This window comes from Xenorhabdus sp. IM139775 (genome assembly GCF_028598745.1).
Classification (GTDB): Bacteria; Pseudomonadota; Gammaproteobacteria; order Enterobacterales; family Enterobacteriaceae; genus Xenorhabdus.
Genome location: NZ_JAQRFK010000003.1, coordinates 1 through 57,671 on the forward strand (window position 1 = coordinate 1; position 57,671 = coordinate 57,671).

The following is a 57,671-nucleotide window of genomic DNA, read 5'->3' on the forward strand; positions in this document are numbered from 1 at the left end:
CCCACGGCCTTCAAGCACATTTAATATGGATGTCAAATGAAGAATGTACCACTAGCTATTAACCTTATATTTTGATTATAACTATCCTAACCTACTCAATCACGCTTTAGTTTGGGTGAAGCTAAATACCTTTTCATAATAGTGAGAGTCTCAACATGTGGTGCTTCCTGACTCTATGCACCGCGCGGAGTCAGGAATACTCCTATCATTTTGAAAAGGTATTTAGATCCCCCGATATCCCGCCAACATAGTCAGTGAACCATTGCATCATTGGTGGGGTGGGCGTAGTGGTATCCCTTCCCCTGAACAACAACAACGGGTTGGAACTTATTTATCACATAATTAACTATTGCGCCGATAGCTGAAATCGAGCTGGAAACCACAGGCTTTTGCATAATTTACCAGTGTGCTTAAAGTTGGGTTACTTCTTCCTTTTTCCAGTCGGGAAATGTTACTTTCTTTAGTTCCCATTCGGTCTGCAACTTGCTGTTGAGTTAATTTCGCCTCAGTGCGCATACTCAGCAATGTGTTGATGAGTTCGAATTCATCATTCAATTCATCATAAGCCTGTTTCACGTCTGGGTTTTGTAATGCTTTAGCTTTAAGAGCTTGTAGTTGACTCATTTTTTCACCTCTTTCATGCGGCTTTTGGCTAAGTCTAAATCTTTCTTAGGTGTTTTTTGGCTCTTCTTAACAAAAGCATGGAGAATGTAGATGTTCGAGCCATCAAGGTAACAGAATAAGCCTCGACCAATGCCTTCCTGTGCTTTTGCTCGTAGCTCAAACAAACCATTACCCATAGGTTCAGTATGTGGAGATCCAAGGTTAGCACCATGCTGTTCCATTAATTCGAGCAGTTTTAGCATTCTTGCTTGAATCTTAGGGGGCATATCCAGAATGCTATCTATTACTCCGTGGTAAAAATCAATATTCCAGCTCATGTCTGCCTTTTGTAATTATCATATATGATAGGTGTTCGAGATTCAATATTACCTTATCATTTGTGATAAGATATGACTTATCATATATGATAGATACTATTGAGTCAACTGAGTGGGATGCATTTGGGACAGGTGTCGTAACATAACCACAAGCAACCATAGGTAACTTTCGGTAAGGTGGGACGTGTGAGCGCCGATAAATATGGCAATCAATTTATTTACAAAACGACTCTGTTTTATGTGAGTAATCAATATCCCCAATGCTGTCAGAGGGGGCAACAAGCTCCTTCAGCTCCAGCGTAATATTAAAGTCAGGAACATGTCCAAGAAGAAAAGATCTTAAGAGAATGGAAAGCAACCAATTACTCTAATGGGTTTCAAGTAGAAATCACCGAGAAAATCAGCCAGAAAAAAGAAGTTTCACGCGTCGTTAGTCAACAGCAAAATCCCACTCAAAGTTAGCACGCCTCTGCCACTTTCTGTCGGCCATTTTACCATCATTTTACCATGAGCAAATTCAAGGCATAAAAAAACCAACCCTAACAGGTTGGTTTTTCTAAGGTATTTTGGTCGGCATGATAGGATTTGAACCTACGACCCCCGACACCCCATGACGGTGCGCTACCAGGCTGCGCTACATGCCGACGACTTCCCTTATATTACCGTTTTTTATTTGCAAAGCAACCCCCTAATTTAGTGAGCGCTTGATTTTTAAACAATTAGTTTGCTATAAAGCGTTTTACTTCCGTTAATATCTGTAATAATTGGGCAAGGTTTGCTTTGGCTCCCTGAACTTCATTGCCCTCTAAATCATACAGATGATATTCCCCATCTTTGGAAATATAGAGGGTATTATTCGTCGTCGTGACAATTAATGAACCATTATCACCCGTAATGAGCCATGGGTTTTCTCTTTGAGCATTAAAGAGATCTTCGCCCTGTGAGTAATCGTCTGGAGAATTAGTGACGTGTAATAAACGGCGCATCAAGGTTGTCATGATATCTTGATGGCTGGTCAACTTATCGATAGTTTGTGCCGGGGTGCCCGGCCACTGGATTAGCAGGGGAACATGGAGTTGTTCACGGTTGAATTTATCATCGGTAAACCATTTTGCGCTGTTATCGGTTGTTTCTTTACTCTGCTTGGCTGTAATCACAATGATCGTTTTATCCAGTACGCCTTTATTTTTCAGGACGTCTAAAACATGGCTAATTTCAGTATCCAGCGCTTTCTTGTCAAATTTGCCGGAGGAAGGTGCAAGACCATTGATATCGAGAAATGAAAACCACGGGGTGGAGCCATTGCGCAGATCCAGCCACTGGCTCCATTGCGCGACAGTGACGTTATCGTTTTGTCTTTTAGCCTTCGGCAATGAATAGTCGGTCAGGATGGCCTGGCGATAAAGTGGTGTTTGGAATCCATCTGAAGAGAAGAGGACAAACTGATACCCTTGGTGTGTCAGGGAATCGATCAGTGCAGATGATTTCCTGGCGTTAAGAATGCCGTCCAGATAACCCGATGATATGCCATAGAATAAACCAAACAGTGCAGTATCGTTTTGAATGCCTGTGCTGAAATGTTGAGTGAACTGGATATTATTCTTCGCAAAGTTTTCCAGAGTCGGCATACCATGGCTAATGTCTTGATTATCCAATCCGTCCACGACAAGCAGAAGTAAGTTATAGCCACGCCCGGTATCCCGATAAGATAAGTTATTCAGTGGATAATTGACACTCAAGGCTGTGGGGTTGCCTTGTTGGTTAATGCGGCGTTGAAATTCTTGATGATCCAGCAGGCCATGTTTTTCAAGGAACTTGCGGGCAGTCATCGGATAAGAAATTGGCAAGTTTGAGCGCTGCATGGTAATCGGACGATAAAAATTGGCATCCGCCCAGATGTACATCAGGTGTGAAGCGACAAAAGCAGTAATAAAGACGGTTGCCAGCGGCTTACCAAATCGTTGACGATTTAAACTGCGTAACTTTTGCCAACTCCATGTGCCAAAAAGCATCTGTATCAGGAAAATCAATGGAATACAGATGAACATCAGTTGCCATTCCCTGGCTAACTCGCCCTGTTCTGGGTTGGTGACTAAATCCCAAACCAACGGGGTTAAATGCAGGTGAAAGCGGACATAGACGGAAGAATCAAATATCAGCAGTGTTAAGCCCGCTGTTGCCAATGTGGCTGAAAGAAATCTCATTAGCCGCTGAGACATAACAATAAATGTCAGCGGAAATAAAATAAGTAAGTAGATGGCAAAGACAATGAAACTGAAATGGCCGAGCCAACTGACCAGCGCGTAGACGCGACCAAACAGTGAACCCGGCCAGTCAGACGCAAATAAATAGCGACTGCCCAGCACAAGACTGAACATAATGTTGAACAGTGCGAACCAGTGCCCCCAACTGATCATCAGAGAAACTTTTTCGCGATAATGCTGACAGCTAGTCACCATATTTCTTTACGTCAAGGTATTAATGAAGATTAATGCGCTTTATCTTCTTTGATTGAAGACTGTAACGCGTGTGCAAACGAGTCTGCAATATGTTTGCGTTGTGCTGGCGCAATACTCGTATTGATTAAATTCGTTACCATATTACCCAAAACCATCAAGGTCAGGTCAGTTGGAGTATGGTCTTTCTCGAAAACATTTACTAATTCAGTTAATAAATGTTCAACTTTTTCATCGCTATAGCGAGATGACTGTGGCATAAATCAAATATCCTGAATGTACAAAGCCCCATATCTTACCGTATAGAGAGGGGATTTTCTGCTTTTTTATGACAAATTAATTCCTTGCTGCCGGAGTTGTTGCCAATATTGAATAGGCTGCATCATTTTAATCTTTGTGATGTTGAATGTTGGTTGCTAAATAATGGGTGCTTTTTAATCATTTTGGTTTTTGGTTGCGGCAGGAAGGCAACGATGTTTGAATACGCCGTTAACCGCGCCGCCCTATATGGGCAAAGCTGCAAAAGGAGTATAAATAATGAGTCTGGAAATTACCCAGTTCGCGTTACATCGGTTGATTAAACGTGATGAACAAACCTTGGAAGTGATTTTACGTGATGCTTTGCTGGATACCAATCAAGTGGTTGAGTATATGATGGCAGAGTTGCATCGCGTATATAGCGCAAAAAGTAAGGCTTACGGTTTGTTTAATGAGGAAAGTGAGCTGGCGGGATCTCTCCGTCATTTGCGTAAAGGAGATGAAGATTTTCTCGGTTTTAGTCGGGCTGCAACGGTTCGCTTGAAAGATGAGTTGGCAAAATATCCGTTTGCGGAAGGGGGAACGGTACTGTTTTGCCAATATCGCTATCTCGCCGTGGAATATTTGCTGATTGCCGTGCTGAATAGTTGTAACAGCACATCTGTCAATGATGAACTCGATGTCAATACAACGCAATATCTTGATATTCCTCATGCTGATATTATTGCAAGAATCGATCTGACTGAATGGGAAACCAATCCTGAATCCAGTCGTTACCTGACATTTTTAAAAGGACGGGTAGGGCGCAAGGTTTCGGACTTTTTTATGGATTTCCTTGCCGCGAGCGAAGGCATGAATGCCAAAGTGCAAAATAAAGGTTTGTTGCAGGCTTTGGACGATTATTGTGAGTCGGCACAGTTGGGTAAAAATGAACGTCAGGCTTATCGTCAGCAAGTTTACGGCTACTGTAATGAGCAGTTACAGGCAGGCGAGGAAATTAAGCTGCAAGAGCTGTCCCAAGAATTGCCTGCATTGGCAGAGCAAAATTTTCAGCAATTTTCGCAGGAAAAGGGCTATGAATTGGCAGAAAGTTTTCCGGCCGATCGCGGAACATTGCGTCAACTGACCAAATTTGTCGGCAGTGGGGGCGGGTTAACCATCAACTTTGATGCCATGCTGATGGGAGAACGAATTTTTTGGGACCCGGTAACAGATACGTTGACGATTAAAGGCACACCACCGAATCTGCGTGACCAATTGCAACGTCATGGTGGTAAGGGCTAAACGGCTAGCCGTGAAGAAACTACGGCATGGTAGAAATAAATAACGCCGCAAAAGCGGCGTTATTTACTCGGCGTCCCGATAAAAGCTCGACTGTGGCTAATTAAGCGCGCAGGAAATCGATGTGCGTCAGTTTAGGTTTAAACGGATGACGCTGTACTGCCTGCACTTTAACGTTAGTTTCTTTACCATCAACAACCAGAGTCAGAACTTCGTAAAATTCTGGCTTACTTTCGTGGTTGATAACTGCATCGTGATCCAGTTCGATAGAAACTGGTTCTTGGTTACCACCGTAGATAATCGCTGGAAACTTGTTAGCTCTGCGCAGGCGGCGGCTCGCACCCTTGCCCTGCTCTTTACGTACTTCTGCATTAATAGTTAACATTATTTTTTCTCTGTAAAAGAAGAAAATAAATCCTGCTACAGGCGACCCAGCAGCAGGTTCGATATTTGGCTTAACATGAGTTATTACGTTAAGCGGGCGGCATTCTAACGAAAAACCGATATGACGGCAAATATAAATATATTTTCCGGTTGCTGCATGGGCGGTCTATCCGGCATATTTAGTCCAGATCATCAGCGCGTCTAAATCGTCCTTGATAGTCAAAAATTTTTTCTCGAATCTGCCAGAATTGCCCTTTTTTACGCGCGACAACAAAATCAGGATGACGTAATAAAGGCCGTTGATTGGCCATATCAGCCGCTGTTTTCCAACGAAGAACAGTGCCTGGCGCACGTTGATGCTGACGAAGAAATTGTAATTCAAAGACTTTCTTTTGGGCTGGGGTAGATAAACGAAATAACTCTGATACGTCCGCCCCATCTTCATCGTAATAGGTGATTTTTAGCCATTCTCCTTTATTATCGTGACCTGGTGTTAGCTGCATGCCGCCACACCGTAACACCAGTGCATCTTTTAATCTCAAGGCCGCCTTTAGCATATCATCGGGGTCAACCAGCACTTCTTCACAACGGTGGCAGCGCCGGGCTGCGATATCGTTTTCTGCCCCACAATGGGGGCATGATTTAAAACGAAAACGAAAATCACATTGTTGACGTTTTCCATTTTCGTCTATCTCCCAGCCTTGGCAGCGGCGCCCGAAATGCTCAATGATCTCGCCATCTGTAGTGCATGTTCCCCAAAAAGTATTGGCGAATTGGCAGATAGGACAAAATACTTGTACTGGCTGGTTTTGTGAGTTGGGTTTGCTGCTACCCACTTCAGGTGTGTAAAGATCGTGAGGATTGCCAGCATAATCCAGGATCAGGCAATTTTTTTTGTCAGGAAATAAACGTAAGCCGCGCCCGACGATCTGTTGATAAAGGCTGACGGATTCTGTAGGGCGCAATATGGCGATTAAATCAACGTGAGGCGCATCGAATCCGGTTGTGAGTACGGCCACATTGACCATAAAGCGGAGTCGCTGTTGTTTGAATGCCGTAATTAAGCGATCCCGTTCAGATGTGGGGGTATCTGCGCTGACTAACGCAGTTTGCTCTGAGGGCAGCAATTGGGAAATTTCTTTGGCATGTTCGACCGTCGCAGCGAAAATCATCACACCTTTTCGATTTTGTGCATATTCAACGATCTGCCTAATAATATGAGGCGTGATGCGCTTTTGCCGTTTTATTTCTCGGTTTAACTCTGTTTCATTGAATATCCCTTGCTGACTGGTACGTACCTGACTGAAATCATATTGCATGACAGGCATGTCCAGTCTTTCTGGGGAAACCAGAAAATGATGTTTAATCATATAACGCAATGGCAGTTCATAAATACAATCACGAAAAAAACGGCGTTCATCACCGCGGATCATGCCATGATAATGATATTGATATATCCAGCCAGAGCCGAGGCGATAAGGTGTTGCGGTTAAACCCAAGATGCGGATTTTGGGATTGTTTTTTCGGAGCTGTTGAATGATTTGTTGGTACTGGCTGTCTTCAGCATCGCTGATGCGATGGCATTCATCAATGATTAGCAGTGAAAAATGGTGATCAAAGCAATCCAGATTGCGGGCAATGGACTGAATGCTGCCAAAAACCACTTTTCCTTCACTCTGTTTTTGATTCAGCCCTGCGGAAAAAATGTCTGCATTCAACCCATAAGCACAATATTTGCTGTGGTTCTGCGCAACGAGTTCTTTGACATGTGCCAGCACTAAAACGCGGCCATGAGCCAGCTTTGCCAATTCAGCGATGACAAGGCTTTTACCTGCACCGGTTGGCAAAACAATAACAGCAGGATCGCTATGCTGGCGAAAATAGCGAATGGTTGCGTCTACCGCTTCTTGTTGATAAGGACGTAAAGTAAAAGCCATTTTTATGTTACTGTCACAAATATCAGGTAAAAGATAATGAGTGCAGAGAATAACATTTTTCATTTAACCCTGCCGTTGGGAAATAACCTGGCATTACTTTTCTAGGATTAGATGGGCTATAACGTGTTGCTTATTATTGCTATAGTGACTGAGGTGATGATTTTTCTATAAATTATCTGCTTAATCTTGTATCCCAATAGTGGCCTTGAAATTGTTTGCAATATCAAGGACACATTCATATGTGTTTATTTTTGTCAGGTACATCTATTCATGCGATTGGATAAATTTTTATCACAACAATTAGGTATTAGCCGCAACTATGTGGGGCGTGAGTTGCGGACAGGGCGAGTAACTGTCGATGATGAAATCATCAAAACGGGAGCCTATAAATTAAAGTCCGATCAGCAAGTCGCCTATGATGGCACAATATTGCAACAATTGAATGGCCCGCGTTATTTTATGCTGAATAAGCCTCAGGGATATGTCTGTTCGACAGATGATCCGTCAAACCCGACCATTTTGTATTTTATCGATGAGCCTGTTGCCCATAAATTACATTCTGCAGGGCGTTTGGATATCGACACGACAGGGTTGGTTTTGTTGACTGATGATGGTCAATGGTCACACCGTATTACCTCCCCCAAACATCACTGCGAAAAAACCTATCTTGTGACATTGGAACATCCCGTCTCTGGGGATACTGAGCAAAAATTCCTGGCGGGAGTGGCGTTAAATGGAGAGAAAACGCTGACAAAACCCGCACAACTGGAAATTATCGAGCCTCAACGTGTTCGTCTGACCATCAGTGAAGGACGTTATCATCAAGTAAAACGGATGTTTGCCGCAGTAGGAAATCATGTTGTTGCACTTCACCGGGAGCGGATCGGCGAAATTTATCTCGACCCAGCATTGGAGCCAGGAGAATATCGAGCGCTGACTGATAGTGAAATCAATGGCATACAAATTCCGACACCTTAATTTTATCTTTTAATTGATTCAGGAGTAACTGCGTGCAACAACAGCGTTTGTCCTATTTGGGATTAGTGTTAATCCTTGGTTTGCTTTCTATGTTAATGCCATTGGCAATTGATATGTATTTGCCGAGTATGCCAACGATTGCTGAGAATTTCGGCGTCAGTGATGGTTTGGTCCAAATGACGTTGAGCAGCTATATTTTGGGCTTTGCTATTGGTCAAATGGTTTATGGGCCAATGTCGGATAGTCTGGGTCGTAAACCCGTCATTTTGGGCGGTGTCATTGTTTTTACTATCTCTTCTGCTGCGTGTGCTTTGGCGCAAGATATTGATACTTTTATTGCCATGCGTTTCTTGCATGGATTTTCTGCTGCGGCTGCCAGTGTTGTCATCAATGCCCTGATGCGTGACAGTTTCACAAAAGAGGAATTTTCCCGCAGCATGTCTTTTGTGACATTAGTGATGATAATCGCGCCCTTATTGGCTCCCATGTTAGGTGGGATGTTGATGGTATGGTTCAACTGGCATGCTATTTTCTGGTCGATTGCCATTGTTGCGGTCATTGCGGTCGCTCTGGTTGCTCTCTTTCTAAAAGAGACGTTACCGAAAGAGAAAAGGCAGAAATTTCACTTACAAACTACCTTGAGGCAGTTTGTTATGCTGTTCCGGCAACGCCAGGTATTATGTTATATCTTGGCAAGTGGTTTTTCCTTTGCGGGAATGTTCTCTTTTCTTAGTGTTGGTGCATTTGTTTACATCAAGCTAAACGGTGTGCCTGCGCAGCATTTTGGTTATTATTTTGGGCTGAATATTATTTTCCTGTTCATCATGGCAACGATCAATAGCCAGTGTGTTCGCAAATATGGCCCATTGAAAATGTTGCATATTGGGCTATTTGTCCAATTTGTCATGGGATTGTGGTTGCTGTTTAGTACTATGCTTGATTTGGGATTTGTTTCTCTGGTTATGGGGGTTGCTATTTATATCAGCGGCATTTCCATGATTACATCTAACACGATGGCTGTCGTATTGGACGATTACCCCCATATGGCCGGAACCGTTTCTTCGCTGGCGGGAACCATCCGTTTTGGTATTGCCGCATCAGTGGGGGCTATCTTGTCTTTATTGCCTGAGGAAAATGCCTGGCCGATGGTCGGTTCAATGGCATTATGCGTGATATTGGCAATGATGCTGATTATCTATGCACGTAGTAAGTCGCATAAATAATCAGTATCATCAATAGTCGAAGAAATAGTCATGATTCAGAAGTAATTAAGGCCAGACATAAGATATTTTTAAAGGTCATCTGCCAGTATGGGATGGCCTTTTGTTTATGGAACTTTTAACAATGCTGTTATTTAACCTGATAGACAGAAAATATCGAGCAATCATCAAACAAATGTAGGTGTTTGTTAATTGATTGCATCAAGATGGCGTTTGGGTGTTGGTTTTTTGTTAATATATTATGGTGGCTTTATGACTGTGGAAGGTTATAGAACTGTCATTATTTAACTCATTGTAAATAAAAAGATTATATTTTCGTTATCATTCATTGGCGTTTGAAAAAGACAAATATGTAAATAAATTTTGAATAAAAGGTTGCTGTTTTGCATAAAAATAAGTTGAATTTTTTACCTAAACAGTATAAATATATACAAAATGCGAGCCATGTCGCACTTTTTTGAATCAGGAAATGAAGTAAGTGCGGTAAGGCGATTTTTATTTTAACCTTTTGTTTACTTTTTGGTTGGGTGGTTATTCGGTTTTGACGAATCGATAATTTACCGTTGGTGGTTAGATGTATTAATGTTGTTTCTGATAGGAATGATGCGTGAATAATATCCAACTTTCGGTAGTACATAGACTGCCGCAAAGTTATCGGTGGTCAGCAGGCTTTGTTGGTACAAAAGTTGAGATTTTACCAGCAGAAGAAACAGATTTAGGAAACAGCCTAATGGGGCTGAAATTATTAAGCCATGAAGGCGAAAAAGCACGGGAAATTTTGCACGCTATAAATCAGTCTATAGCCGATATGCAGATACTGAGTACCGTGATTGAGTGGGAAGAGGAACCCTGTTTGTTTTTTGCTAAGGAAGATGAGAGTGCAGTGATATGTCGTTTAAAGACGCTAGGTGCTGCAATTGCAGAAAATGTAACCGCGCTGTATCCACTATAACTTTACCCATTAAAAAACGCTTCTTAAATAGAAGCGTTTTTTAATGTCTGCAAGGGGAAAACGTCTTCGGTATCGGTTATGCCGAGGTTTTTATATCACCAGATAACACTCGTCTTGCACCATAGTAACGTTTGCTCCAGTAAGTATCGGTCAATTTGGAAACGATAACCCCGTTACTGGTTGAAGCATGGACAAATTGATTATTACCGATGTAGATACCGATATGACGCATACGGCGCCCCGTCTTAAACAGAACCAGATCACCCGCCTGCAATTTAGCGCGGTTCACGGTTTGTCCTACATTCTGTTGTTCTGATGTGGAACGTGGTAACTCCATACCAAACTGATCATGAAAAGTACGTTGCACAAAAGCAGAACAATCGATACCGCGTTTGGTATTCCCACCAAGCCGATAAGCTACACCTTTCCAGTCTGCATATTGATTAAGTATTTTAGATTTAATATCTAAGTTGTTAACCAGAGTTTCAAATTCATCCTGAGATGCTTGCAGTAAATAATGCTTTTGAGTGTTTACTGCATGCGCCTCAGTTTGTTTATTGCGTAGGTTGGAATCTGGTGAACTACATGCGGTCAGGGCGGCTGCCGCTATGACTGCGGGGATCAGCCGCAAGATGTATCTCAGTATTGGTCTGGATTTAACCATGTATTGATTTTCCCTTGCAGTCCTTGAAGTGACTTATCACCACCACGAAAAATGAAAACACTAAATGTTCTAAAGCCTAGTCAAAATATGATGAATTAACAAATTATTAGTCCATGAAGTGTGCGAAGCAACACATTTTATTAGTATCTTTACAAAACGTATTATTTTAATAAACAGGACGCAGGAAAGATTACTGAAATCAAGCGTAAAAAGCGAGAGACAAAAAGAGTTCTTTACAAAAAATTAGATTAAGAACTAATGAGTTAGGGTGATTTATTATTATTTTATACTGTTCTGATAGATAGAGTGTGATATTAAGGAGATAACCAGTATCTCCTTAATATTATAAGCTTAACTACCGCGTTTAATATGCGGTAATTTTTTGTCTAGCCATGTTGCCATGATGTCACTTAATGGGGTTAGTAATACCCAGCCCATGCCGATCAGTGTCAAAGACAAAGAGCCGACTGCAACATCTGTAAACCAGTGAGCGCCCGCCATAATGCGGGGAAGGGCAAAAGCGATCATAATCAGCAGAGCAATGCAAAATGCCCCACGGGAGATATAACGCAGAATAAAGCTGCTGAAAATTAAGAGCATTAATCCGTGATCACCAGGAAAACTGTTTTTGGAAGCATCTTTTGTATGCCAACTGGTCATTTCGTTTATGCGATTAACATGCTCAAAGGTCAGTGTCGGACTTGGGCGGCTGACGGGGATTTGATGCCCGATTTGATTAATGATAACGGCCGAAATCAGCATCACCAGACCAACCATGAAAAGCCGGCGCTTGCCTGCATAATCCTGTTTGCGAAATGCACTGTAATAAAGCAGACCCATGCACAAAAGTGATATGACATCAAATGCCCTGACATTTGTGACAGCGACAAAGAGAGCAAATTTTGAGTCAGGCAGCAATTTTTCGTTGAAAAAATAGAAAATAGAAGAATCAATGTGGAACCAAAAGCCGTGGTTCTCAGGCAAGTACCATGAGAGGAACAAGGCAATACCAAGGATATTGAGAATAAGTATAGCGAATGGGTGACTGCGAGTCATGGGATACCTATTTAGCTCGTTATTTAACACGTAAAGTGGGGGTTGGTAGACAAATTAACCTGAGAAGGGACTATAACAAAATTTATGGTAAAGCGTAATCACCATTGGATACTATCGAAAAAATAGCTAAATCCCCATGACAGTACCGATAATATATATTTGGTGCAATTTCGATGTCTGACTATTATTAAATTACTATCAATTGATTTCTTCATATCCTAACTTATTAGCATATTATATCGAATTGTGGATTTAATTAATAAAAAGTATAAAGAAAGTGTCTCATTTGACGTTATATAGATAGCAAAGCGTTACACCATTATCTGGTTTTCAAATTGGCGCGAGGCTAAAGTTGAAAAAAAGATAATAATACCTGTAATGGAGGTTGAATGCTTATGTTACGAAAAATGACGACTTTTTTGTTCATGTCTTTATCTTATCCTGTCATGGCGCATTCTCCGTCAACCTCCAGCTCAGGCTCTATTTATTTCCATGGTGCTATCGTTGATCCTCCATGCCAATTTAGTTGGGATGAAGGCCACACTGAGATAGTCTGTTGGTATAATGGTAAACAGTTAAGACAAGATAAAGTTATAAAATATCAAGAAGATAGCAGCTTTCCATTATCAATTGAAAAACATATCGGAAAAGAAGAAATAAGATGGGTGGGGAAAAATAAGGAATTGGGCATTGTTACTATAACTTATCATTAAATGTTATATAAAAGTATAATGATTAATTCATTTAATTTATCCAAACAATATAAAATAAAAACAATAAACTTATCTGTGAGTTAGTTCAAATAATGATGACTAATAACCGTTTTTTTAATTAATCAACAATAATAATGTGTCTATTTTTTAGTTAAAAAATCGCCTTTGATATTTGTCAATAAAAGCGTTCAATGTCGTATTTTTTTCACGTGAAATAGTTATTATGGAGATGAAGGAATAAAAGGTAGCTGAGTTTTAGTTAATGGAAAAACGAAAGTGAGGTAACCATGAAAAATTATCGTAAGCTGTTAATTACTTGTTTATTGGTTCCATGGCTTTCTTATGGATATGCCGAATCTGAAGGAGGCGTAATTCGGTTTTCAGGTGCGATTGTTGACCCCGGATGTCAAGTTGTTGTATCAAATACTCAAGCAGCAAACACTCAAGCCAATATCTCTTGCTATCGATTAGGTAAAAATCTTACGGTTAAGCAAATCATTTCAACACAAAAAACGAAAAGCAAAGTCATGCTTCCTGGTAACATTGGTGTTTCCAGCGTGAAGTGGACGGATGATCAAAAACGTGTGGCAATTGTTAATGTGGATTATTTCTAACGTCATAATAGAAGATGAGTTGCTCTTTGCATCGAGCGTTATTTTCGTCAAAAGGGCAACTCATATTTAAGGATAAAGAATTAGTCACAACGTCCCATATAGCGACGCTCTGTAATATGAATGCGGATTTTTTCGCCTGAACTCAAATACTCAGGAACCTGAATAGTTAATCCTGTACTCATTTTAGCGGGTTTAGTGCGGGCACTCGCTGAGGCGCCTTTGATAGCTGGTGACGTTTCTTCAATGGCCATATCAACCGTTTGAGGCAATTCAAGGGCTAATAACTGTCCATCCATTGTCAGGACTTGCATCCCTGGTAAACCTTCTTCAGGAATAAACAGCAATTCTTCTTCGATTTGGTCTTTCTTAAAGTGATAAGGGGTGAAATCTTCGTCATCCATAAAGATGTATTCATCACCATCAATATAGGAAAAACTCACACCACGGCGTGTTAACGTAATGGTTTCAAGAATGTCATCACCTTTGAAACGTTCCTCCACTTTCTGACCAGTACGAATATCAGTAAAACGCATCTTATATAGCGTGCTGGCGCCGCGTGCACTGGGTGATTGAATATCGATGTCTTTAACTAATAATAGCTTTCCATTGTAGCTGATTGCAGCGCCGCGCTTAATTTCATTGGCTTTAGCCATAGATACCTTCCGTAACAACAAGGAAATAGTGGAATGAATATTTGAGTGGCGACAAAATTACTCGCAGTCGGCCTGTTAGGCAAGAGATGAATGAATGCCCCAGTAAAAATACTGAGGCAGGCAGAAAGCATTAACGATAAACAGGCAGCAAATCAAACAAAGAGAGAATGTGTGCCAGCGCATTTATCAAACCGAATAGAATAACAAAGATAATCAAAAAATTACCGCCCGGCGCCCGGTAGCTGGCAGTTGGATAGCGTTTACGACTGGCTCGTGCCATCAGGGCAGGAACAATAACAGCCCAAATGGTTGCGGCCAGACCCGCAAAGCCGATGGCATACAGGAAACCGTTTGGAAAAATCAGTGCCAATACCGTAGGGGGAACGAATGTAATCAGTGCTGTTTTAAAACGGCCTTGTTGTGTATCGTCAAATTTAAAAAAATCTGCCAGATAGTCAAACAAGCCTAATGATACACCCAGGAATGAACTCGCCAAGGCCATATATGAAAAAGTATTTAAGAGTTGGGTTATGGTTGTACTGTCAGAGGTATTATCCATTTGTTGCAGTAAGTTACCAATATTACCGCCATCCGCAATGATTTGCTTGAAGGCCTCACGCGGAATATTTCCCTGAATGGTGTACTGCCATAAAATGTAAATCACTAATGTTATCAGTGTTCCGCATAGCAAGCTGCGTGTGACAGCCTGACTGTCTTTATGGTAATACTTCACCAGCCCCGGCACATTACCGTGAAAACCAAATGAGGCCAGTAAATAAGGCAGGGCGATAAAAGCATAGGGCAGATAGTCTGAGTTGGTGCTGGCCTGATCAAATAAGATGACGGGTTTCACTTCGGTAAACATACCACCGACAGATATAATAAAGGTAATGACCATACCGCCTATCAGGATGGTGCTTAAGCGATCGACGGCTTTAGTGGATAACCAGACAATAAAGGCGACAATAAACGCAAAACATAAACCAGATATTGATTGAGGCAGCGGAATAATATGCTCGATATTGTGAGCGAGAATTGATCCGCCGGCTGAAATATACGCATAAGTTAAGATATACAAAACGAAGGCGATGGATAAGTCATTGAGAGAACACCAGCCTTTGCCTAGCAAATCTTTAGTGACCGTATGGAAACTGGAACCCGCAGGGTAATTCATATTGGCTTCCAGGATCATCAGGCCAGAGAAATACATACATGCGCAGGTATACAGCAGCAAAATGATTGATCCGGTAAACCAGACACCTGATGTGACAATTGGAATGGAAAACATACCAGCACCGACAGCAGTACCGGCAATAATCATAGCGCCACCGAATATGGAGGGGCGTTTCAAATTTTGCGTTACCTCAATGGCCATATAGACTCCCTGATGAATGGCATTACCTTGTACTAGCGCGACGATACATTAATAAATTATATGTGTAAACAAATAATTAAGAAAAATAATCAAATTGCTTTTGTCACATTTTGCTTACAAAGGCAGGGCAGGTTATCAAAGAAAACCTGCCTGAAGGACGAAGATTGCTATTAATTTGCGGAATAGAACAGGGCTTGTTGCCATAATTTAATGGCATTGCGACTGGCTTCAAAATGAGGTTCGGGGAGATGGTTAGGATCACACCACATTAATTGTTCACACTTATCAGGTTCCATTAATTTGGGTTCACCGCCGGTATACGGTGCCAGTAAACAAACTGAAACGGTGTGCTTTCCTTCCTCGTGATACGTTTCGAGATTATTGCAAATACCGTAAACTTTGGGATCTTGGATTGTGAGATCAATTTCTTCTTTAATTTCACGAATAGCGCATTCTTCAAAGGATTCGCCAGGATCAACATGGCCACCGAAGATTGACCAATATGGTGCATGCTGGCTGGTTCGCTTGCCCAGTAGAATTTCACCCTCATCGTTAATGATAATCACACCAACGCCGACAACAACTGACACAGCTATTCCTCCGGTTAATATCTGCTCACATGAGTTCAGAGAGATTGTCGTAACACAATGACTAGTGATAACACATTGATCAGTGATAACACAGTGATCAGTGATAATACAATGATCAAACAAGCCATAATTTTAACTGAAACGATTCAATTTTGATGTTATAACTAACAGATAAATCTTAATGTTACTTATGACTGTTTATTCAGGAGATACCGGGCAAGATGAGCCGCCGAGTTGCCACAATTACCTTAAACCCAGCTTATGATTTAGTTGGTTTGTGCCCAGATATTGTTAAGGGACATGTTAACCGTGTACAGACGGCAGGGCTTCACGCTGCCGGTAAGGGAAACAATGTTGCGAAGGTACTGCGTGATTTAGGTATTGATGTTACTGTCAGCGGTTTTCTCGGACGAGAGAATCTGGAAGGATTTCAACAATTTTTCAGCGAAAACAAGATGATAAATCGCTTCCATTTCGTTTCCGGGCGAACGCGGATTAATGTCAAACTGACCGAAAAACAGGGTGAAGTGACGGATTTCAATTTTTCTGGTTTCCGTGTGGCAGAAGAAGAATGGAACGGGTTTGTCAGTGACTCTCTGACATGGCTGGGGCAGTTCGATATGGTTGTCGTCAGCGGTAGTTTGCCCGAAGGGATCACAGCCGCGTCGTTTGCAGATTGGATGATGCAATTACGACAGCTCTGTCCCTGCGTCATTTTTGACAGTAGCCGTGAAGCGCTTGTTGCTGGCCTGAAGGCATCCCCTTGGCTGGTAAAACCCAATCGCCATGAGCTGGAGATTTGGGCGGGTAAGCCCTTGCCGGATTTGAACAGTGTGATTGATGCTGCTCATGAATTGCGTGATAGAGGGATCGCCCACGTTGTCATTTCACTGGGAGAGCAGGGCGCATTATGGGTGAATGCCTCTGGGACATGGTTGGCAAAGCCACCACATTGTGAAGTGGTCAGCACTGTGGGGGCAGGGGACTCAATGGTCGGTGGATTGGTTTACGGTTTGCTGATGCGAGAATCCAGCGAGCATACATTGCGTCTGGCAACCGCAGTTTCTGCACTTACGGTTAGCCAGTCGAATGTTGGGATTAAGAGCCGCACTGAACTTGCATCAATGATGTCGAAGATCGAGTTAATTTCGGTCAGGCAATGAGTCTTGTTGGGATTTTAGCCAAGCAATTTCTTGGTCCCAGATATCAGGATTGATCGTTTCAAGCACCAGCGGAATGCCATTGAAACGGTCATCTTTCATGATATAGCTGAAAGGGATCTTACCGATATTGCCTTCTCCAAGGCTGTGATGCCGGTCAACACGGCTGGAAAATTCGCTCTTGGCATCGTTCAGGTGCATGGCCTTAAGGTACTGGAACCCAACAATTTTATCGAATGCGTTGAAAGTCTCATTGCAATCTTTTTCAGTGCGCAAATCGTAACCTGCTGCGAAAGCGTGGCAGGTATCAATACAGACGCCAACACGGGTTTTGTCTTCTACACCATCAATAATTGCGGCCAGTTGTTCGAATTTAAAACCGAGGTTGGTGCCTTGCCCGGCGGTGTTTTCGATCACGGCAGTAACACCTTGCGTTTTGTCTAATGCGATATTAATGGATTCCGCAATACGAGCGAGGCACTTATCAATGTCAATTTTTTTGAGGTGGCTGCCCGGATGGAAATTCAGTAAGTCGATCCCGAGCTGCTCACAGCGCTGCATTTCATCAAGAAATGCCGCACGGGATTTTTCCAGGCCGTCCGCTTCAGGATGACCAAGGTTGATAAGGTAACTGTCATGGGGCAGAATTTGCCGACGACCATAACCGTAGCGTTCGCAGTTTGCTTTGAATTTATCGATGACCTCGGTCGATAACGGCGGAGCATGCCATTGGCGTTGATTTTTCGTGAACAGGGCGAAGGCTGTTGCGTTTAATTCGTGGGCACGGATCACAGCCTGATCAACACCGCCTGAGGCACTCACATGGGCTCCAACAAATTTCATCTTATTTTCTCCTGTGTTTTCGTCATTATGGCATTGTTCACCCCGTTGAGAAAATTTTGGCGGAGAAAGTGAATTCATGCTGTCGTACTTCAAGATGTATTTATTATCTCCCCGCGGCGCGGGGAGATAATACGCAGCTTGCTTTTTGCGAGCTGCAACTTGCAGTTTATAGGCTATCATTTAGCGCAATAAATGTTGAACGCCTTGATTGACGATTAACCCTCCCACGACTAACCAGACAAACAAAATGAGTGCCAATAAAATGGGTTTAACCCCCGCTTGGCGGATGGCACTGACATGAGTGGTTAACCCTAAAGCCACCATTGCCATTGCCAGCATAATAGTGTCAGCGGCAATAATAAGGTTGACCAGAGATTCCGGTAATAAATGAAAAGAGTTGAAACCTGCGGTGATAATAAAAAACACCGCAAACCATGGGATTGTGATCGGTGTTTTTTCTCGGCGGAGATTGCCATGTTTAACTTTTAGGCGATTCATGCGACTGAGATAGCCGGAAAGCAATAATAGAAAAGGCGCCAATAGCATGACACGGATCATTTTACTGATAACAGCCGCATTTTCGGCCTCGTTGCCTAACGTATGTCCAATGGCGACGACTTGGGCGACTTCATGAACCGTTGAGCCAGAAAAAATACCGAATGTTTCCTGAGAGAAATTAACCCATTGGTAATGGGTATTAAGCTGATAAAGCCACGGATAAATAAAAATGGCAAGTGTGCCAAAAATGACTACCGTAGAGACGGCGACGGCAACTTGACTGGCGGTCGCTTTGACAACCGGTTCTGTTGCCATCACCGCAGCGGCGCCACAAATACTGCTTCCGGCGCCAATCAGGATCACAGTTTGGCTATCCAGCCGAAAAAAAGCCCTCCCAATCCATAATGCGATAAAAAATGTTGAAGAAAGCATGATGACATCAATCAATATCCCAGTTGCACCAACCTGTGTGATTTGCTGGAACGTCAGGCGAAATCCATAAAGAATGATGCCAGCTCGCAGTAGGTAGTGTTTGGAAAAATGGATACCGCGATCACAGGTAGATTTTAAGGAGGGATACAGGGTATTGCCGATAACAATGCCCAATAGGATAGCAAGTGTCAGAACGCCCAATCCCAGATTGATAAACCAAGGAATAGTGCCGATATAGATGGCGAGGGCTGTCAGGCTCGCGGCTAATAGGATACCGGGAATTAATTTTGATGCAGTATTTTGCTGGGTTCTGATAAATTTTCCTACTTGGTTTTCGGACATAGTGGCGGCTCTATAGGCTTATGCATTTTAAGAATAAGCATATAGAAGATTATAAAATCAATAAAATTGATAATATTTATATATATAACTACCAAAATAGATTAATTAAGGGTAACTTTTGTTAAGTTGCATAATACTGTCTAAAATCAAGACTACCTTCCTATTTTATTTTGCTTCCCGTGAGGCCACATGCGTATCACTCTGAGACAACTGGAAATTTTTGCAGAAGTTCTGAAAAGTGGTTCAACGACACAGGCTTCTCAGCAGTTAGCGTTATCACAATCTGCGGTGAGTGCTTCATTGACCGATCTCGAAGGGCAGTTGGGAGTACAACTGTTTGATCGGGTCGGAAAACGTCTGGTAACCAATGAACATGGGCGTTTGCTGTATCCCAAGGCATTGGCATTACTTGAACAGGCGGGTGAAGTGGAACAGCTTTTCAAACTTGAATTGGGCGCATTGCGGTTAGCGGCCAGTAGCACGATTGGCAATTATATGTTGCCTGAGATGCTAGCGAGATATCGTCAGGATTATCCTGAAACACCACTGGAATTGCATATCAGCAATACCGGCGATGTGATAAAGGCCGTTGCTGAGTTTCGGGTTGATTTGGGACTGATTGAGGGGTTGTGTCACGATCCTGAGTTAATCACCCAGCCGTGGATGAAAGATGAGTTAATTATTTTTTCTTCGCCGGAAAGCCCATTGTTGCAACATGCGCTGGGGGTGGACGATTTGATCAAGGGTCCTTGGATATTGAGGGAAAAAGGTTCAGGCACAAGGGAGGTTTTGGATCATCTTTTATTCTCACAAATGCCCAGATTCAATATCGCGATGGAGTTAGGTAATTCAGAAGCCATTAAACATGCTGTTCAATATGGAATGGGGATCAGTTGTCTTTCCCGGCGGGTTGTCCAAGAACAACTAAAAAATGGCACATTATCTGAACTCGTCATTCCTGGGCTGAGCCTCAATCGCACCCTGTACCTGATTTACCATCGCCAGAAACATATGTCCAATGCATTAAAGAAGCTGCTGAGTTACTGCCATTAATATTGAGAATATAATTGTGTAGCTAATAATTGGCTACGGATTATGAAGGTATCTTATAACCACGAATCGCTGCTATTCTGAAGACGAGGATTTGTTACAATCCCGCATTAAATTTATTTCGAATGATGTAGGAATAGAATGTCTCAAGAAGAAAGTATGCCACGGGATCAGGCCCCAACAACCCTGCGCCGTGAATTAAAAGCACGACATATGGCAATGATTGCCATCGGTGGATCGATTGGCACAGGGTTATTTGTTGCTTCTGGTGCAACAATTTCTCAGGCCGGCCCGGGTGGAGCCTTACTTTCCTATGCATTAATTGGCCTGATGGTCTATTTCTTAATGACCAGTTTGGGCGAATTGGCCGCGTACATGCCGGTTTCAGGGTCATTTTCAACTTATGGTTCCAAATATGTTGATGAAGGTTTTGGCTTCGCGCTGGGATGGAACTATTGGTACAACTGGGCGGTGACGATTGCTGTTGACCTTGTTGCTGCACAGTTGGTGATGGGATACTGGTTTAATGATGTTCCTGGTTGGGTATGGAGTGCCTTATTTCTTGGCTTGATTTTCCTGTTGAATTTCATTTCCGTCAAAGGGTTTGGTGAAGCAGAATATTGGTTCTCCTTGATCAAAGTCTCCACGGTGATTGTCTTCATCGTTGTGGGCATTTTAATGATTACCGGCATCATGAAAGGAGCTGAAGGCGCGGGTTGGCATAATTGGGGTATTGATGACGCGCCTTTTGCGGGTGGTTTTGCTGCCATGATTGGGGTGGCAATGATTGTCGGCTTTTCTTTTCAAGGGACAGAGCTAATCGGTATTACCGCGGGCGAATCCAAAGATCCGGCGAAAAATATTCCTCGTGCTGTGCGTAAGGTATTCTGGCGCATCTTATTGTTCTACGTGTTTGCTATTTTAATCATTAGCCTGATCATTCCTTATACTGACCCTAGTTTGCTGCGCAATGGCGTGAAAGATATCAGTGTTAGCCCATTCACACTGGTATTTGAAAATGCCGGCTTATTATCAGCCGCTGCGATAATGAATGCGGTGATATTGACCGCCGTACTGTCAGCGGGAAATTCGGGAATGTATGCGTCTACCCGTATGCTATTCACGCTGGCAAAAGAAGGTAAAGCGCCGAAAATTTTTAGTCACCTGTCTAAAGGTGGCGTTCCGCGTAACGCGCTTTATATTACGACGGTGGTAGCCGGGTTGTGTTTTTTTAGCTCCATGTTTGGTAATCAAACCGTCTATTTGTGGTTACTGAATACCTCAGGCATGACAGGGTTTATCGCGTGGCTCGGCATTGCAATCAGTCATTACCGCTTTCGCAAAGGTTATATCGCCAAAGGTCTGGATATCAATGCGCTGCCATATCGCTCAGGTTTTTTCCCTGTTGGGCCGATTTTTGCGTTTATTTTATGTTTGATTATCACCTTAGGCCAAAATTATCAGGCGTTTTTGCAAGATAAGATTGATTGGTACGGCGTGACGGCGACTTACATTGGTATCCCGTTATTCCTGCTTATTTGGTTTGGTTACAAGCTGAAAAAGAAAACGCGTTTCGTTAAGTACAGTGAGATGGAATTTCCAATATTCAAATATACCGATAATGAATAATTTGTTAACTAATCATTAGTAAAATGATGCTTATTAATTAAACCATTATTGATTTTGTTTTGCAAAAGACTGCCTGTTCTGTGATGGAACCGGCAGTTTTTATTTTTCATGGGGTTAGAAGAAGAATACGGAGGGTAAATTTAGGCTATACCGATCCAATCGCATTGATAAGTATTCTTATTTGCTTTATTGTTAGCACCACAATTGTTGCATGAAGAGGCTAACTAAAGTGAAGTTTGTATTTCGAACAGTCGTGAAAGGTATGAGTATCAGTCTAATGGCAGGCTCTGCCATGATGGCAAGTTTTACATCTTGGGCTGAAACAGTCACTGATGTTGCTGGACGTACTGTTGAGGTGCCAGAGAAAGTCAATCGCATCTTGTTGGGTGAAGGTCGTCTATTCCACTCTGTTGCCATATTGGAAGGGGATAAGCCTCTGGCTCGTATCGCGGGTTGGCAGGGTGATTTCCGTAAACTGGACCCACAAACTTACGCTGTTTACAAAGCTAAATTTCCTGAAATCGATAATATCCCTCTGATTGGTAACACCAGCGCTGATAGTGTTAGCGCCGAGAAAGTGCTTACCCTCACCCCTGACGTTGCCATTTTTGGCCTTTCTGGACATGGTCCGGGGAAAAACAGTGAGCTGGTGCAGCAATTGGAAAAAGCGGGTGTTCCCGTTGTTTTTGTCGATTTTCGCAACGATCCCCTGAAAAACACCTTAACTAGCATCCGTATGCTGGGCAAAGTCTTGCATCGTGAAGAGCAGGCCAACGCTTACGCGGATTTTTATGAAAAAAATCTGAAATTGGTCACGGATATTACGGATCGCATTCCCGGCGCTGACAAGCCTTCCGTATTTATTGAACTAAGAGCAGGTTCTAGTGAAGATTGCTGCGGTACAGCAGGTAACGGCAATATGGGGAACTTTATTGATTTGGCGGGCGGCAAAAACATCGCCAAAGAAGTCCTGCCTTCTCCATTGGGCACCATGAATCTGGAAAAAGTCATTGCAGAAGATCCTGATATTTACATCGCAAGTGGTGCACAAGATCCCGGTGACAAAGGCGAAGGGATCAAAATAGGCGCGCAAACGTCTGCCGATACGGCTCGTGCTGGCTTAAAAGAGATCACTGAACGTAAAGGTATCAATAATTTAACTGCGGTGAAGGAAGGGCGTAGCTACGGTATTTGGCATCACTACTATAACTCCCCTTACAATGTTGTTGTGGCTCAGGTTTTCGCTAAATGGTTCTATCCTGAAAAATTTGCTGATTTAGATCCGCAACAAACATTGAAAGAACTTCATAATAAGTTCTTGGCTATTGAGCCGGTAGGCACGTATTGGGTCAGCGAAAAATAAGCAGTAACAGGTAATAAAAATGAGTATCACTACCGAGCCTATGCCAATGGTGAAACAGCAATTAAATGAGTGCGACATAAAAGCACATTATCGTCATATCCTGCGCCGACGTGTTGCATGGATATTATTCATCGTTTTGGCGATTGGCACTTCTATTGTACTGGATTTTACAATGGGACCATCAGGGTTATCACTGCAAACCCTCTGGCAAACACTGGTTTCACCAGAAAGTGTTAATGCAGCAACACGGGTGATTGTTTGGGATATTCGATTACCTTATGCCCTGATGGCGGTAGTGATCGGCTTATCACTTGGATTGGCCGGTGCTGAAATGCAGACCATTCTGAATAACCCGCTGGCCAGCCCATTTACTTTGGGCGTTTCCAACGCTGCTTCTTTTGGTGCAGCGTTAGCGATTGTGGTTGGGATTGGCATACCGGGGATCCCGGATCAGTGGTTTATTTCCGCAAATGCTTTTTTGTTCGCATTATTAGCTGCCTTGATGCTTGATGTCATTACCCGTTGGACAAGAGTGGCAACCTCAGGCGTTGTTTTGTTCGGCATTGCGATGGTATTTACCTTCGAATCGTTGATTTCGATGATGCAATTTATCGCGACGGAAGACACTTTACAGGGGCTGGTTTTCTGGACAATGGGCAGTCTTGGCAGGGCGACGTGGGAAAAATTGGGTATTATGGTACTCGTTTTCTCTGTCATTATGCCTATCTCAATGAGCAATTCTTGGAAACTGACCGCATTGCGTCTGGGAGAAGATCGTGCAATCAGCTTTGGCATTAATATTAGCCGCCTTCGTTTGGGAACCTTGCTGCGTATTAGTATCCTGACCGCCTTGGCGGTTGCATTTGTTGGCCCGATTGCATTTATTGGATTGATTGCTCCTCATATCGCCAGAATGATGTTTGGTGAAGATCACCGTTTCTTCCTGCCTGCGAGTGCGTTGATTGGTGCACTTGTTTTATCAATGGCTTCCATTGCCTCTAAGAACCTGATCCCGGGCGTGATCATCCCGGTTGGAATTGTAACATCGTTGGTCGGTGTGCCTTTCTTCCTTAGCATCGTTTTACGTCATAAGGGGAATATATGAATCAGGGGCTAAAAATCAATGGGTTGAACGCAGGGTATCCGAAACATCCCGTGATTGAAAATCTGGATGTTAATTCATTGCCCCATGGTCAAATCACCGTATTGCTAGGGCCGAATGGTTGTGGTAAATCCACACTCCTGCGTTCGCTGGCGGGGCTGAATAAAGCCAGTGGTGAATTGCTGTTGAACGGGCAGGATTTGATGAAGATGAATTTTGCCCAACGTGCCCAAAACGTGGTTTATTTGCCTCAGTCATTACCCGCGGGTGTGCATCTTCATGTATTGGAATCGGTGATTGTCGCCCAACGGGCATCTGGTGGCGTGAGTAATAGCCAATGTGAACAAGAGGTCATGGAACTGTTACGCCAGCTTGGTATTGAGCATTTGGCACTCAGCTATTTGGATCAATTATCGGGTGGTCAGAAGCAGTTGGTTGGATTGGCTCAATCATTAATTCGCCGTCCGACGTTATTATTATTGGATGAACCGTTAAGTGCGCTGGATTTAAATTACCAATACCATGTCATGGATTTAGTCGCCCGTGAAACGCGCCGCCGTAACATTATTACCATTGTTGTTGTCCACGATATTAATATTGCATTGCGTCATGGTGACCATGTGTTAATGCTAAAAAAAGGTAACTTAATTTCACAAGGTATACCTGAACAGGTTATTACGCCAAGTAGTTTGGCTGAGGTTTATGGTATTAAAGGCCGGATTGAACGTTGTTCTCAGGGAATACCACAAGTATTGATTGATGGTTTAGTGACAGAATTAGCGAGTTAAAATAATAAAAGCGATAAATCATTTTAGTGGAACTAAAGTGTCATTTATTAAATGTAATACTTACAGGGGTTATTAGTTGTCCCTGTATTGTGAGCGTATGTCGGTTATCCATATTGGTTTAAATAATTCTATTCTACCGTTTGGAGAGTCGGGAATGGCTGTTTTTGCAAAGAAAAAAGTTGTATTAGGTATTATTGCCGCTATTTCATCCAGTGCTGTTTTAGCGGCTAATAATGGCGAAGATAAAATTGTTGTCACCACTGCCGCAGGTTTCCAGCAAGAAATTGAAGATGCACCTGCTTCTATTTCAGTGGTTAGCCGCGAAGAGCTGGAAACTAAAGCCTATCGTGATGTGACGGATGCCTTGAAAGATGTACCGGGTGTGGTTGTTACTGGCGGTGGTAGCAGCAGCGATATCAGTATTCGTGGTATGTCGTCCAAATATACCATGATCTTGGTTGATGGTAAGCGTGTTGATACACGTGGCACTCGTCCGAATAGTGATGGTTCGGGAATTGAACAAGGGTGGTTACCACCGTTGGCCGCCATTGAACGTATTGAAGTGGTACGGGGACCCATGTCTTCGCTATATGGTTCTGATGCTATGGGCGGTGTGATTAATGTGATTACCCGCAAGGCGCAGAAAGACTGGCATTTAAGTGTGAGAGCAGATGCTACCCTAACCGAAAGTAAACATTCGGGGAATAGCTATCAGAATAGTATTTATGCTGCCGGGCCAGTTATTGAAGGATTACTGGGATTGAGGGTGAATGGCCTATATTCGCATCGTAATGAAGATAAATTCTTAGGGGGATTTAGAGAGCAAGAGATGCGTAACGGTGCAGTGGCGGTCTCTTTAACGCCGGATGGGAAAAATGATTTTACTTTTGAAGCTGGCCGCTATGAACAAGATCGCGATTCAACGATTGGCAAGACTCGCGACTGTCAGCCAAAATCGTGTAAAAATGACATAAGTCGTTATAAACGTAATAATTATTCTATTACTCATCAGGGGGTTTATGACTTTGGTGCCATGACGTCTTATATTCAAAGAGATGAATCTCGTAATCCTGAACGTGAGATGACAAACAATGATACGGTATTCAATAACCATACAACGTTGGTATTTGATGATCATAAAGTTAGCGTCGGTGGCCAATACCGTTATGAGGATTTACGAGATAATGGCAATAAGCTGCCTTCAGCCAAAAATGTTAATAAATTAACTCGCTGGAGTTGGGCACTCGTTCTGGAAGACGAATGGCAAATGACGAATGATTTTGCCCTGACTGGCGGAGTCCGGTTAGATAAGGATCAAAATTTCGGTACGCATTTGACGCCTCGTCTATATGGAGTCTGGCATGCTGATGAGCAATGGACGATTAAAGGTGGGATCTCTACAGGCTATCGTTCCCCTGATATAAGACAGGTTGCGCCTAATTGGGGACAAGCAACCGGTGGGCGGTTCAGCAATGGAATGATCTTAGGGAATCCAGATCTCAAGCCAGAGAAAAGTATTAATGAAGAAATTAGTATTATCTGGAATAATCAAGATAACCTTAATGTTGGCGTAACCGTTTTTAATACTGCGTTTAAAGATAAAATTACTGAAATTAGAGGCTGCGAGAAGGATTGTAAGATCGGTAAAGATAAATATGATTTTATTAACAAACGGATAAATGTTGATAAAGCCAATATTCGAGGTATCGAAACTACCCTAAATTGGAAGGTGGTTGAAAGTTTGTCATTGGCAGCAAACTATACTTATACTGATTCTGAGCAAAAAAGTGGTAAATTCAACGGCCAGCCATTAAACAAGATGCCAACACATATGGCAAATGCAACCTTAAACTGGCAGCCGTTACCTGAGTTGGATACTTGGTCTCGCATTAATTTCCGCAGCAAAACAAAGAATTATCAGTACCGCTCTAGTATGAGAGATGGAACTCCCTCTTATACTTTTGTCGATTTAGGCGTGACTTATAATTTAGCTAAGAATCTACGCTTGTTAGGTGGAGTTTATAATGTTTTTGACAAACGAGTGACTGAAGAAAGCCATGATGCCGTTCTGGATGGTCGCCGTTACAATATTGGCATTAATTATGACTTCTAATTAATATTTGTTTTTTTATAAATATTAATCATTATACCTAATATCTAAGCCTCATATAGAATCATCCCGTCATCAATTTCATGATGGCGGGGCGATTTTTTACTATCAAAAAAATCAAATTAAATGGCAAAGAGTTCTTCTCTGTGCTAAAAACTTATCAAAAGCCAATCAACGGATATGATGGCGTTAAGTTTCAGCACTAACTCAGTAAGGGCCTAACTCCATAAGGCTCTGTAGTGTCGTAAAAAATAATAAATTTTTAGTGCCGTCACGCTTGCTATTTCTGGACTTGAAAGGCAAAATACGTGCACTAAAAAATAACTGGTGCGTAAATATGCACCAGTTATTTTTTTTGCTTTGAGTTATTTTTTACAACACCAAGAGGCCGGATTCTGTTCCGGATCGATATTGACCATAAGCAACCATCATTGAAACTGGGTTGCTGTACTGAGGAATGCAAACATGGAGCAATTATTCTCTTTTGCACTGGTGCCAATTGGCGCTCGTTGCTGCAACGATGACTATGGGGCATGTCCCTCTGTCAATTTGCCTTATTCCAATTCTTCTTTCTTTTCTGTTTATAGACAGATGCGAAGTCAGCCCAGTAACTATCGATTAAGTAGTTGTATCAATACCCAGATCGAAGTTATGGGAGATTTTGCTCATGTTGCATAATACCACCACTACTGCTAGCGCACTTGGTATGAACCAAACCAGTGCTGACAACCGCGTTCAACTGAGAAGAACATTGACTCTGTTTCAAGTCGTCATGATGGGCCTTGCCTATATGCAGCCAATGACTATTTTTGATACATTTGGTATTGTTTCTGGTTTGACCGGCGGGCACGTTGCGACCTCTTATGCTATTGCATTGATCGCGGTTTTATTTACAGCGTTAAGTTATGGAAAATTAGTAAAACGCTTTCCGTCGGCGGGTTCTGCTTATACTTACGTACAAAAATCAATGAACCCCCATCTTGGATTTATGGTCGGTTGGTCGTCTTTACTGGACTATCTGTTAATGCCGATGATTAATGTCTTATTGGCAACGATTTATCTACAGGCTCTGTTTCCGGGTATTGATCCATGGGTTTTTGTGATCATGCTGGCTGTGATTACGACCGCCTTCAATTTGTGTGGCATCAATGTTGTTGCGAATATCAATAGCATCGTTGTGATTGTTCAGATTGCTGTTATGGCAATACTTGTCGGACTGATGATCCGTGGTGTTTATCATGGGGAAGGTGCCGGTACGTTACTGAGCATTCAGCCATTTACATCAGAAGAAGCGCGATTAATTCCGATGATTACTGGCGCGACGATACTTTGCTTCTCATTTCTTGGGTTTGATGGTATTAGCTCTTTGTCTGAAGAAACACCAAATGCAGGTAAGGTTGTTCCTAAAGCGATTTTCCTGACCGCATTAATTGGTGGTGTTATCTTCATCGCAGTGTCTTATTTTCTACAACTCTATTTCCCGGATATTTCCCGGTTTAAAAACCCGGATGCTTCTCAGCCAGAAATTATGTTGTATGTTGCTGGCTCGTTGTTCCAGTACGTTATTCTCATATTTTCTAGTGTCACGGTAATGGCTTCCGGTATGGCTGCACATGCAGGGGTATCCCGTTTACTGTACGTGATGGGGCGTGATGGCGTGCTGCCTGAGAAAGTATTTGCTTATGTTCACCCGAAATGGCGTACTCCGGCAATCAATGTCATATTGGTTGGGATTGTTGTTCTTTTAGCGGGTTGCTTGAATTTGGTGACAGCCACAGCATTGATCAATTTCGGTGCGTTGGTCGCATTTACTTTTGTTAACTTGTCGGTTATCTCTCAATTCTATATTCGTGAGCGTCGTAACTGTACATTGAAAGACACCTTGAATTTCCTGATCCTGCCACTATTTGGTGCAGCGACAGTCGGGGTCTTGTGGGTGAATCTGGAAGCAAAATCGATGGAGTTAGGTTTGATTTGGGCAGGAATTGGCCTTATTTACATGTTTTTCCTGACACGTAGCTTCCGGCAGCCAATGCCTCAGTTCAGTGAGTCATAATAAAAGAGAGATTTTAAACGGCGGCGGGTAAGGCTGCTGTTTGAACATGAAGAATACACTGATACTTTTTGTGAAACAGCACCGTTGGGTGCTGTTTTCATTTTAATTGAATAAAAAAGCATAGAAATTATACAAAACTTATCAAAAGACATCATATAATAAAAATTCGCCATACCTGATTTCATTAAGAGCACGTTTGCTTGGCTCTCGTAAGGTAAGAAAACGATTATGAATGATGCTAAAAACCCTCAAAATCAGCAATTCATTGCTGTTCTCACCCATATTGTTGGCGCTACTCATATTCTCGCTGAACCCCGAAAAACGGAGCGTTACCGTAAAGGCTTTCGTTCTGGACAAGGGAATGCCCTTGCGGTTGTTTTTCCGGGGTCATTATTGGAGCAGTGGCAAGTATTCAAAGCCTGTGTTAATGCCGATAAAATTATTCTGATGCAGGCAGCCAATACCGGGTTAACGGAAGGTTCTACACCGAGTGGTGATAATTACGACCGCGATATCGTCATTATTAACACCTTACGCATGGATAAAATCCAGATCCTTCAATCAACGAACCAAGTTATTGCCTTTCCGGGGAGTACACTGTGGCATTTAGAAAAGGTATTGAAACCATTGGGACGTGAACCGCATTCCGTGATTGGTTCGTCCTGTATTGGGGCTTCTGTTATTGGGGGGATTTGCAATAACTCAGGCGGTTCTTTGGTGCAGCGTGGGCCAGCTTATACCGAAATGGCACTCTATGGACGTGTCAATGAAAAGGGAGAAGCTGAGCTGATTAATCACTTGGGAATATCGTTGGGTGATCAGCCTGAAGATATTTTGACTTGTCTGGAAGAGCAACGTTACCGAACCGAAGATATTCAGCGCAATGACAACGTGGCCTCTGATCATGAATATTCACAGCGTGTCCGTGATGTTGATGCAGGCACGCCATCACGGTTCAATGCGGATGAGCGCAGGTTGTTTGAAGCCTCAGGTTGTGCGGGTAAATTAGTTGTTTTTGCCGTCCGTCTTGATACTTTCCCCGCAGAGTCCTCTTCGCAAGTTTTCTACATCGGAACCCATCAACCTGATGTATTGACGGAGTTACGTCGTCATATTTTATCGAATTTCCAGCACTTGCCCGTTGCCGGGGAATACATGCATCGGGATATATTTGATATCGCAGAAATCTATGGGAAAGACACCTTTGTTATGATTGATAAACTCGGTACAGATAAAATGCCGATGTTTTTCAATTTGAAAGGACGGGCCGATGCCATATTAGATAAAGTGCCGTTTTTACCCTCACATCTAACCGATCGTATTATGCAGGGATTGAGCCGCTTATTGCCCTCGCATTTACCCGAACGCCTGAAAGAGTACCGGAACCGCTTTGAACATCACTTAATGTTGAAAATGTCAGGTGAGGGAATTAAGGAGGCGAGTGAGTGGCTGGAAAGTTACTTTAAACAAGCGGATGGAGAATATTTTGCTTGTACTCCAGCAGAAGGTGCAAAAGCATTCTTACACCGTTTTGCCGCCGCAGGGGCTGCAATCCGTTACCAAGCTGTTCATAGTCATGAAGTGGAAGATATTTTGGCATTGGACATTGCCTTGCGCCGTAATGATCGAGAATGGTTTGAGACTTTGCCGGCCGAAATTAATAAAGCGTTGGTTCACCGGCTTTATTATGGCCATTTTATGTGTCATGTATTTCATCAAGACTATATCGTCAAAAAAGGCACCGATGTTCATGCCCTAAAAGCAAAAATGCTGGAAATTTTGAATCAACGTGGGGCAGAGTACCCCGCTGAACACAACGTGGGTCATTTATATAAAGCCAAACCACAGCTTAAGCGTTTCTATCAAATGACTGATCCGACCAACAGCTTAAATCCGGGGATAGGTAAAACGTCTAAGCTGAAACATTGGGGAGAAGAATGCGGTTGCCACGTTGTTGAGCATCAACAGGATTAGTTTGCCTTTATAACGAATTCAAAATAGAAAAAGACAACACATTGCTGTTTGTCTTTTTCTATGATTAAACGAATCTTAATATCTATAGCTTTTATTCAGCTAATTGCACTGCGTAATTAACCAATGCTTTTAACTGACGGCACTTTTCTTCATCAGACTGATATTCAGCAAAAAGTCTTTCAATCGTTGCAAGATATTGGCTGATACTTTCCGGTGTTAACGTATCCTGACGATAACGCAACCAGCGTTGTTGCTCGTCATCATCCAGTGTTGCTGGGTAGTTTCTCGCGCGATAGCGGAATAACAGCGGCTTAATGCGCGCATCCTGGAATGTTAAATCCAGGGCAGGTAAGTTCTGGGGCGATGTTTCTCTGATAATTTCCATTGCGGTTTTATCAGCATCACTGAAAAAACCGCTATAAAGTTTAGTATCGATATTATCAGATTCTGGGAACACGTCTGGATCAGAAAACAGTTCAACAACTTTTTCTCTGATTTGCGGATGATTGCGCAGGATAGCCAAATTTTGTTCACATTGGTTGCGATCTAATCCGACCCGCTCGGCATCTTTTGGCCGCAAGGTATTTTCTGGTGCAATGATTGGGCATTTATTAATATGCACCAGTTTAATCGGGACCGGGCTTTGATCGGGCCGTAATTCATCCCGCCGGGTATATAAACGCTCGCGTAATTCCTCTGCGCTGAGTTGCAGAAGTGGCGTGATATCACCGGCCAGATCGCACATGATAACCGCATTGCGGTTACTCGGATGCCATGCCAAAGGCGCGACAAGGCTAATATTGCTGCGCAGAGTCCCAAACATGCCTGATACATGTACCAGAGGTTTCATTTGTGGAATATCAATTTGATTGCTGATTTTCTGTTTATTTCTTAACTGGAAAAAGTAATCAAATAGCTTAGGTTGGGCTTTTTTCACCAACTTGGCCATGGCAATAGTGGCATAAACATCGGACATGGCATCATGCGCATGAGTATGCTCAACACCATTGGCTTTTGTCAGATGTTCCAGTTTGAAGCTGGGTAGTCCATCTTCATTCTCTGGCCAGACAATCCCTTCCGGACGCAAGGCATAGCAGGCACGCAATACATCAAGCAAATCCCAGCGGGAATTGCCTTTTTGCCAGCTATAGGCATAAGGGTCGTAAAAGTTACGGTAAAAAATATTACGGCTGACTTCGTCATCAAAACGAATGTTATTGTAGCCAAGAATACAGGTATTGGGTTTGCTGAACGCGTCATGGATTTGTCGGGTGAATTCAGCTTCATTGACGCCGTTTTTCAAGGCCAACTGAGGGGTAATTCCCGTGATCATGACAGCTTCAGGGTCGGGAAGATAATCATCAGCGGGAGCACAATACACCACTAAAGGCTCTTCAATGATATTAAAATCACTGTCGGTGCGAACTCCTGCAAATTGTGCGGGGCGATCCAAGGCCGGATGCTTACCAAAGGTTTCATAATCATGGAAGTAGAAACTCTGGTTTTCTTTACGGGTATTCAAGGTTGTGTACTCTTCGTTGTCGCCAATCTTGGTATTACTATTTCAGTATTACTATGTGCTGTACATGGTAAACCATATTATGACGGATCTGAATGATTGGGTATGGATAACTATATCGTGGATTTGAACAATAGTTTGATCAATAAATTGTTGAAACTGACTTGTCTATGCGCTGCTTGAAATTGTATTGTGTAGTTAGCATAAGAAATTATCGGTCTGATTAAAAAAGGTGTAAAAAATGGACAACACAAATAAACCAACATTCCACAATGTACTGGAGTTTGTGCGTATATTTCGTCGTAAAAACAAATTACAGCGCGAAATTGTAGACAATGAGAAAAAGATCCGGGATAACCAAAAACGTGTCCTCCTGCTTGATAACTTGGGTGACTACATAAAGCCCGGCATGTCGATTGAAGATATTCAAGGCATTATTGCCCATATGCGCAGTGATTATGAAGAACGCGTTGATGAATATATCATCAAAAATGCCGAGCTATCTAAAGAACGCCGTGAGTTATCTAAGAAACTTAAGGCAATGGATGGTGGCGTGAAGTAACTTTTAGTGAGTGAAAATTTTAGTGGGTGAAAACAGCCACGCCCAATGGCGTGGTTGTTTTTTGGTTTTAGTTCCAATGTGGCTTGAGTTCAGGATCAACTAAGGCATAAATTTGGTCATAAGTTTGTTCATCTTCCGCCATTTGTGCCAATTGATTTGCCACATCCTCCCGGCTGACCATGCCATGAATTTCTGCTTGATAACGTTTGCAATGTCCGGTGCCGGATTGATCTGTCAGTCCGCCAGGGCGGATGATGGTAAAATCCAATGTGCTGGTTTGCAGGTAACTTTCAGCCAGTGATTTGTATCTGACAGACTGACCAAATAATGATTTGGCCCGTGCTGATAATGACTTCCAACTTTCACCACATCCAATGGAAGTGACTAATAACATGCGGGAAATTTGTGCTTGCTCTAAGGCATCTATTATTGCCATATTCCCATAGTGATCGGCATTTCCTCCGCCAATCGTAGAGAAAACTACCGGGTTTTCTCCCGCTTGAGCAATCGCTTTTTCTATGCTTTCTCTGTCACAAGCATCGCCATGTATAACGTTAACGCCTACTGCACTGAGTTCCACTGCTTGTTGTGCATTACGAATTAAAGCCGTGACAGGCCGATTTTGTTTTAGGGCAATCGTAACTAAATGGCGTCCGACACCTTTTCCAGCACCAAAAATGAGCCAGGGTTTCATAGACAGCAAATCCTCCATAAAATTAACCCTCTTAAATAAACAAGGGTGAATAAAAAAATGGCCCCCAATCAGGGAGCCATTTCACCATAAAATTACCGCAATCCGATTATTCGAATGGCTGTGGCTTAGACATGGCAGAGGTGGCAATACTCGTTGCAGAATGCCCGCCTGCACCGCCTTTTCCTTTAAATGGATAAGCAGGGCGTTGCCATTCAGTGATAATAACTGGCGGATTCACCCTATTTGCTGGTGCCGGTGCCTTCGTCATTGGAGAATAAGCGTGTTGATTTTTTTCCACGATAATCGAAGACTCAATAACTTTTGTCTCTTCCGTCTTAACTTCCTCTGCCTTAGCGCATATTTCCGTTGCGTCAGTGGGTTGTTCTTCATGATGTTCTTGTTCAACAATAGGCGTCACAATGATGGAATCGACTGTGTGACGTGTTTCTTCAGAATCAGGTGATACTGGAATAAGTGTTCCTTTATCAGCTAAAACTTCTGACACTTCCGGCTGATGTTTTTCATCATGGTTGATAACCGGTTCCACGTTTTCTGGTTGAGAAATCTTAGCGCTGTCTAATTCCGGTGCTGCGGATAGCACGGTAGAAGCATCATCGATTATTTCAACGTGAGGCACTGTTGTCATTGATGCTGATTCTGTGATTGATGGCATCAGAATCACGTTTTCCTGTTGTACAGGTGTGGTTTTTTCTTCAACAACCGTTTCGTTAATGACATTAACAGAAGCGGGAATTTCAGATTCAACAACGCTGACAGGCGTCACAGGATAACGAACCCACACTTTACCTGATGCCAGTTCTGGTGATACGACAGCCATTTTCAATGGAACCGGCGATTGAGTCAGATTGCGTTCATCGCGGTAGCGACGGCGACGTTGACCGCTGACACGCAGGTGGCGTGGAGAACGGCGTGAACGACGCGGCATTGTGTTATCTTGCTGCTCATTGTTTTGTGAGGTAATAATTTGTGACGCGATTGGTTGTGAAGCAACCGGCAGGGAAGCAGCGTTTTGTGCAACCGTATTTTGTGGCATCGCAGGTTGGTTGGCGGCCTCAACACCAGTAGCAATAACGGCGGGTACAGACGCTTTTGTCTCTTTGCCGGCGTTTTCTGGTGCAGATTCAGGCAGCACTGCGGGTAAGGCCACAACATTAGCTTCTTGCTTCACTCCGTCAGTGATACGGATTTTTTGCTCAAGCTGACGGCGTTGACGGCGAGGCATAACTGGCTGGCGCTCTTCAACTTCTTCTTCGACCATGTCAGGTTGAGTAGGTGTCTGTTGAGCTTTAGTTTCCAGTTGTTGCTGACGTTTTTCTTCTTGACGACGACGTTGACGTTCAACCCGTTGTTCACGGCGTTGCTGCTGCTGTGCTTCACGAGCTTCGTTATCCATCTCCGTGCTGTCTTGAACATTATTTTTCTGCTGAGCATTACGGCTCTTCCGCTGTTCATCGCGCTCACGGTTATTGCGTGCATCACTTTCGGGACGTTCGCGGCGTTGATTCTGACGGCGAGAGTTACGACGCTCTGATGGACGGCGATTATCATTGCCAGAAGATTTTTTGTCCCTTTCTTCGGTTTGTTTTTCTTCTTCGCCACTGAACATCTTTTTCAGGGCACTTAAGAACCGACTGAGCAAACCGGGGTTTTCTGTTGGCTTCTGCTGAGTGTCTACTGCTTTTTTCTCTTTTGTTTTTGCTTTTACTGCCGCCGGTGCGGCTGTTTCTGCTGGCAGATCAAAAGTTGAAATAGCAGGTTGCTCTGGACGCTTGCGTTCATGTTGAACATCATCCTGAACATTTAACATTTCTGCTTCATGCAGTTGTGGAAGTAAATAGCTTAAAGCTGAAATCTCTTCGCCTTTACGTACACGTAAAACAGAGAAATGCGGAGACTGCATTTGATCATTCGGAACAATGACAACCCCAACCCCGCCTTGACGATGTTCAATAGCGCTGACCGCCTGACGTTTTTCATTCAGTAAGTAGGAAGCAATCTGCACAGGAACAATCGCATGAACCTGATGGGTGTTTTCTTTCAGTGCTTCTTCTTCGATTAAGCGCAGAATGGACAGGGACAGTGATTCGTTATCACGGATCGTTCCGGTGCCGCTACAACGAGGACAAACATGGTGGCTGGATTCACCCAGAGATGGGCTTAAACGCTGACGCGACATCTCTAGTAAGCCAAAACGGGAAATTCGGCCAATTTGAATACGGGCGCGATCTTGGCGCACAGCATCACGCAGCCGATTTTCAACTTCGCGTTGATGGCGTACAGGGGTCATGTCGATGAAATCGATAACAATAAGGCCACCAAGGTCACGTAGGCGCAATTGACGTGCAATTTCATCAGCGGCTTCCAGGTTGGTATTAAACGCGGTTTCTTCAATATCACCCCCACGAGTTGAACGGGATGAGTTGATATCAATTGCCGTCAGGGCTTCTGTCGTATCGATGACCACAGAGCCGCCGGAAGGCAACCGCACTTCACGCTGGAAGGCCGATTCGATTTGCGACTCTATTTGATAATGGCTGAACAGCGGGACTTCGCCACTGTAAAGTTTGATTTTACTGGCAAAATCAGGGCGTCCCAGCGCGGTGATATGCTGGCGTGCCAAATCAAGGATTTTGGGGTTATCAATCAAAATTTCCCCAATGTCCGGGCGCAGGTAGTCACGGAATGCGCGCACGATAACATTACTTTCCTGATGGATCAGGAAGGGGGCAGGATGGCTGTCTGCGGCTTTTTTGATGGCTTCCCAATGTTTCAGGCGGAAGTTCAGGTCACCCTGCAAGGCTTCGGCAGATTTACCAACGCCAGCGGTGCGAACGATAAGCCCCATTCCTTCCGGCACTTCAAGGGAAGAGAGCGCTTCTTTTAATTCGATGCGATCATCACCTTCAATGCGGCGAGAAATTCCTCCTGCCCTTGGGTTATTTGGCATCAGAACCAGATAGCTGCCCGCCAAACTGATAAAAGTGGTTAAAGCAGCGCCTTTATTGCCCCGTTCTTCTTTATCAACTTGGACGATGACTTCCTGGCCTTCTTTAAGAATATCCTTAATGTTAGGGCGACCATGAGAGTGATAATTATTTGGGAAATATTCGCGAGCAATTTCTTTTATGGGTAGGAAACCGTGACGCTCCGCCCCGTAATCAACAAAAGCAGCTTCCAGGCTAGGTTCAATTCGAGTAATTTTACCTTTATATATATTTGCCTTTTTCTGCTCATGGCCAGGGCTTTCAATATCCAAATCATAAAGACGTTGCCCGTCAACAAGGGCAACACGCAACTCTTCCTGCTGGGTTGCGTTGATTAACATTCTTTTCATTCTAACTTACTCATTATTTTTTACATTAATATAGAGCTGCGAGTAAAAAAGAGGTGAGCTATCTGGTTACCGATGACCTCGTGTCTTTTACAAAACCGCCAGCCTCACGGCTATCGTCTGTATAGAGGCGCCTATTTGTCGGTGAGTCTGAATTTCATTTGAACACAGTACTCTTTATTGGGATGCTGTAATAAATTGGTACAGATTTTACCCAATCCAGTAAGCTGCCACCCGCAGCCCATAAATTGTTTGATCAAACATTACGTCTTACGCCATTGCTGCGTTTTTGCTCAATCAAACAGACAACAAACAATTTCAATCTTGCCATTCATAGTTTAGTAAACCGTGGCCAGAAAGCATTATTCCATTGCTATTGGGGTGATAGCAAGGTGACTTTATCGCTTTACGGGTTTTTTATTAGGAAATAGTGATAAGTTGTTAATCTTTAGTCTTTATCCTAAGACATTTGAAATAATGAAATAGGAAAAATGAATATTATTTAGACATATTTAAAAATGAGTAGCGCTCTGTTTGTTGGATTATTAGAATCTTGCCCATGAAAACAAATAATCAAGTTGTACAGTTTGTCACGATTGATGACGATGAGGCAGGTCAGCGAGTGGATAATTTTTTGCTGGCCCGTTTAAAAGGTGTACCTAAGAGCATGATCTATCGGATCTTGCGTAAAGGTGAAGTTCGGGTCAATAAAGGAAGAATCAAGCCTGAATATAAATTGGCAGCAGGTGATGTCATCAGGATACCGCCAGTGAGAGTCGCAGAAAAGCAAGAAACCCTGGTTTCTGCCAAGCTGGATAAGGTTGCTGCCCTGGCAGAGTGTATCTTGTATGAAGATGACCATATTTTAGTCATGAACAAACCTTCGGGAACCGCAGTACATGGGGGCAGCGGCCTGAGTTTTGGCGTGATAGAAGGGTTACGGGCCTTGCGTCCTGAAGCGCGTTTCCTTGAACTGGTGCATCGGCTTGATCGCGATACATCGGGCATTTTGTTGATTGCGAAAAAGCGTTCTGCATTGCGGGCACTGCATGAACAATTACGCTTGAAACAGATGCAGAAAGACTATTTGGCATTAGTGCGCGGGCAATGGCAATCTCATTGTAAAGTCGTGGAAGCGCCCTTGTTGAAAAACCTCCTGCAAAGTGGGGAAAGGGTGGTTAAAGTCAGCCAGGAAGGCAAACCGTCTGAAACCCGTTTTAAAGTTGAAGAACGATATGCGTTTGCGACCTTGGTGCGGGCAAGTCCGGTGACGGGGCGAACCCACCAGATCCGCGTGCATGCTTTACATGCCGGTCATCCCATTGCATTTGACGATCGTTATGGCGATAGGGCATTTGATGCACAGCTTGTGGCAACAGGGCTTAACCGATTGTTCCTACATGCCAGCTCATTAAAATTTACCCATCCATCCACGGGGGAAACGTTGCGTTTCGAAGCCCCAATGGACGATAGGTTGCGGAATTGTTTAAAAATACTGCGGCATACTCATCATTGAGAACGTACCGTCAGTGGGTTTATCCCCTGACGGATAAGCATCTCTGTCAAAGTGATGAGTGGTAAGCCGATAAGTGTGTTCGGATCTTTGCCATCAAGTTTTTCAAATAATGTAATGCCTAAGCCTTCACTTTTGAAGCTACCAGCGCAATTGAAAGGCTTTTCTTTGTTTAAATAATGAATGATTTCTGTTTCGGTAAGATCTCTGAAATAGACATGAAATAGTTCACAACGAGTATCAACCTCGTCGGTTTTGCTATTAAGTAACGTAATGCCGGTATAAAAAGTGATACATTTTCCACTGGCTTTTTTCAGTTGCAAGAAAGCATTCTCAAAGTTATGGGGTTTGCCGGTAATTTTGTTATCTAAAACACAAATTTGATCCGACGCTATAATCAGATGACTGGCATGTTCCCGCTGTAATGCACTGGCTTTTGCCTGTGACAGCCGCATGACCAATTGTTTTGGACTTTCATTTTCCAGCGGGCTTTCATCAATATCAGGGGAAGCACAAGTAAAAGGTAACCCCAATTTTTCCAACAATAGGCGGCGATATTCAGAAGTTGATGATAAAACAATCGGAAGCATCATTTTTCCATAAAATACGTAGAGAAATATTTGTGGGCATTTTAAACTATATGCCGCTTAATAAGCGAATATTTGTCGGAAAGGCACAGATGTTTGGCCTTTTTCTTTGACTATGTCTCACTACAAAGATAATATGCGCGCCTTATGCAGAAGGTAAAATTACCCCTGACCATTGATGTGCTTCGAGCAGCCCAGAAAAGATTGGATTACCACGGTAGCTACTCTGCTGGGCAAGTTTCTCGTATTGCGGAATCTGTGGTCAGTGTGGATGGTGATGTAGATAGCTCATTATCATTTCAAATTGATAATCAGCGTCTGGCAATAGTAAAGGGGCATTCCGATGTGGATGTTACGCTTGCTTGCCAGCGTTGTGGCAGTAATTTCAGTCATCATGTTCACACAACGTATTGTTTTAGCCCGATCGTCAATGACGAACAGGCTGAAGCATTACCGGAAGAATATGAGCCAATAAACGTTAACGAATTTGGCGAAATAGATTTGCTGGCAATGATTGAAGATGAAATAATTCTCTCTCTGCCGGCGTTTCCGGTACATGATTCTGAACACTGTGAAGTGTCCGACGCGGACATGGTGTTTGGTGCACTGCCTCCTGAAGCAGAAAAACCAAACCCATTTTCCGTATTAGCCAGTTTAAAGAAAAGTACTTAAGGAGTAAGGTCAATGGCCGTACAACAAAATAAACCAACTCGTTCTAAGCGTGGTATGCGTCGTTCTCATGACGCACTGACTGCAACACTTGTCTCTGTAGACAAAACTTCCGGTGAAACTCACCTGCGTCATCACGTGACTGCTGATGGCTATTACCGTGGCCGCAAGGTAATCAACAAGTAATTCAGCTAACCATTAGCAAGTTGATATCTTGGCTAATCTAACCTTAGCGTTAGATGCTATGGGCGGGGACTTTGGTCCTCGCGTCACGGTGCCTGCTGCATTGCAGGCACTGGCATCTAATCCACAATTGAAGCTATTGTTGGTCGGTAATCCCGAAACCATCTTTCCCTTGCTTGCAAATCAAAATGCCGAGCAGCTTAGTCGTTTGCAAATTGTCCCTGCGGAACATGTCGTTTCCAGCGATGCAAGGCCATCTCAGGCTATTCGTTCCAGCCACGGTACTTCGATGCGTATAGCCCTGGACTTAGTGAAATCGGGCAAGGCACAGGCTTGTGTCAGCGCGGGAAATACAGGTGCATTGATGGGATTGGCTAAAATGATGCTGAAATCCATTGAAGGCATTGAGCGGCCTGCATTAATGACAGTCATTCCTAATCTAAAACAGCAGAAGACCGTTGTATTAGATTTAGGCGCTAACATTAATTGTAATAGCCGCATGTTAGTGCAGTTTGCGATTATGGGCGCGGTGATGGCAGAGTATGTTGCAGGGGTGGATAATCCACGTGTTGCACTACTCAATATCGGGGAAGAGGAATCCAAAGGGCTGGATAATATCCGCGAAGCCGCTATAACCTTGCGCAATGCCCCTGCGATTAATTACATAGGGTATGTGGAAGGAAATGAGTTACTGACGGGGAAAACAGATGTGCTCGTATGTGACGGCTTCGCAGGTAATGTTACGCTAAAAACAATGGAAGGTGTGATCAGGGTGTTTTTATCTCTGATAAAGTCACCGGATGGTCAGCAGAAAAAATCATCTTGGTTAATGAAACTATTCAAGATGAAGATATTCAAGAAATGGTTGCTAAAACAGGTAACCAAGCGGTTTGGCCATTTAAACCCTGACCAGTATAACGGGGCAACGCTATTAGGATTGTGTGGCATCGTCATAAAAAGTCACGGTGCTGCCAATGAACGCGCTTTTAAGGCTGCAATTGATCAGGCCATTCAAGCGGTAGAGAAACAGGTTCCTGACAGAATCGCTGCCCGGCTGGATGCAGTATTACCCAAGAGTGAATAGCATAAATGTATACAAAGATCTTAGGTACGGGCAGTTATTTGCCTGCGCAGGTGCGTACTAACGCAGATTTAGAAAAAATGGTAGAGACGTCTGACGAGTGGATTGTCACCCGGACGGGCATTCGTGAACGTCGTATTGCCGCAGAAGATGAAAATGTTGCCACTTTGGGTTTCAATGCGGCTGAAAAAGCCATTGAAATGGCTGGCATCGATAAAACACAAATTGACCTCATCGTTGTCGCGACAACAAGCTCAACTCACGCCTTCCCAAGTGCGGCTTGCCAAATTCAGCAATTATTGGGCATTCAAGGTGTTGCAGCTTTTGATGTTGCGGCTGCATGTGCTGGCTTTACTTACGCGTTGAGCGTGGTCGATAAATTTATTAAGACGGGTGCGGCTAAACATGCCCTGGTGATCGGTTCTGACATTATTTCAAGGGTTCTCGATCCTGAAGATCGCAGTACGGTGATCCTTTTCGGCGATGGGGCGGGAGCCATGGTCGTCGGGGCTTCAGAGGAACCGGGCATCTTATCCACACATCTGCATGCTGATGGACGTCATGGCAATTTACTGTCATTGTCTCATCAAAGCCGGGTGAAATGTGATACACCAGAATATGTGACGATGGCTGGCAATGAAGTCTTTAAAGTTGCTGTTCGTGAATTAGCAAATATTGTTGATGAAACATTAGAAGCCAATAATTTGCTCCACTCTCAGCTTGATTGGCTCGTCCCTCATCAGGCGAATTTGCGTATCATTTCGGCAACGGCCAAAAAACTAGATATGACAATGGATAAAGTGGTCGTGACGCTGGATCGTCATGGCAACACCTCGGCAGCATCTGTTCCGACAGCATTCGATGAAGCGGTACGCGATGGAAGGATCCAACGCGGTCAACTTATTTTACTTGAAGCATTTGGCGGTGGCTTTGCCTGGGGCTCAGCGCTGGTACGTTTTTAATTCAACAGGAAAATAAACATGTCTGATTTTGCAATGGTGTTTCCCGGTCAAGGTTCTCAATCTCTGGGTATGTTGGCAGATTTAGCCGCAGAATTTCCACTGGTTGAACAGACGTTCGCAGAGGCCTCTGCGGTTTTGGGATATGATTTATGGACATTAGTTCAGCAAGGGCCTGTAGAAGAACTGAATAAGACTTGGAAAACCCAACCTGCGTTACTGGCAGCTTCGGTAGCAATTTGGCGTGTATGGCTGGAGAAAGGTGGTAAAGCACCTTCCATGATGGCAGGGCATAGTCTTGGCGAATATTCTGCGCTGGTCTGTGCGGGTGTCATTGGGTTCCAGCAAGCGATTGAACTTGTTGAATTGCGTGGAAAATTGATGCAGGAAGCGGTACCCGAAGGGCAAGGGGCAATGTATGCCATTATCGGTTTAGATAATGAATCTATTGCAAAGGCATGTGAAGAGTCAGCACAAGGCCAGATTGTTTCACCGGTTAATTTTAATTCACCTGGGCAGGTTGTTATTGCCGGTGAAAAAGAAGCTGTAGAGCGTGCGGGCGCGGCATGCAAGGCCGCAGGTGCCAAACGCGCGTTGCCGTTATCTGTTAGCGTGCCTTCGCACTGCGCACTGATGACATCCGCCGCTGAGCAATTGGCGGTTGCATTGCAAAAAGTTGTGTTTAATCAGCCACAGTTCCCTGTCGTGAATAACGTCGATGTAAAAGTAGAAGAATCTGCCGATGCTATTCGAGACGCCTTGGTTCGTCAGTTGTATAATCCGGTGCGTTGGACAGAATCAGTTGAATATATTGCTGAACAGGGAATTGGACAACTGTTAGAGATCGGACCAGGTAAGGTACTCACCGGACTAACGAAACGTATTGTTGATACTTTAAGTGCTGTAACAGTAAATGATGTATCATCACTCACAGTTGCTCTGAATAAATGACTGAGGAAAACATGAGCTTTGATGGAAAAATTGCACTGGTCACTGGCGCCAGCCGTGGCATAGGTCGCGCAATTGCAGAATTATTGGTTGAACGTGGTGCATGTGTTGTTGGCACTGCAACCAGTGAGAAGGGAGCTGAAGCGATCAGTGCCTTCCTAGGTGATAAAGGCAAAGGTTTTGTACTGAATGTCACAGATTCAGAATCCATTGAAAATGCACTATCGAATATTCGTGCCGAATTTGGTGAAATAGACATTTTAGTTAATAATGCAGGCATCACTCGTGATAACTTGTTGATGCGCATGAAAGATGATGAGTGGCAAGATATTATTGACACCAATCTTTCTTCGATTTTTCGTCTGTCAAAAGCAGTAATGCGTTCTATGATGAAAAAACGTTATGGGCGTATTATTTCTATCGGTTCTGTGGTTGGAACGATGGGAAATGCAGGGCAGGCGAATTACGCGGCAGCGAAAGCAGGAGTTATTGGTTTTAGTAAATCATTGGCTCGTGAAGTCGCTTCCCGTGGCATCACTGTTAACGTTGTTGCACCTGGTTTTATTGAAACGGATATGACCAGAGCGTTGACAGACGAACAACGTGCGGGCATTGCTGCTGAAATACCTGCAAATCGTCTTGGTGATGCAAAAGAAATTGCCAGTGCTGTAGCGTTTCTTGCTTCTGACGAGGCCGCTTACATCACGGGTGAAACATTACATGTCAATGGTGGCATGTACATGATCTAAAAAATGAGCGAACCCACTGTTTTTGATGTATTTTTTGTGCAAAAAAAGCAAATTGTGGTTCGACCAGCCGGGATTTGGTTGCATCTTTTCCTGTATTTTATAAACTACGAAAACCATCGCAGAAGCGAGTTTTGATAGGAAATTTAATAGTATGAGCACTATCGACGAACGCGTTAAGAAAATCATCGTTGAACAACTGGGTGTTAAAGAGGAAGAAGTTGTGAACACAGCTTCATTTGTTGATGACTTGGGCGCTGATTCTCTTGACACAGTTGAACTGGTAATGGCTCTGGAAGAAGAGTTCGATATCGAGATCCCAGACGAAGAAGCTGAAAAAATCACTACAGTTCAGGCTGCTATTGACTACGTTGAAAACGCAGGTAAATAAGCACACATACCTAGGCGGTCGTTCGACCGCCTATGTTTTTCGTCCTAAATTTTTTCCCTCCCTGGAGGATAACCGTGTCTAAGCGTCGAGTAGTCGTGACCGGACTAGGCATGTTATCTCCTGTCGGCAATACAGTAGCGTCTTCCTGGAATGCTGTTTGTGCCGGACAGAGTGGTATCTGCCTTATCGAACATTTTGACACCGCTAACCATGCAACTAAATTTGCGGGTGTGGTGAAGAATTTTAATCATGAAGATTTCAATATTTCGCGCAAAGAAGCCCGGAAGATGGATCTCTTCATTCAATATGGTATTGCTGCGGGCAAACAAGCTATTGAAGATGCAGGAATCGAAGTAACAGAAGCCAATGCTAGCCGCTTTGGTGCTGCTATTGGTTCTGGTATTGGTGGCTTGGGTCTGATTGAAGAGAATCACGGTACATTATTATCGGCGGGGCCTCGTAAGGTCAGCCCATTCTTTGTACCTTCAACCATCATCAATATGGTGGCAGGCCATTTGAGCATCCTTTATGGTCTGCGTGGTCCGAGCATTTCCATTGCAACTGCCTGTACTTCTGGCGTACACAATATCGGCCATGCAGCTCGCATCATTGCCTATAATGATGCTGACATTATGCTGGCAGGTGGTGCAGAAAAAGCGAGTACTGAGTTTGGTGTTGCCGGATTCGGGGCGGCACGAGCGTTATCAACCCGTAACGATGAGCCTCAAGCCGCAAGCCGGCCTTGGGATAAAGATCGTGATGGTTTTGTGCTGGGCGATGGTGCAGGTATTGTCGTACTTGAAGAGTATGAACACGCCAAAAAACGCGGTGCAAAAATCTATGCGGAAGTTGTTGGCTTTGGCATGAGCAGCGATGCGTACCATATGACATCACCACCTGAAGATGGTGCAGGTGCCGCTTTAGCCATGCAAAACGCCCTGAAAGATGCGGATGTTTCACCAGAGCAAGTGGGCTACATCAATGCTCATGGTACTTCAACGCAAGTTGGCGATATTGCAGAAGCCCGTGCAGTGGAGTATGTTTTTGGTGAAGGCACTAAAGTATTGGTGAGTTCAACCAAGTCAATGACAGGCCACTTGCTGGGGGCGGCAGGAGCAGTTGAATCTATTTTCACTATTCTTTCCCTGCGTGATCAGATTGTCCCTCCAACCATTAACTTGGAGAATCAGGACGAAAGCTGTCGTTTGGATTTAGTTCCGGGTAAAGCACGTAAAGTTGAAGGAATGGAATACGCACTGTGTAACTCTTTTGGTTTCGGTGGCACCAATGGGTCATTGATTTTCCGCAAGATCTAAACTCACTTTATGTTTATAAAAAGCCTCAACATTTGTTGGGGCTTTTTTATCAAAAATTGGGGAACGAAAATGACGTATTGGATTAATGGTCATCAGTGCGATCACTTACCGGTTAATGATCGTGCTGTACAATTTGGTGACGGCTGTTTTACCACAATAAGAGTTGAGCAAGGGTTACCCGCCTTGCTGCCTTTGCACATAAAACGGTTGCAGAAAGGTGCTGAAAAACTTTTTATACCCACACAGGATTGGCCTCAACTTGAAACTCACATTAAACAGGTCGCGAAAGGGTGTGAATCGGGGGTTTTGAAAGTCATTCTTTCCAGAGGTGCGGGAGGCCGTGGTTACAGTTCTGATGAGACGATAGAGCCTACCCAGATCCTGTCTTTAGGTTCGTATCCTGAACGCTATATGGCTCAGCGTCAAAAAGGGATTTCATTATCCCTGAGTCCCATTCCGCTGGGAATTAATCCCTATCTGGCTGGCATTAAACACTTAAATCGCTTGGAGCAGGTTCTGATCAAACGGTTCATTGACCAAGCCAAAGTAGATGAAGCCTTAGTACTTGATAGTCATGGCCTATTAGCAGAATGCTGTACTGCCAATATTTTCTGGCGAAAAGGAAAAAATGTTTATACGCCTGACCTCAGTCAGTGTGGTGTGGAAGGCATCATGCGACAAAAGATAATCGAACTGTTGGCGGAAAGTGATTATCACTTATCCTGTGTCATGCGCTATCCTGAAGCTTTGGCCCATGCAGATGAAGTACTTATCTGTAATTCCTTAATGCCAGTATTGCCGGTCAATCAAATTCAAGCGCATAAAAATCAAGCTGTGTGGGAATATCAGTCAAGAGAGTTGTGTGAATATTTATTACCTGAATGTTTAAAACCCTAGTGAGTATTCAGAAGCACAAATAAAGTGATGATCGAATGAAACTTAAAAAGCGCATTTTCATCCTGCCCGGATTAATTATCGCGATTGCAGTGATCCTCTTTTTTTCTTTTATGCAGAAAATAGAAAACTTTGCGGATCAAGATAGCCATCTTAGCCAAGAAGTTATCTTGACTGTGCCGGCGGGAACGGGGCGCACTGGGCTGGAAGTTTTACTGACTCAGCATAAATTAATTGAAGATAATCAATTACTGCCATGGCTGTTTCGCCTTGAGCCGGAATTGGCGAAGTTTAAGGCCGGAACTTACCGCCTGCAAAAAGGCATGTCCTTAAGGGCTATCCTGCAACTGTTTGCCAGTGGTAAAGAAGCTCAGTTTGCCATTCGCTTTGTGGAAGGCAGCCGTCTTTCTGATTGGTCAAAAATATTGCAGAATGCCCCCTATTTAAAGCATGAAACAGAAAGCAAAACGCCTCAAGAGCTGCTTGATATTTTGGGCATGAAAGAGGGTGAGTCACTGGAAGGTGGGTTTTATCCTGATACCTACCTGTATACAGCAGGCACGAGTGACATAGAATTACTCAAACGAGCCCATGACAAAATGAAGACGGTAGTAGAGCAGGCGTGGGAAAACAGGGAGAAGAACCTGCCCTATAAAAATGCCTGTGAAATGTTGATCATGGCTTCAATCATTGAAAAAGAGACGGCAATTGAAGCGGAACGAACTAAAGTTGCCTCGGTATTCGTCAATCGTCTACGGTTAAAGATGAGACTGCAAACGGACCCGACGGTGATTTATGGCTTGGGTGATAAATATACGGGCACCATCTTTCGCAGTAATCTCAACACATTCACCGCATACAACACTTATATGATTGATGGGTTACCACCCACACCCATCGCCATGCCGGGTTTGGCTTCAATTAAGGCAGCCGCACATCCCGCGGTGACAGAATACTTATATTTTGTGGCAAATGGTGATGGCGGCCACACTTTCACCACCAATCTGGTCGAACATAATAAAGCAGTCAGTTTTTATCGCCAAAGGTTAAAGCAGGATAAATGAACAGCAAATTTATTGTAATTGAAGGGCTTGAGGGCGCGGGAAAAACAACAGCAATCCAAACCGTGGTTGGCACCTTAAAGCAGTCTGGGATTTCTGACTTGGTTCTTACCCGTGAACCCGGCGGAACACCGTTGGCAGAAAAATTACGTGAACTGATTAAACAAGGGGTTGAGGGCGAATCACTGACAGATAAAGCAGAGCTATTAATGTTATATGCTGCCAGAGTTCAATTGGTGGAAAATATTATCAAGCCGGCGTTGTCAAAGGGAAACTGGGTCGTTGGTGATCGCCATGATCTCTCTTCTCAAGCCTATCAGGGAGGAGGCAGGGGGATCGATCAGCGCTTGATGGCGTTATTACGCGAAGCTGCATTGGGTGATTTTTATCCGGATTTAACCCTCTATCTTGATTTACCGCCGGAAGTCGGCTTACAACGTGCCCTTGAGCGTGGTGAATTGGATCGGATTGAAAAAGAGTCTTTGGATTTCTTCCAGCGTACCCGTGCAAGGTATCTCGAACTGGTGGCGAAAGATGACAGTATCAAAAAGATTGATGCCACTCAGCCTCTGGAAAAAGTGCAGGATGATATTCGCCATACCTTACTTGCTTGGTTAAAACAACATGGGTCAAAAGAACAGGAAACTCAGGCATGAATTGGTATCCGTGGCTCAATCATGCCTACCGTCAGTTAGTTGAACTCCATCAACAGGGGCGTGGGCATCATGCTATTTTGTTTCATGCTCATGCGGGAATGGGTGCCGATGCTTTATTGTATGGCTTGAGCCGCTGGTTAATGTGCCAGAATAAACAGGGAATGAAAAGCTGTGGCAAATGCCACGGCTGTCATTTAATGTTGGCGGAAACGCATTCTGACTGGCATGTCCTTGCGCCTGAGAAGGGCAAAAATACCATTGGGGTAGACGCAGTACGCCAGCTCAATGAAAAGCTCTATGAATATTCTCAGCAGGGAGGTGCCAAAATTGCGTGGATCACCTCCGCAGAATCCCTGACTGATGCGGCTTCTAATGCCTTGTTAAAGACATTGGAAGAGCCGCCCAAAAACACCTATTTTCTGTTGCAGTGCCAGAGTCCTGTCAATTTGCTGGCCACACTGCGCAGCCGCTGCTTTTACTATTTTATTCCGGCACCTGAATCTTCAGCTGGGCTTTATTGGTTACAAAAACAGCTTCCGGCGATCGCCTCTTGGGATGCACAAACCGCATTAAAACTCTCCCAAGGGGCGCCATTGGCAGCGGAGCAACTGCTCCAGACGGAAAAATGGCAGCAGAGAAACGCGTTTTGCCAAGCGATTGAACAGGCATTGCGTAAATGTGATACCCTGTCACTCTTACCATTGCTAAATCGTGATGATGTACAGCAATCTTTGCATTGGCTGATCAGTTTATTATCCGATGCAGTGAAATGGCGGCAGCAGGCACAGAATTACTGTGTTAACCAAGATCAACAAGTATTGATTCATTATCTTGCTTCTACCCAAAGTGTGGAAACATTATTAAATACTGTTGATGATTGGGTGCATTGTCGTCATCAATTATTCTCTGTGGTGGGCGTCAATCGGGAATTGTTGTTAACGGAACAATTACTCAATTGGGAAAAACAGTTTTGTCCGGCACAGTCACTTAGTTAGAGACGAGCATATTATGTTTTTAGTGGATTCACATTGTCATCTCGATTGCCTTGATTATGAAACGCTGCACAAAAGTGTCGATGATGTTGTGGCGAAAGCAGCCGGGCGGGACGTGAAATATATGTTGGCCGTGGCCACAACGCTGCCTGGTTTCCGGCAAATGAAGACGTTGATTGGTAAACGGGAAAACGTCGCCTATTCCTGCGGCATCCACCCATTGAATTTGGATGAAGGTCACGATTTCGAAGAGCTTGCCCGTCTGGCTGCGGATGAAGATGTTGTCGCAATGGGGGAAACCGGGCTGGATTATTATTACCAGAAAGAGAATGCTGAACTCCAGAGAACCGCGTTTCGTCAACATATTCGCATTGGCCGTGAACTCAATAAACCGGTCATTGTGCATACCCGTGAAGCAAGAGACGATACATTGATGGTTTTGCGGGAAGAAAAAGTCCAAGATTGTGGCGGTGTACTGCACTGCTTCACGGAAGATAAAGAAACGGCAAGGACTTTGCTGGATTTGGGTTTTTATATCTCTTTTTCCGGCATTATCACCTTCCGTAATGCCGAACAGATCCGCGAAGCGGCAAGATTTGTGCCACTGGATCGCATTCTGGTAGAAACTGACTCACCTTATCTGGCGCCCGTTCCCCATCGTGGCAAACAGAACCAGCCGGCTTATGTCCGTGATGTGGCTGAATATATGGCTGTATTGAAAGGGGTCAGCATTGATGAACTGGCTGCGGTGACGACAAGAAATTTTGGTGAACTGTTTCATATCGATATTAAAGCAGACTAAGTTAACCCTATCACACTGTGTTTTTAGGTATCACGACAAAAAGGAGAAGTAAGATGGCTGAAGAAACGATTTTTAGTAAAATAATCCGCCGAGAAATTCCTTCTGATATTATTTATCAGGATGATTTGGTTACCGCATTCCGCGATATTTCCCCTCAGGCACCAACCCATGTTTTGATCATACCTAATGTATTGATCCCAACAATTAACGATGTGACCGCTGATCATGAACTTGCTTTGGGGCGTCTGTTTACCGTAGCCGCAAAAATTGCGAAAGAAGCCGGCATTGCAGAAGATGGCTACCGTTTGATCATGAACTGTAATCATCATTCAGGACAGGAAGTTTTCCATATCCACATGCATTTGGTTGGTGGCCGCCCATTGGGCCCGCTATTGGCAAAATAATAAGCCGGCAGAATAAGTCAACTGATGAGTATCGGTACAAGGTAGCGATGTGACTGGAGTCGATGAATGAAAAGAATTCTCTTTGTTATGTTATCAGCAATATTGCTGGCGAGTTGTGTAGCCCCAGAAACTCAGTTGCCTGCTCCTGTTTCACCGGCGAAACCAGAGAAAAAACCGGAGCCGTCGGTAGGGCCATCAGAAAAAGTGCCTCAGCCCCCTAAGATTCAGTCTATTGATTGGCAGGGTATTGTTCAGCCATTAGTTGATCAGATGGTTAATGCGAAGGGTGTGGAAGCGGGAAAATTACTGCTTGTTGATTCGGTCAAGAACAACACGAATGGTTCATTGCGAACCCTGAATGTCACCGATGTGCTCACGGGAGCAATCAGTCATAAACAGGCTTTTCAGGTTGTACCGAAATCCCAAGTGCATGTTGCCAGACAGGCACTGGGTTTATCCGCGGAAGATAGCTTGGGATTGCGCAGTAAGTCCATTGGATTGGCACGTTATTTAAATGCCGATTATGTTCTCTATTCTGTCATCTCCAATCATCAAGGCCAGCGTGATCTGGAGATGCAGTTAATGCTGGTTAAAACAGGCGAGATACTCTGGTCAGGCCGTGGCGACGTTAACTAACGACAACGCTTTGCTCAGGGTGTTGTGTCAGTTATGGCCTGATATTCCGGCAGCGTCTTGGGAAATCAGGCCATTAACGGGTCTGACACAGGGAAGTTACTCTATTTCCAGTAATGATATTTCCAGTAATGATATTGCCAGTAATGATATTACCCATAATGTGCGTCAGATGGTTGGACGCGCACAAACATCGCACAGCGAAATGCTTGGTGTGGATCGTCAACGGGAAAATCAGATCTTGCGGCGGTTATCTTCCACAGGTATTGCGCCCAAGGTAATTGCTATGCACGGAACATGGTTACTGCTTGAGTGGCTCACCGGCACAAAAGTGAAACCGGATACATTGTGCCAGCCTGCTTTGCAGCAATTATTGGCGCAAACTCTTGCTATTCTGCATAGCCGCCCTCCATTGGGTTACCCCCTGCAATTAAAAAAACAATTGGCCTTTCAGTGGCAGCGGATTGACAGAAAACGCCTGTCTCCTGATTGGTTGCGGCTGCACAAATTTTTTATGGCAACCCGTGAACCCACCGCGTTAAAGGTGGCGCCGGCGCATATGGATGTTCACCCTGATAATCTGTTAATAACCGAAGAAGGGCTAAAACTGATTGATTGGGAATATGCTGCGGATGTCGATATCGGCTTGTCACTGGCAGTCCTGTTCAAAGGAAATCAATGGGATGCGATACAGCAAAAAACGTTTCTGAACTATTATTGTACCCAGACCTCAGGCTATTCAGATACCCGGTTATTGCAGCGACAAATTCAGCGATGGGAACCGTGGGTCAATTATATGATGTTGATGTGGTATGAAGTGCGCTGGCAGCAAACAAGGGAACAAGCATTTTTATTGCTGGCGCATCCTTTGCGCCAGATTTTTAAACTGTCGTCAATGACAACCAATAAAGAGAAGTGAGGAATGCGATGGGGCCAGTAATGTTAGATGTTGTTGGCTATGAACTGGATAACGAAGAGCGCGAAATTCTACAGCATCCCTTAGTGGGGGGCTTAATTTTGTTTACCCGCAACTTCCATGATACAAAGCAATTACGTGAATTAGTTCGCCAAATTCGCGCCGCTTCCCGCCACCGTCTGGTGATTGCGGTTGATCAGGAGGGCGGGCGTGTTCAGCGTTTTCACGAGGGATTTACGCGTTTACCCGCAGCACAATCTTTTGCTTGTGTCCATGACATGCTGATGGGCGCACATCTGGCAGAAGAGTCTGGTTGGTTGATGGCATCAGAAATGATCGCCATGGATATCGATATCAGCTTTGCGCCGGTGCTGGATTTGGGTCATAAATGCACCGCAATTGGTGAACGTTCATTCCATGAAGAGCCTGAACCTGCGATGGTGATGGCAGAAAAATTTATCAAGGGAATGCACTCTGCGGGTATGCGCTCGACGGGTAAACATTTTCCGGGACATGGGGCAGTGACGGCGGATTCCCATAAAGAAACGCCAAGGGATAACCGCTCCATGGATGCCATTAGTTGTCATGATATGGTGATTTTCCGCGATTTCATCCAGCGTAATCTGCTGGATGCCATTATGCCTGCCCATGTTATTTATCCTCAGATAGATCACCGCCCTGCAAGTGGCTCACCCTATTGGCTGAAATCCATACTGCGTGAGCAACTGGGCTTTGAAGGCGTTATTTTTTCCGATGATTTGTCCATGGAGGGTGCCGCAGTGATGGGCAGTTATGCGGAACGGGCGAAAGCCTCACTGGATGCCGGCTGTGACATGATTTTGGTGTGTAACAACCGGGCAGGCGCGGTCAGTGTGCTGGATAACCTTCCGCTGATTGACTCCCCCAAAGTTAAGCAGTTATACCATCAAGGAAAACAATTTAGTTTGGCAGAATTACAGAAATCTGAACGTTGGCAAAAGGCGAATCAGGCATTACAAGGTTTGTGCGAAACATGGTTAAGCTGTGAATAACCATGAAAGGTTGGATTAGGTAAATTTGTCTTAATAAAACTGGCTGACTCTTCGCACCGCGAGGCGTCAGCAAGCTTCATCATTTGCATCTGTCACGATGATAAAAACCGATTTATTTCACGCCCAATATTTTTCCTGTCCTTGTTGGCAGCGTAGTTTGGCGGGGTTAAAGATTTCTATTCACATAATATTAACACTGTAAATATCCGTGATAAATAAATCTGATTTATATCTAATTTATTGAAAATCAGTCTACAATTTTTGTGATTGATGTCTAATTAATCAAAAGAATTTAATTAAGGTCATTTTTGGTATGACCAACTGACCGGCCATGATATTCTGGCGATATTTTCGATATGAAATTTGTTTAGCCTGAAGTTATTTAAGGCCGTTATTCAAGGTTTTTATACAAGTGTTTTACACGAGTTTTTTATACAAGTTTTTTACACAAAGAACGCCGTTTAACGCTTTACATAACATTAGTTGTATTTTCAGTGGGGTAGTCATGACAACGCCAAAGACAAGAATTGTCATTATTGGTGGGGGCGCTGGTGGTTTAGAACTGGCAACGCGTTTGGGGCATAAATTAGGGCGTAACAAGAAAGCCGAAATTACTTTGGTGGATCGTAACAACAGCCATTTATGGAAACCACTATTGCATGAAGTTGCAACGGGTTCTCTTGATGATGGCGTTGATGCTTTGAGCTATTTGGCTCATGCAAGTAATCATTATTTCAATTTCCAGCTAGGGGCACTCACGAATATCCATCGTGAAGAGAAGAAAATTACGCTGGCTGAGATCCGTAATGAAGACAGTGATTTGTTGGTGCCAGAGCGTGAACTGGCTTACGACATCCTTGTCATGGCATTGGGCAGCCAGTCTAATGATTTTGGCACGGCGGGTGTGAAGGACAATTGTATTTTCCTTGATAATCCGCAACAGGCGCATCGTTTCCACAATGAGATGTTAAACCTGTTCCTGAAATATTCGGCCAATCAATGTGCCGAAGAAAAAGTGAATATTGCGATTGTTGGTGGTGGTGCGACGGGCGTAGAGCTTTCCGCAGAACTCTATAATGCCGTTAAACAACTGAACAGTTATGGTTTTGAGAGCCTGAATTCAGATGCCCTGAATGTGACCTTGGTTGAAGCGGGAGAGCGTATTCTGCCTGCATTGCCGACACGTATTTCCAGTGCAGCTCATCAAGAGTTGACTAAACTGGGCGTTAAGGTATTAACTAAAACAATGGTCACCAGCGCCGATGAGCATGGGCTGAATACAAAAGACGGTGAACAGATCAAAGCGTCCCTGATGGTTTGGGCGGCGGGAATTAAAGCACCTGACTTTATGAAAGAGATTGGTGGATTGGAAACCAACCGTATCAACCAATTGGTTGTGAAGCCGACTCTGCAAACCACACTGGATGATCATGTTTTTGCCATTGGGGATTGTGCATCATGCCCGAAAAAAGAGGGTGGTTTTGTTCCTCCTCGTGCCCAGTCCGCTCATCAGATGGCAAGCCGTTGCTATGATAATATCTTGGCATTGTTAAATGAAAAACCATTGAAAGAGTATGTTTATAAAGATCATGGCTCATTGGTTTCATTATCCAAGTTCAGTACTGTTGGTAGTCTGATGGGGAACTTGATGCGGGGTTCAATGATGGTTGAAGGCCGTATTGCTCGTATAGTTTACATCTCGTTGTATCGTATGCATCAGGTCGCTTTGCATGGATACATTAAAACAGGCTTGATGATGCTGGTTGGCGGCATTAACCGTGTTATTCGCCCACGCCTGAAGTTGCATTAATTTAGCCAAAAATGGCTCATCTTAAAGGAATTAATTAAGGTGAGCCATTGACCTACCCATTATATTTATTATTATACATGGCATAATTATTCTTCTCCAAAGTTACTTCAGTTGTTTATTATAATGAATAAAACGTATTCAAATTAAATCGGGATCTTATTTTAATTAATTCATTATTGTTATATGTAATGTCTTTTTAAATAATGGGCGGGTTATCAATCGGTTTTCATAATAGTGACATACACAATAATAGTGATACACACAAATTATGAGGATGACTTATCAGTATATTTAATTAATCGTTATAATAAGACTCGATTTGGTTGGGTTACTCTGGTATCACAAGTTTGTTCAGTCTGTAGTATTAAATTGTAGTATTAAACTGTAATGATCTATTTTTTATGCAGTATAAAATGGGAGGATATCAAATTAGTCTTCATGCACTCAGTTTTCATAAAATAGGTATAGAAAATGTTTTTTTCGAAAAGTCAATGCGAAAACTATTCACAATAATAAATGGCTATATGCCCAATGACTTTACCGGATTGATGAAATAAGATTTTTCACAAACAATGAATTTCGCATTTTTAGCTTAATTCATAGGATCGGGAACGATTCTTTCAATCAAATCGTGTGGGAAATTATCAATATATCAGGGTGCTATGTGGTTAAACTAACGATAAGACAGTATGTAATTGGTTCTATAATCACTCTCATTACTATTGCCATCATTGGTGCCGCAGCAACGTTTTATTTTGATTCTCCACGCCCCAGCGTTGCACAGGTATTATCGTCGGAACCGATCAGATCAACGGTTGTTTTTCGCCAATCCTATTGCCCTATTACGGTATTTCCCATTCCCGTTACGGTAAAAGCGATATCAGGCAATCACTTGACTGCCTATCAATATCGTATCTTAACTCTGCTTGAACACCTGAAAGCCAATCGGGAATATCCGGCTTTAATCCCTTCAGCGTTAGCAAATTGCACAGAATTTAATTTTAAGCAGCCACATGTTGTCGCGTATGACGTCAATTATGTCATTGGAGAGCAGCCAGGAAAAATCAGGATAGAGTACAAACCCGATGACACGATCCCCTTAAATGAGAAAGGTCAATTAGTCCTGAAACCATATTGACAACAATGAATGACGCTTACTTTTTAGCAGAAGATAGCATAAAAGGGTTGCACTGTTTTGTATTAGTGCAACCGTGGCATCATTTTTTCATCGTTCAGGTCGCTAATCGATCCTGATTAAGCCTCGATCTGGTGCTGAACGAAATTTTCTAATAATTGTTGGATAAAAGATAAACGAGAAACATGCTCAGTTAAGTCAGTCATGAATTTCAATTTAAATGGCCCATCCAGCCGGTAAACCTTAGGCTGCGTTTGTAATAAGCCAATGAGATAATTCGGCTCGACTTTATTGTGACTCCCAAATTCAATAAAGCCGCCTTTTTCATGGGCTTCAATGCGTTTGATACCGAGTCGTTGGGCGATCAGGCGAATAGCCGCAGATTGCAACAGTTGACGCCCCGGATCAGGCAGAGCGCCAAAGCGGTCAATCAGTTCCACTTTCAGCTCATTCAATTCGCCATTATCCTGCGCGCTGGCGATGCGTTTATAGAACGATAAGCGCATGTTAACATCCGGAATATAGTCATCAGGTAAAAGCACAGGCATACGCAGTTCTATCTCAGTCTGGTTGTTGGTGAGATCTTCAAGCGAAGGTTCCCGTCCCTCCTTAAGCGCATCCACCGCACTCTCCAATAATTCCATATAGAGCGTGAAACCGATACTGGCCATCTGCCCACTTTGATCTTCACCCAATAATTCACCCGCTCCCCTGATTTCCAAGTCGTGAGTCGCCAAGGCAAAACCGGCACCCAGATCTTCGAGCGAGGCAATGGCTTCCAGCCGTTTTTTCGCATCACTGGTCATGGCTTTGGGATGAGGGGTCAGTAAATAGGCATAAGCTTGGTGATGAGAGCGTCCGACACGCCCACGTAATTGGTGTAATTGGGCTAAACCAAAATGATCGGCACGTTCAATAATAATGGTATTGGCACTGGGAATATCGATACCGGTTTCGATAATCGTGGTACATATCAACACATTAAAACGCTGATGATGGAAATCCGTCATCACGCGCTCCAAATCGCGTTCACGCATTTGCCCATGTCCTACCACAATTCTGGCTTCGGGCACTAACTCTTCCAGCCGGGCTTTTGCTTTTTCGATATTTTCAACATCGTTATACAGATAGTAAACTTGCCCGCCGCGCAAAATTTCACGCAGGATAGATTCACGTACCACGAGGCTATCATATTCACGCACAAACGTTTTCACGGCCAGACGACGGGCAGGAGGCGTGGCGATAATGGAAAGATCGCGCATACCGCTCATTGCCATATTGAGGGTACGCGGGATCGGGGTGGCTGTCAGTGTCAGGACGTCAACATCGGCCCGAATTGATTTAATCCGCTCTTTATGGCGAACCCCGAAGCGGTGCTCTTCATCGACGATGAGTAAA

The 57,671-nt window shown here is 43.7% G+C and carries 54 protein-coding genes and 1 tRNA gene (1 of these 55 running past the window's edge); 36 read left to right on the forward strand and 19 right to left on the reverse strand.

Annotated features, from left to right (window positions below):
• Positions 1 to 342: 342 nt before the first annotated feature.
• The 5 genes from PSI17_RS00990 to PSI17_RS01010 form a co-directional block, all read right to left on the reverse strand.
• Entirely contained in the window at positions 343 to 624 is a 282-nt protein-coding gene (locus tag PSI17_RS00990) for a helix-turn-helix domain-containing protein (protein ID WP_273550157.1), read from the reverse strand.
• Positions 621 to 941, reverse strand: coding sequence for a type II toxin-antitoxin system RelE/ParE family toxin (locus tag PSI17_RS00995; protein ID WP_273550158.1), 321 nt, complete (start codon positions 939 to 941; stop codon positions 621 to 623). The genes PSI17_RS00990 and PSI17_RS00995 overlap by 4 nt, the downstream gene beginning before the upstream one ends.
• A 567-nt stretch (positions 942 to 1,508) precedes the next feature.
• A tRNA-Pro gene (locus PSI17_RS01000) sits at positions 1,509 to 1,585 on the reverse strand.
• 75 nt (positions 1,586 to 1,660) lie between these two features.
• Positions 1,661 to 3,400: an LPS biosynthesis-modulating metalloenzyme YejM gene (gene yejM, locus PSI17_RS01005; protein ID WP_273550159.1), complete on the reverse strand. Its 1,740-nt coding sequence runs from the start codon at positions 3,398 to 3,400 to the stop codon at positions 1,661 to 1,663.
• A gap of 29 nt (positions 3,401 to 3,429) precedes the next feature.
• The gene (locus PSI17_RS01010) at positions 3,430 to 3,657 is read right to left on the reverse strand and encodes a YejL family protein (RefSeq protein WP_273550160.1); all 228 of its coding nucleotides are present in this window, start codon (positions 3,655 to 3,657) and stop codon (positions 3,430 to 3,432) included.
• A gap of 277 nt (positions 3,658 to 3,934) precedes the next feature.
• On the opposite strand from PSI17_RS01010, the gene yejK reads away from it, so the two are divergent.
• Positions 3,935 to 4,939 carry a nucleoid-associated protein YejK gene (yejK, locus tag PSI17_RS01015; RefSeq protein ID WP_273550161.1) on the forward strand — a complete coding sequence of 335 codons (1,005 nt, stop codon included), beginning with the start codon at positions 3,935 to 3,937 and terminating at the stop codon, positions 4,937 to 4,939.
• A 100-nt stretch (positions 4,940 to 5,039) separates the two neighbouring features.
• Here yejK and rplY read toward each other — a convergent pair whose 3' ends face one another.
• Together rplY and PSI17_RS01025 are read right to left on the reverse strand one after the other, a co-directional pair.
• Complete coding sequence (gene rplY, locus PSI17_RS01020; RefSeq protein ID WP_045971366.1) at positions 5,040 to 5,321, reverse strand: 50S ribosomal protein L25; 282 nt, start codon at positions 5,319 to 5,321, stop codon at positions 5,040 to 5,042.
• A gap of 178 nt (positions 5,322 to 5,499) precedes the next feature.
• Positions 5,500 to 7,257: a DEAD/DEAH box helicase gene (locus tag PSI17_RS01025; RefSeq protein WP_273550231.1), complete on the reverse strand. Its 1,758-nt coding sequence runs from the start codon at positions 7,255 to 7,257 to the stop codon at positions 5,500 to 5,502.
• 270 nt (positions 7,258 to 7,527) lie between these two features.
• Between PSI17_RS01025 and rsuA the strand changes: the two genes are divergently transcribed.
• The 3 genes from rsuA (at position 7,528) to PSI17_RS01040 (ending at position 10,407) form a co-directional block, all read left to right on the forward strand.
• Complete coding sequence (gene rsuA, locus PSI17_RS01030; protein WP_273550162.1) at positions 7,528 to 8,235, forward strand: 16S rRNA pseudouridine(516) synthase RsuA; 708 nt, start codon at positions 7,528 to 7,530, stop codon at positions 8,233 to 8,235.
• Between the two features lie 32 nt (positions 8,236 to 8,267).
• Positions 8,268 to 9,458 carry a Bcr/CflA family multidrug efflux MFS transporter gene (locus PSI17_RS01035; protein ID WP_273550163.1) on the forward strand — a complete coding sequence of 397 codons (1,191 nt, stop codon included), beginning with the start codon at positions 8,268 to 8,270 and terminating at the stop codon, positions 9,456 to 9,458.
• 604 nt (positions 9,459 to 10,062) lie between these two features.
• Positions 10,063 to 10,407 (forward strand): YejG family protein, encoded by a 345-nt coding sequence (locus tag PSI17_RS01040; protein ID WP_273550164.1) that lies wholly within the window; start codon positions 10,063 to 10,065, stop codon positions 10,405 to 10,407.
• Positions 10,408 to 10,483: 76 nt separating this feature from the next.
• Here PSI17_RS01040 and mepS read toward each other — a convergent pair whose 3' ends face one another.
• Positions 10,484 to 11,071, reverse strand: coding sequence for a bifunctional murein DD-endopeptidase/murein LD-carboxypeptidase (gene mepS, locus PSI17_RS01045; RefSeq protein ID WP_273550165.1), 588 nt, complete (start codon positions 11,069 to 11,071; stop codon positions 10,484 to 10,486).
• A gap of 351 nt (positions 11,072 to 11,422) precedes the next feature.
• Positions 11,423 to 12,127 (reverse strand): phosphatase PAP2 family protein, encoded by a 705-nt coding sequence (locus PSI17_RS01050; protein WP_273550166.1) that lies wholly within the window; start codon positions 12,125 to 12,127, stop codon positions 11,423 to 11,425.
• Positions 12,128 to 12,522: 395 nt separating this feature from the next.
• Between PSI17_RS01050 and PSI17_RS01055 the strand changes: the two genes are divergently transcribed.
• Together PSI17_RS01055 and PSI17_RS01060 are read left to right on the forward strand one after the other, a co-directional pair.
• A complete protein-coding gene (locus tag PSI17_RS01055) occupies positions 12,523 to 12,840 on the forward strand; it encodes a type 1 fimbrial protein (RefSeq protein ID WP_273550167.1) in 318 nt (105 codons plus the stop codon).
• Between the two features lie 287 nt (positions 12,841 to 13,127).
• The gene (locus PSI17_RS01060) at positions 13,128 to 13,454 is read left to right on the forward strand and encodes a type 1 fimbrial protein (RefSeq protein ID WP_273550168.1); all 327 of its coding nucleotides are present in this window, start codon (positions 13,128 to 13,130) and stop codon (positions 13,452 to 13,454) included.
• A gap of 80 nt (positions 13,455 to 13,534) precedes the next feature.
• On the opposite strand, the gene yeiP is transcribed toward PSI17_RS01060, so the two are convergent.
• From yeiP to PSI17_RS01075, 3 genes are all read right to left on the reverse strand, one after another.
• Positions 13,535 to 14,107 carry an elongation factor P-like protein YeiP gene (gene yeiP, locus PSI17_RS01065; RefSeq protein WP_273550169.1) on the reverse strand — a complete coding sequence of 191 codons (573 nt, stop codon included), beginning with the start codon at positions 14,105 to 14,107 and terminating at the stop codon, positions 13,535 to 13,537.
• Positions 14,108 to 14,237: 130 nt separating this feature from the next.
• Positions 14,238 to 15,482, reverse strand: coding sequence for a tryptophan permease (gene mtr / locus PSI17_RS01070; RefSeq protein ID WP_273550170.1), 1,245 nt, complete (start codon positions 15,480 to 15,482; stop codon positions 14,238 to 14,240).
• A 170-nt stretch (positions 15,483 to 15,652) separates the two neighbouring features.
• Positions 15,653 to 16,072: a nucleotide triphosphate diphosphatase NUDT15 gene (locus PSI17_RS01075; protein ID WP_273550171.1), complete on the reverse strand. Its 420-nt coding sequence runs from the start codon at positions 16,070 to 16,072 to the stop codon at positions 15,653 to 15,655.
• 221 nt (positions 16,073 to 16,293) lie between these two features.
• Here PSI17_RS01075 and fruK point away from each other — a divergent pair, with 221 nt between their 5' ends.
• Positions 16,294 to 17,235: a 1-phosphofructokinase gene (gene fruK, locus PSI17_RS01080; RefSeq protein ID WP_273550172.1), complete on the forward strand. Its 942-nt coding sequence runs from the start codon at positions 16,294 to 16,296 to the stop codon at positions 17,233 to 17,235.
• Here the strand turns inward: fruK and nfo are convergent.
• Both nfo and PSI17_RS01090 read right to left on the reverse strand, forming a co-directional pair.
• Positions 17,215 to 18,075 carry a deoxyribonuclease IV gene (nfo, locus tag PSI17_RS01085; RefSeq protein ID WP_273550173.1) on the reverse strand — a complete coding sequence of 287 codons (861 nt, stop codon included), beginning with the start codon at positions 18,073 to 18,075 and terminating at the stop codon, positions 17,215 to 17,217. The two genes, fruK and nfo, sit on opposite strands and share 21 nt — an antisense overlap.
• Positions 18,076 to 18,255: 180 nt before the next feature.
• Positions 18,256 to 19,347 (reverse strand): YeiH family protein, encoded by a 1,092-nt coding sequence (locus PSI17_RS01090; protein ID WP_273550174.1) that lies wholly within the window; start codon positions 19,345 to 19,347, stop codon positions 18,256 to 18,258.
• Positions 19,348 to 19,536: 189 nt separating this feature from the next.
• Here PSI17_RS01090 and yieE point away from each other — a divergent pair, with 189 nt between their 5' ends.
• The 8 genes from yieE to dld all read left to right on the forward strand — a co-directional run bounded on the left by yieE (position 19,537) and on the right by dld (position 31,419).
• Entirely contained in the window at positions 19,537 to 20,400 is an 864-nt protein-coding gene (gene yieE / locus PSI17_RS01095; RefSeq protein WP_273550175.1) for a DNA-binding transcriptional regulator YeiE, read from the forward strand.
• A gap of 138 nt (positions 20,401 to 20,538) precedes the next feature.
• Positions 20,539 to 22,026, forward strand: coding sequence for an amino acid permease (locus tag PSI17_RS01100; protein WP_273550176.1), 1,488 nt, complete (start codon positions 20,539 to 20,541; stop codon positions 22,024 to 22,026).
• Between the two features lie 262 nt (positions 22,027 to 22,288).
• Positions 22,289 to 23,389 (forward strand): ABC transporter substrate-binding protein, encoded by a 1,101-nt coding sequence (locus tag PSI17_RS01105; protein WP_443255985.1) that lies wholly within the window; start codon positions 22,289 to 22,291, stop codon positions 23,387 to 23,389.
• 19 nt (positions 23,390 to 23,408) lie between these two features.
• Positions 23,409 to 24,494, forward strand: a complete 1,086-nt coding sequence (locus tag PSI17_RS01110) for a FecCD family ABC transporter permease (protein WP_273550178.1) — start codon at positions 23,409 to 23,411, stop codon at positions 24,492 to 24,494.
• Positions 24,491 to 25,279 (forward strand): ABC transporter ATP-binding protein, encoded by a 789-nt coding sequence (locus PSI17_RS01115; protein WP_273550179.1) that lies wholly within the window; start codon positions 24,491 to 24,493, stop codon positions 25,277 to 25,279. The genes PSI17_RS01110 and PSI17_RS01115 overlap by 4 nt, the downstream gene beginning before the upstream one ends.
• Positions 25,280 to 25,433: 154 nt before the next feature.
• The gene (locus PSI17_RS01120; protein ID WP_273550180.1) at positions 25,434 to 27,392 is read left to right on the forward strand and encodes a ligand-gated channel protein; all 1,959 of its coding nucleotides are present in this window, start codon (positions 25,434 to 25,436) and stop codon (positions 27,390 to 27,392) included.
• A gap of 664 nt (positions 27,393 to 28,056) precedes the next feature.
• Positions 28,057 to 29,445: an APC family permease gene (locus PSI17_RS01130; protein ID WP_273550182.1), complete on the forward strand. Its 1,389-nt coding sequence runs from the start codon at positions 28,057 to 28,059 to the stop codon at positions 29,443 to 29,445.
• A gap of 228 nt (positions 29,446 to 29,673) precedes the next feature.
• A complete protein-coding gene (gene dld / locus PSI17_RS01135) occupies positions 29,674 to 31,419 on the forward strand; it encodes a D-lactate dehydrogenase (RefSeq protein ID WP_273550183.1) in 1,746 nt (581 codons plus the stop codon).
• A 91-nt stretch (positions 31,420 to 31,510) separates the two neighbouring features.
• Here dld and sbcB read toward each other — a convergent pair whose 3' ends face one another.
• Entirely contained in the window at positions 31,511 to 32,941 is a 1,431-nt protein-coding gene (gene sbcB, locus PSI17_RS01140; protein WP_273550184.1) for an exodeoxyribonuclease I, read from the reverse strand.
• Positions 32,942 to 33,179: 238 nt separating this feature from the next.
• Between sbcB and tmaR the strand changes: the two genes are divergently transcribed.
• Complete coding sequence (tmaR, locus tag PSI17_RS01145) at positions 33,180 to 33,500, forward strand: PTS system regulator TmaR (RefSeq protein WP_045971322.1); 321 nt, start codon at positions 33,180 to 33,182, stop codon at positions 33,498 to 33,500.
• A 67-nt stretch (positions 33,501 to 33,567) separates the two neighbouring features.
• Here tmaR and PSI17_RS01150 read toward each other — a convergent pair whose 3' ends face one another.
• Positions 33,568 to 34,194, reverse strand: a complete 627-nt coding sequence (locus tag PSI17_RS01150) for an SDR family oxidoreductase (RefSeq protein WP_273550185.1) — start codon at positions 34,192 to 34,194, stop codon at positions 33,568 to 33,570.
• A gap of 106 nt (positions 34,195 to 34,300) precedes the next feature.
• Positions 34,301 to 37,549, reverse strand: a complete 3,249-nt coding sequence (gene rne, locus PSI17_RS01155) for a ribonuclease E (protein ID WP_273550186.1) — start codon at positions 37,547 to 37,549, stop codon at positions 34,301 to 34,303.
• Positions 37,550 to 38,105: 556 nt separating this feature from the next.
• On the opposite strand from rne, the gene rluC reads away from it, so the two are divergent.
• Positions 38,106 to 39,062 (forward strand): 23S rRNA pseudouridine(955/2504/2580) synthase RluC, encoded by a 957-nt coding sequence (rluC, locus tag PSI17_RS01160; protein ID WP_273550187.1) that lies wholly within the window; start codon positions 38,106 to 38,108, stop codon positions 39,060 to 39,062.
• On the opposite strand, the gene PSI17_RS01165 is transcribed toward rluC, so the two are convergent.
• The gene (locus PSI17_RS01165; RefSeq protein WP_273550188.1) at positions 39,056 to 39,649 is read right to left on the reverse strand and encodes a Maf family protein; all 594 of its coding nucleotides are present in this window, start codon (positions 39,647 to 39,649) and stop codon (positions 39,056 to 39,058) included. The two genes, rluC and PSI17_RS01165, sit on opposite strands and share 7 nt — an antisense overlap.
• 144 nt (positions 39,650 to 39,793) lie before the next feature.
• On the opposite strand from PSI17_RS01165, the gene yceD reads away from it, so the two are divergent.
• The 19 genes from yceD to umoD all read left to right on the forward strand — a co-directional run bounded on the left by yceD (position 39,794) and on the right by umoD (position 56,276).
• On the forward strand, positions 39,794 to 40,318 hold the full coding sequence (gene yceD, locus PSI17_RS01170) for a 23S rRNA accumulation protein YceD (RefSeq protein WP_273550189.1): 525 nt from the start codon (positions 39,794 to 39,796) through the stop codon (positions 40,316 to 40,318).
• 12 nt (positions 40,319 to 40,330) lie between these two features.
• Complete coding sequence (gene rpmF / locus PSI17_RS01175; protein ID WP_004253223.1) at positions 40,331 to 40,501, forward strand: 50S ribosomal protein L32; 171 nt, start codon at positions 40,331 to 40,333, stop codon at positions 40,499 to 40,501.
• A 28-nt stretch (positions 40,502 to 40,529) separates the two neighbouring features.
• On the forward strand, positions 40,530 to 41,582 hold the full coding sequence (plsX, locus tag PSI17_RS01180) for a phosphate acyltransferase PlsX (RefSeq protein WP_273550190.1): 1,053 nt from the start codon (positions 40,530 to 40,532) through the stop codon (positions 41,580 to 41,582).
• 5 nt (positions 41,583 to 41,587) lie between these two features.
• Positions 41,588 to 42,541 (forward strand): beta-ketoacyl-ACP synthase III, encoded by a 954-nt coding sequence (locus PSI17_RS01185; RefSeq protein WP_273550191.1) that lies wholly within the window; start codon positions 41,588 to 41,590, stop codon positions 42,539 to 42,541.
• Between the two features lie 18 nt (positions 42,542 to 42,559).
• On the forward strand, positions 42,560 to 43,489 hold the full coding sequence (gene fabD, locus PSI17_RS01190) for an ACP S-malonyltransferase (RefSeq protein WP_273550192.1): 930 nt from the start codon (positions 42,560 to 42,562) through the stop codon (positions 43,487 to 43,489).
• Between the two features lie 11 nt (positions 43,490 to 43,500).
• Positions 43,501 to 44,235 (forward strand): 3-oxoacyl-ACP reductase FabG, encoded by a 735-nt coding sequence (fabG, locus tag PSI17_RS01195; protein ID WP_273550193.1) that lies wholly within the window; start codon positions 43,501 to 43,503, stop codon positions 44,233 to 44,235.
• Between the two features lie 151 nt (positions 44,236 to 44,386).
• Complete coding sequence (gene acpP / locus PSI17_RS01200; RefSeq protein ID WP_012989255.1) at positions 44,387 to 44,623, forward strand: acyl carrier protein; 237 nt, start codon at positions 44,387 to 44,389, stop codon at positions 44,621 to 44,623.
• A 74-nt stretch (positions 44,624 to 44,697) separates the two neighbouring features.
• Complete coding sequence (fabF, locus tag PSI17_RS01205) at positions 44,698 to 45,939, forward strand: beta-ketoacyl-ACP synthase II (RefSeq protein WP_273550194.1); 1,242 nt, start codon at positions 44,698 to 44,700, stop codon at positions 45,937 to 45,939.
• Positions 45,940 to 46,008: 69 nt separating this feature from the next.
• On the forward strand, positions 46,009 to 46,836 hold the full coding sequence (gene pabC / locus PSI17_RS01210; RefSeq protein ID WP_273550195.1) for an aminodeoxychorismate lyase: 828 nt from the start codon (positions 46,009 to 46,011) through the stop codon (positions 46,834 to 46,836).
• 35 nt (positions 46,837 to 46,871) lie between these two features.
• Complete coding sequence (mltG, locus tag PSI17_RS01215; RefSeq protein WP_273550196.1) at positions 46,872 to 47,897, forward strand: endolytic transglycosylase MltG; 1,026 nt, start codon at positions 46,872 to 46,874, stop codon at positions 47,895 to 47,897.
• Positions 47,894 to 48,550 (forward strand): dTMP kinase, encoded by a 657-nt coding sequence (gene tmk, locus PSI17_RS01220; RefSeq protein ID WP_273550197.1) that lies wholly within the window; start codon positions 47,894 to 47,896, stop codon positions 48,548 to 48,550. Before mltG ends, tmk begins: the two co-directional genes overlap by 4 nt.
• Positions 48,547 to 49,545, forward strand: coding sequence for a DNA polymerase III subunit delta' (gene holB, locus PSI17_RS01225; protein ID WP_273550198.1), 999 nt, complete (start codon positions 48,547 to 48,549; stop codon positions 49,543 to 49,545). The genes tmk and holB overlap by 4 nt, the downstream gene beginning before the upstream one ends.
• A 13-nt stretch (positions 49,546 to 49,558) precedes the next feature.
• A complete protein-coding gene (locus tag PSI17_RS01230; protein WP_273550199.1) occupies positions 49,559 to 50,344 on the forward strand; it encodes a metal-dependent hydrolase in 786 nt (261 codons plus the stop codon).
• Positions 50,345 to 50,397: 53 nt separating this feature from the next.
• Positions 50,398 to 50,748, forward strand: coding sequence for a purine nucleoside phosphoramidase (gene hinT / locus PSI17_RS01235; RefSeq protein ID WP_273550200.1), 351 nt, complete (start codon positions 50,398 to 50,400; stop codon positions 50,746 to 50,748).
• Between the two features lie 66 nt (positions 50,749 to 50,814).
• On the forward strand, positions 50,815 to 51,384 hold the full coding sequence (gene lpoB, locus PSI17_RS01240; RefSeq protein WP_273550201.1) for a penicillin-binding protein activator LpoB: 570 nt from the start codon (positions 50,815 to 50,817) through the stop codon (positions 51,382 to 51,384).
• On the forward strand, positions 51,368 to 52,300 hold the full coding sequence (locus PSI17_RS01245; RefSeq protein ID WP_273550202.1) for a phosphotransferase: 933 nt from the start codon (positions 51,368 to 51,370) through the stop codon (positions 52,298 to 52,300). Before lpoB ends, PSI17_RS01245 begins: the two co-directional genes overlap by 17 nt.
• Before the next feature lie 8 nt (positions 52,301 to 52,308).
• Positions 52,309 to 53,328 (forward strand): beta-N-acetylhexosaminidase, encoded by a 1,020-nt coding sequence (gene nagZ / locus PSI17_RS01250; RefSeq protein ID WP_273550203.1) that lies wholly within the window; start codon positions 52,309 to 52,311, stop codon positions 53,326 to 53,328.
• Between the two features lie 505 nt (positions 53,329 to 53,833).
• Positions 53,834 to 55,138, forward strand: a complete 1,305-nt coding sequence (locus PSI17_RS01255; protein WP_273550204.1) for an NAD(P)/FAD-dependent oxidoreductase — start codon at positions 53,834 to 53,836, stop codon at positions 55,136 to 55,138.
• Between the two features lie 664 nt (positions 55,139 to 55,802).
• Positions 55,803 to 56,276, forward strand: coding sequence for a UmoD family flagellar biogenesis regulator (gene umoD, locus PSI17_RS01260; RefSeq protein WP_273550205.1), 474 nt, complete (start codon positions 55,803 to 55,805; stop codon positions 56,274 to 56,276).
• Between the two features lie 116 nt (positions 56,277 to 56,392).
• On the opposite strand, the gene mfd is transcribed toward umoD, so the two are convergent.
• Positions 56,393 to 57,671: the final stretch of a transcription-repair coupling factor gene (gene mfd / locus PSI17_RS01265; protein WP_273550206.1), read on the reverse strand. Its footprint extends 2,174 nt past the window's final position; 1,279 of the gene's 3,453 nt are visible here — the last part of the coding sequence; the start codon falls outside the window, past its right edge; its stop codon occupies positions 56,393 to 56,395.

What these genes read in the sequence shown, in the direction of transcription:
- PSI17_RS00990 (WP_273550157.1), bottom strand. Translation starts at nt 624, where the DNA reads ATGAGTCAACTACAAGCTCTTAAAGCTAAAGCATTACAAAACCCAGAC.
- PSI17_RS00995 (WP_273550158.1), bottom strand. Translation starts at nt 941, where the DNA reads ATGAGCTGGAATATTGATTTTTACCACGGAGTAATAGATAGCATTCTG.
- yejM (WP_273550159.1), bottom strand. Translation starts at nt 3,400, where the DNA reads ATGGTGACTAGCTGTCAGCATTATCGCGAAAAAGTTTCTCTGATGATC.
- PSI17_RS01010 (WP_273550160.1), bottom strand. Translation starts at nt 3,657, where the DNA reads ATGCCACAGTCATCTCGCTATAGCGATGAAAAAGTTGAACATTTATTA.
- yejK (WP_273550161.1), top strand. Translation starts at nt 3,935, where the DNA reads ATGAGTCTGGAAATTACCCAGTTCGCGTTACATCGGTTGATTAAACGT.
- rplY (WP_045971366.1), bottom strand. Translation starts at nt 5,321, where the DNA reads ATGTTAACTATTAATGCAGAAGTACGTAAAGAGCAGGGCAAGGGTGCG.
- PSI17_RS01025 (WP_273550231.1), bottom strand. Translation starts at nt 7,257, where the DNA reads ATGGCTTTTACTTTACGTCCTTATCAACAAGAAGCGGTAGACGCAACC.
- rsuA (WP_273550162.1), top strand. Translation starts at nt 7,528, where the DNA reads ATGCGATTGGATAAATTTTTATCACAACAATTAGGTATTAGCCGCAAC.
- mepS (WP_273550165.1), bottom strand. Translation starts at nt 11,071, where the DNA reads ATGGTTAAATCCAGACCAATACTGAGATACATCTTGCGGCTGATCCCC.
- PSI17_RS01050 (WP_273550166.1), bottom strand. Translation starts at nt 12,127, where the DNA reads ATGACTCGCAGTCACCCATTCGCTATACTTATTCTCAATATCCTTGGT.
- PSI17_RS01055 (WP_273550167.1), top strand. Translation starts at nt 12,523, where the DNA reads ATGTTACGAAAAATGACGACTTTTTTGTTCATGTCTTTATCTTATCCT.
- PSI17_RS01060 (WP_273550168.1), top strand. Translation starts at nt 13,128, where the DNA reads ATGAAAAATTATCGTAAGCTGTTAATTACTTGTTTATTGGTTCCATGG.
- yeiP (WP_273550169.1), bottom strand. Translation starts at nt 14,107, where the DNA reads ATGGCTAAAGCCAATGAAATTAAGCGCGGCGCTGCAATCAGCTACAAT.
- mtr (WP_273550170.1), bottom strand. Translation starts at nt 15,482, where the DNA reads ATGGCCATTGAGGTAACGCAAAATTTGAAACGCCCCTCCATATTCGGT.
- fruK (WP_273550172.1), top strand. Translation starts at nt 16,294, where the DNA reads ATGAGCCGCCGAGTTGCCACAATTACCTTAAACCCAGCTTATGATTTA.
- nfo (WP_273550173.1), bottom strand. Translation starts at nt 18,075, where the DNA reads ATGAAATTTGTTGGAGCCCATGTGAGTGCCTCAGGCGGTGTTGATCAG.
- PSI17_RS01090 (WP_273550174.1), bottom strand. Translation starts at nt 19,347, where the DNA reads ATGTCCGAAAACCAAGTAGGAAAATTTATCAGAACCCAGCAAAATACT.
- yieE (WP_273550175.1), top strand. Translation starts at nt 19,537, where the DNA reads ATGCGTATCACTCTGAGACAACTGGAAATTTTTGCAGAAGTTCTGAAA.
- PSI17_RS01100 (WP_273550176.1), top strand. Translation starts at nt 20,539, where the DNA reads ATGTCTCAAGAAGAAAGTATGCCACGGGATCAGGCCCCAACAACCCTG.
- PSI17_RS01105 (WP_443255985.1), top strand. Translation starts at nt 22,289, where the DNA reads ATGAGTATCAGTCTAATGGCAGGCTCTGCCATGATGGCAAGTTTTACA.
- PSI17_RS01110 (WP_273550178.1), top strand. Translation starts at nt 23,409, where the DNA reads ATGAGTATCACTACCGAGCCTATGCCAATGGTGAAACAGCAATTAAAT.
- PSI17_RS01115 (WP_273550179.1), top strand. Translation starts at nt 24,491, where the DNA reads ATGAATCAGGGGCTAAAAATCAATGGGTTGAACGCAGGGTATCCGAAA.
- PSI17_RS01120 (WP_273550180.1), top strand. Translation starts at nt 25,434, where the DNA reads ATGGCTGTTTTTGCAAAGAAAAAAGTTGTATTAGGTATTATTGCCGCT.
- PSI17_RS01130 (WP_273550182.1), top strand. Translation starts at nt 28,057, where the DNA reads ATGTTGCATAATACCACCACTACTGCTAGCGCACTTGGTATGAACCAA.
- dld (WP_273550183.1), top strand. Translation starts at nt 29,674, where the DNA reads ATGAATGATGCTAAAAACCCTCAAAATCAGCAATTCATTGCTGTTCTC.
- tmaR (WP_045971322.1), top strand. Translation starts at nt 33,180, where the DNA reads ATGGACAACACAAATAAACCAACATTCCACAATGTACTGGAGTTTGTG.
- PSI17_RS01150 (WP_273550185.1), bottom strand. Translation starts at nt 34,194, where the DNA reads ATGAAACCCTGGCTCATTTTTGGTGCTGGAAAAGGTGTCGGACGCCAT.
- rne (WP_273550186.1), bottom strand. Translation starts at nt 37,549, where the DNA reads ATGAAAAGAATGTTAATCAACGCAACCCAGCAGGAAGAGTTGCGTGTT.
- rluC (WP_273550187.1), top strand. Translation starts at nt 38,106, where the DNA reads ATGAAAACAAATAATCAAGTTGTACAGTTTGTCACGATTGATGACGAT.
- PSI17_RS01165 (WP_273550188.1), bottom strand. Translation starts at nt 39,649, where the DNA reads ATGCTTCCGATTGTTTTATCATCAACTTCTGAATATCGCCGCCTATTG.
- yceD (WP_273550189.1), top strand. Translation starts at nt 39,794, where the DNA reads ATGCAGAAGGTAAAATTACCCCTGACCATTGATGTGCTTCGAGCAGCC.
- rpmF (WP_004253223.1), top strand. Translation starts at nt 40,331, where the DNA reads ATGGCCGTACAACAAAATAAACCAACTCGTTCTAAGCGTGGTATGCGT.
- PSI17_RS01185 (WP_273550191.1), top strand. Translation starts at nt 41,588, where the DNA reads ATGTATACAAAGATCTTAGGTACGGGCAGTTATTTGCCTGCGCAGGTG.
- fabD (WP_273550192.1), top strand. Translation starts at nt 42,560, where the DNA reads ATGTCTGATTTTGCAATGGTGTTTCCCGGTCAAGGTTCTCAATCTCTG.
- fabG (WP_273550193.1), top strand. Translation starts at nt 43,501, where the DNA reads ATGAGCTTTGATGGAAAAATTGCACTGGTCACTGGCGCCAGCCGTGGC.
- acpP (WP_012989255.1), top strand. Translation starts at nt 44,387, where the DNA reads ATGAGCACTATCGACGAACGCGTTAAGAAAATCATCGTTGAACAACTG.
- pabC (WP_273550195.1), top strand. Translation starts at nt 46,009, where the DNA reads ATGACGTATTGGATTAATGGTCATCAGTGCGATCACTTACCGGTTAAT.
- mltG (WP_273550196.1), top strand. Translation starts at nt 46,872, where the DNA reads ATGAAACTTAAAAAGCGCATTTTCATCCTGCCCGGATTAATTATCGCG.
- tmk (WP_273550197.1), top strand. Translation starts at nt 47,894, where the DNA reads ATGAACAGCAAATTTATTGTAATTGAAGGGCTTGAGGGCGCGGGAAAA.
- holB (WP_273550198.1), top strand. Translation starts at nt 48,547, where the DNA reads ATGAATTGGTATCCGTGGCTCAATCATGCCTACCGTCAGTTAGTTGAA.
- PSI17_RS01230 (WP_273550199.1), top strand. Translation starts at nt 49,559, where the DNA reads ATGTTTTTAGTGGATTCACATTGTCATCTCGATTGCCTTGATTATGAA.
- hinT (WP_273550200.1), top strand. Translation starts at nt 50,398, where the DNA reads ATGGCTGAAGAAACGATTTTTAGTAAAATAATCCGCCGAGAAATTCCT.
- lpoB (WP_273550201.1), top strand. Translation starts at nt 50,815, where the DNA reads ATGAAAAGAATTCTCTTTGTTATGTTATCAGCAATATTGCTGGCGAGT.
- nagZ (WP_273550203.1), top strand. Translation starts at nt 52,309, where the DNA reads ATGGGGCCAGTAATGTTAGATGTTGTTGGCTATGAACTGGATAACGAA.
- PSI17_RS01255 (WP_273550204.1), top strand. Translation starts at nt 53,834, where the DNA reads ATGACAACGCCAAAGACAAGAATTGTCATTATTGGTGGGGGCGCTGGT.